49 protein-coding genes and 1 pseudogene (1 of these 50 running past the window's edge) are annotated in these 57,671 nt (G+C 66.8%); 24 read left to right on the top strand and 26 right to left on the bottom strand.

The window, feature by feature from the left end; translation table 11 throughout:
- Positions 1–122 carry the 3' portion of a hypothetical protein gene (locus tag Q0996_RS16440; protein WP_299622084.1) on the top strand. It extends 106 nt beyond the left edge of the window, so the window shows 122 of its 228 coding nt (coding positions 107–228); its start codon lies beyond the left edge, outside the window; the stop codon is at positions 120–122.
- 23 nt (positions 123–145) lie between these two features.
- Here Q0996_RS16440 and Q0996_RS16435 read toward each other — a convergent pair whose 3' ends face one another.
- A complete protein-coding gene (locus tag Q0996_RS16435; protein WP_299622081.1) occupies positions 146–772 on the bottom strand; it encodes a hypothetical protein in 627 nt (208 codons plus the stop codon).
- Positions 773–993: 221 nt separating this feature from the next.
- Between Q0996_RS16435 and Q0996_RS16430 the strand changes: the two genes are divergently transcribed.
- A complete protein-coding gene (locus tag Q0996_RS16430) occupies positions 994–1,752 on the top strand; it encodes a DUF1194 domain-containing protein (protein ID WP_299622078.1) in 759 nt (252 codons plus the stop codon).
- 11 nt (positions 1,753–1,763) lie between these two features.
- On the opposite strand, the gene Q0996_RS16425 is transcribed toward Q0996_RS16430, so the two are convergent.
- A complete protein-coding gene (locus Q0996_RS16425) occupies positions 1,764–2,660 on the bottom strand; it encodes a transcriptional regulator GcvA (RefSeq protein ID WP_299622075.1) in 897 nt (298 codons plus the stop codon).
- A 151-nt stretch (positions 2,661–2,811) separates the two neighbouring features.
- Here Q0996_RS16425 and Q0996_RS16420 point away from each other — a divergent pair, with 151 nt between their 5' ends.
- The gene (locus tag Q0996_RS16420) at positions 2,812–3,072 is read left to right on the top strand and encodes a hypothetical protein (protein ID WP_299622073.1); all 261 of its coding nucleotides are present in this window, start codon (positions 2,812–2,814) and stop codon (positions 3,070–3,072) included.
- A 64-nt stretch (positions 3,073–3,136) separates the two neighbouring features.
- Here Q0996_RS16420 and Q0996_RS16415 read toward each other — a convergent pair whose 3' ends face one another.
- From Q0996_RS16415 to Q0996_RS16395, 5 genes are all read right to left on the bottom strand, one after another.
- Positions 3,137–3,826, bottom strand: coding sequence for a hypothetical protein (locus Q0996_RS16415; RefSeq protein ID WP_299622070.1), 690 nt, complete (start codon positions 3,824–3,826; stop codon positions 3,137–3,139).
- Positions 3,823–4,566, bottom strand: coding sequence for a ferredoxin (locus Q0996_RS16410; RefSeq protein ID WP_299622067.1), 744 nt, complete (start codon positions 4,564–4,566; stop codon positions 3,823–3,825). The genes Q0996_RS16415 and Q0996_RS16410 overlap by 4 nt, the downstream gene beginning before the upstream one ends.
- Complete coding sequence (locus Q0996_RS16405; RefSeq protein WP_299622103.1) at positions 4,563–5,024, bottom strand: YcgN family cysteine cluster protein; 462 nt, start codon at positions 5,022–5,024, stop codon at positions 4,563–4,565. Before Q0996_RS16405 ends, Q0996_RS16410 begins: the two co-directional genes overlap by 4 nt.
- Positions 5,025–5,093: 69 nt before the next feature.
- Complete coding sequence (locus Q0996_RS16400; protein ID WP_299622064.1) at positions 5,094–6,665, bottom strand: trimethylamine methyltransferase family protein; 1,572 nt, start codon at positions 6,663–6,665, stop codon at positions 5,094–5,096.
- Positions 6,666–6,778: 113 nt separating this feature from the next.
- Complete coding sequence (locus tag Q0996_RS16395) at positions 6,779–8,476, bottom strand: methyl-accepting chemotaxis protein (RefSeq protein ID WP_299622061.1); 1,698 nt, start codon at positions 8,474–8,476, stop codon at positions 6,779–6,781.
- A gap of 353 nt (positions 8,477–8,829) precedes the next feature.
- Here Q0996_RS16395 and hutH point away from each other — a divergent pair.
- Positions 8,830–10,323, top strand: a pseudogene (hutH, locus tag Q0996_RS16390) (histidine ammonia-lyase); the annotation flags it as partial.
- Between the two features lie 219 nt (positions 10,324–10,542).
- Positions 10,543–11,007, top strand: coding sequence for a MarR family winged helix-turn-helix transcriptional regulator (locus Q0996_RS16385; RefSeq protein ID WP_299622056.1), 465 nt, complete (start codon positions 10,543–10,545; stop codon positions 11,005–11,007).
- An 18-nt stretch (positions 11,008–11,025) separates the two neighbouring features.
- Here Q0996_RS16385 and Q0996_RS16380 read toward each other — a convergent pair whose 3' ends face one another.
- The 3 genes from Q0996_RS16380 to Q0996_RS16370 form a co-directional block, all read right to left on the bottom strand.
- Positions 11,026–12,057 (bottom strand): 2-oxoacid:ferredoxin oxidoreductase subunit beta, encoded by a 1,032-nt coding sequence (locus tag Q0996_RS16380; RefSeq protein WP_299622053.1) that lies wholly within the window; start codon positions 12,055–12,057, stop codon positions 11,026–11,028.
- Between the two features lies 1 nt (position 12,058).
- Positions 12,059–13,927 carry a 2-oxoacid:acceptor oxidoreductase subunit alpha gene (locus tag Q0996_RS16375; RefSeq protein WP_299622051.1) on the bottom strand — a complete coding sequence of 623 codons (1,869 nt, stop codon included), beginning with the start codon at positions 13,925–13,927 and terminating at the stop codon, positions 12,059–12,061.
- A 160-nt stretch (positions 13,928–14,087) separates the two neighbouring features.
- Positions 14,088–15,425, bottom strand: a complete 1,338-nt coding sequence (locus Q0996_RS16370; protein WP_299622048.1) for an FAD-dependent oxidoreductase — start codon at positions 15,423–15,425, stop codon at positions 14,088–14,090.
- A gap of 476 nt (positions 15,426–15,901) precedes the next feature.
- On the opposite strand from Q0996_RS16370, the gene Q0996_RS16365 reads away from it, so the two are divergent.
- The 6 genes from Q0996_RS16365 (at position 15,902) to Q0996_RS16340 (ending at position 21,657) form a co-directional block, all read left to right on the top strand.
- On the top strand, positions 15,902–16,606 hold the full coding sequence (locus Q0996_RS16365; protein ID WP_299622047.1) for a B12-binding domain-containing protein: 705 nt from the start codon (positions 15,902–15,904) through the stop codon (positions 16,604–16,606).
- A gap of 46 nt (positions 16,607–16,652) precedes the next feature.
- Entirely contained in the window at positions 16,653–17,300 is a 648-nt protein-coding gene (locus Q0996_RS16360; protein ID WP_299622044.1) for a DUF1638 domain-containing protein, read from the top strand.
- On the top strand, positions 17,288–17,590 hold the full coding sequence (locus Q0996_RS16355; protein ID WP_299622041.1) for a virulence factor: 303 nt from the start codon (positions 17,288–17,290) through the stop codon (positions 17,588–17,590). The genes Q0996_RS16360 and Q0996_RS16355 overlap by 13 nt, the downstream gene beginning before the upstream one ends.
- 22 nt (positions 17,591–17,612) lie before the next feature.
- The gene (locus Q0996_RS16350; protein ID WP_299622037.1) at positions 17,613–18,560 is read left to right on the top strand and encodes a methylenetetrahydrofolate reductase; all 948 of its coding nucleotides are present in this window, start codon (positions 17,613–17,615) and stop codon (positions 18,558–18,560) included.
- A gap of 164 nt (positions 18,561–18,724) precedes the next feature.
- Entirely contained in the window at positions 18,725–19,627 is a 903-nt protein-coding gene (locus Q0996_RS16345) for a methyltetrahydrofolate cobalamin methyltransferase (protein WP_299622035.1), read from the top strand.
- A gap of 8 nt (positions 19,628–19,635) precedes the next feature.
- On the top strand, positions 19,636–21,657 hold the full coding sequence (locus Q0996_RS16340; protein WP_299622032.1) for an ASKHA domain-containing protein: 2,022 nt from the start codon (positions 19,636–19,638) through the stop codon (positions 21,655–21,657).
- Between the two features lie 403 nt (positions 21,658–22,060).
- Here Q0996_RS16340 and Q0996_RS16335 read toward each other — a convergent pair whose 3' ends face one another.
- The gene (locus Q0996_RS16335) at positions 22,061–23,062 is read right to left on the bottom strand and encodes a GlxA family transcriptional regulator (RefSeq protein ID WP_299622030.1); all 1,002 of its coding nucleotides are present in this window, start codon (positions 23,060–23,062) and stop codon (positions 22,061–22,063) included.
- 284 nt (positions 23,063–23,346) lie between these two features.
- Here Q0996_RS16335 and Q0996_RS16330 point away from each other — a divergent pair, with 284 nt between their 5' ends.
- The 4 genes from Q0996_RS16330 to Q0996_RS16315 are packed head-to-tail and all read left to right on the top strand — an operon-like array spanning position 23,347 to position 28,534.
- Positions 23,347–24,600, top strand: a complete 1,254-nt coding sequence (locus tag Q0996_RS16330; RefSeq protein WP_299622027.1) for a sarcosine oxidase subunit beta family protein — start codon at positions 23,347–23,349, stop codon at positions 24,598–24,600.
- Between the two features lie 10 nt (positions 24,601–24,610).
- Positions 24,611–24,904 (top strand): sarcosine oxidase subunit delta, encoded by a 294-nt coding sequence (locus tag Q0996_RS16325; protein WP_299622025.1) that lies wholly within the window; start codon positions 24,611–24,613, stop codon positions 24,902–24,904.
- Between the two features lie 14 nt (positions 24,905–24,918).
- Positions 24,919–27,930 carry a sarcosine oxidase subunit alpha family protein gene (locus Q0996_RS16320; protein WP_322096733.1) on the top strand — a complete coding sequence of 1,004 codons (3,012 nt, stop codon included), beginning with the start codon at positions 24,919–24,921 and terminating at the stop codon, positions 27,928–27,930.
- Positions 27,923–28,534, top strand: a complete 612-nt coding sequence (locus Q0996_RS16315) for a sarcosine oxidase subunit gamma (RefSeq protein WP_299622023.1) — start codon at positions 27,923–27,925, stop codon at positions 28,532–28,534. The genes Q0996_RS16320 and Q0996_RS16315 overlap by 8 nt, the downstream gene beginning before the upstream one ends.
- 63 nt (positions 28,535–28,597) lie before the next feature.
- On the opposite strand, the gene Q0996_RS16310 is transcribed toward Q0996_RS16315, so the two are convergent.
- A complete protein-coding gene (locus Q0996_RS16310; protein WP_299622020.1) occupies positions 28,598–30,124 on the bottom strand; it encodes a BCCT family transporter in 1,527 nt (508 codons plus the stop codon).
- Between the two features lie 108 nt (positions 30,125–30,232).
- Positions 30,233–31,228, bottom strand: a complete 996-nt coding sequence (locus tag Q0996_RS16305) for an extracellular solute-binding protein (protein ID WP_299622018.1) — start codon at positions 31,226–31,228, stop codon at positions 30,233–30,235.
- Positions 31,229–31,440: 212 nt separating this feature from the next.
- On the opposite strand from Q0996_RS16305, the gene Q0996_RS16300 reads away from it, so the two are divergent.
- Positions 31,441–31,878: a hypothetical protein gene (locus Q0996_RS16300; protein ID WP_299622015.1), complete on the top strand. Its 438-nt coding sequence runs from the start codon at positions 31,441–31,443 to the stop codon at positions 31,876–31,878.
- A gap of 20 nt (positions 31,879–31,898) precedes the next feature.
- Here Q0996_RS16300 and Q0996_RS16295 read toward each other — a convergent pair whose 3' ends face one another.
- The 4 genes from Q0996_RS16295 to Q0996_RS16280 all read right to left on the bottom strand — a co-directional run bounded on the left by Q0996_RS16295 (position 31,899) and on the right by Q0996_RS16280 (position 35,883).
- Positions 31,899–32,504, bottom strand: coding sequence for a hypothetical protein (locus Q0996_RS16295; RefSeq protein ID WP_299622012.1), 606 nt, complete (start codon positions 32,502–32,504; stop codon positions 31,899–31,901).
- Between the two features lie 248 nt (positions 32,505–32,752).
- Positions 32,753–33,892: an acetoin dehydrogenase dihydrolipoyllysine-residue acetyltransferase subunit gene (locus Q0996_RS16290; protein WP_299622010.1), complete on the bottom strand. Its 1,140-nt coding sequence runs from the start codon at positions 33,890–33,892 to the stop codon at positions 32,753–32,755.
- Complete coding sequence (locus Q0996_RS16285) at positions 33,889–34,902, bottom strand: alpha-ketoacid dehydrogenase subunit beta (RefSeq protein WP_299622007.1); 1,014 nt, start codon at positions 34,900–34,902, stop codon at positions 33,889–33,891. The genes Q0996_RS16290 and Q0996_RS16285 overlap by 4 nt, the downstream gene beginning before the upstream one ends.
- Positions 34,903–34,914: 12 nt before the next feature.
- Positions 34,915–35,883: a thiamine pyrophosphate-dependent dehydrogenase E1 component subunit alpha gene (locus tag Q0996_RS16280; protein WP_299622005.1), complete on the bottom strand. Its 969-nt coding sequence runs from the start codon at positions 35,881–35,883 to the stop codon at positions 34,915–34,917.
- 344 nt (positions 35,884–36,227) lie between these two features.
- Here Q0996_RS16280 and Q0996_RS16275 point away from each other — a divergent pair, with 344 nt between their 5' ends.
- Positions 36,228–36,614, top strand: a complete 387-nt coding sequence (locus Q0996_RS16275) for a hypothetical protein (protein ID WP_299622002.1) — start codon at positions 36,228–36,230, stop codon at positions 36,612–36,614.
- A gap of 4 nt (positions 36,615–36,618) precedes the next feature.
- The gene (locus tag Q0996_RS16270; RefSeq protein WP_299621999.1) at positions 36,619–36,951 is read left to right on the top strand and encodes a hypothetical protein; all 333 of its coding nucleotides are present in this window, start codon (positions 36,619–36,621) and stop codon (positions 36,949–36,951) included.
- Positions 36,952–37,046: 95 nt separating this feature from the next.
- Here the strand turns inward: Q0996_RS16270 and Q0996_RS16265 are convergent, their stop codons facing one another.
- The 3 genes from Q0996_RS16265 to Q0996_RS16255 form a co-directional block, all read right to left on the bottom strand.
- Positions 37,047–37,439 carry a hypothetical protein gene (locus tag Q0996_RS16265; RefSeq protein ID WP_299621996.1) on the bottom strand — a complete coding sequence of 131 codons (393 nt, stop codon included), beginning with the start codon at positions 37,437–37,439 and terminating at the stop codon, positions 37,047–37,049.
- 14 nt (positions 37,440–37,453) lie between these two features.
- A complete protein-coding gene (locus Q0996_RS16260; protein ID WP_299621993.1) occupies positions 37,454–41,428 on the bottom strand; it encodes a tetratricopeptide repeat protein in 3,975 nt (1,324 codons plus the stop codon).
- Between the two features lie 106 nt (positions 41,429–41,534).
- The gene (locus tag Q0996_RS16255; protein ID WP_299621990.1) at positions 41,535–43,112 is read right to left on the bottom strand and encodes a trimethylamine methyltransferase family protein; all 1,578 of its coding nucleotides are present in this window, start codon (positions 43,110–43,112) and stop codon (positions 41,535–41,537) included.
- A 307-nt stretch (positions 43,113–43,419) separates the two neighbouring features.
- Between Q0996_RS16255 and Q0996_RS16250 the strand changes: the two genes are divergently transcribed.
- Both Q0996_RS16250 and bmt read left to right on the top strand, forming a co-directional pair.
- A complete protein-coding gene (locus tag Q0996_RS16250) occupies positions 43,420–45,987 on the top strand; it encodes an FAD-dependent oxidoreductase (RefSeq protein ID WP_299621987.1) in 2,568 nt (855 codons plus the stop codon).
- 267 nt (positions 45,988–46,254) lie between these two features.
- Complete coding sequence (gene bmt / locus Q0996_RS16245; RefSeq protein ID WP_299621984.1) at positions 46,255–47,310, top strand: betaine--homocysteine S-methyltransferase; 1,056 nt, start codon at positions 46,255–46,257, stop codon at positions 47,308–47,310.
- Here bmt and Q0996_RS16240 read toward each other — a convergent pair.
- Positions 47,307–47,876, bottom strand: coding sequence for a hypothetical protein (locus Q0996_RS16240; RefSeq protein ID WP_299621981.1), 570 nt, complete (start codon positions 47,874–47,876; stop codon positions 47,307–47,309). The genes bmt and Q0996_RS16240 overlap by 4 nt on opposite strands.
- Positions 47,876–48,427: a hypothetical protein gene (locus Q0996_RS16235; RefSeq protein WP_299621978.1), complete on the bottom strand. Its 552-nt coding sequence runs from the start codon at positions 48,425–48,427 to the stop codon at positions 47,876–47,878. The genes Q0996_RS16240 and Q0996_RS16235 overlap by 1 nt, the downstream gene beginning before the upstream one ends.
- A 141-nt stretch (positions 48,428–48,568) precedes the next feature.
- Between Q0996_RS16235 and Q0996_RS16230 the strand changes: the two genes are divergently transcribed.
- On the top strand, positions 48,569–49,591 hold the full coding sequence (locus tag Q0996_RS16230; protein WP_299621975.1) for an isopenicillin N synthase family oxygenase: 1,023 nt from the start codon (positions 48,569–48,571) through the stop codon (positions 49,589–49,591).
- 172 nt (positions 49,592–49,763) lie between these two features.
- Here the strand turns inward: Q0996_RS16230 and Q0996_RS16225 are convergent, their stop codons facing one another.
- From Q0996_RS16225 to Q0996_RS16210, 4 genes are all read right to left on the bottom strand, one after another.
- The gene (locus Q0996_RS16225) at positions 49,764–50,495 is read right to left on the bottom strand and encodes an HAD family hydrolase (RefSeq protein ID WP_299621972.1); all 732 of its coding nucleotides are present in this window, start codon (positions 50,493–50,495) and stop codon (positions 49,764–49,766) included.
- Entirely contained in the window at positions 50,492–51,730 is a 1,239-nt protein-coding gene (gene choV, locus Q0996_RS16220; protein WP_299621969.1) for a choline ABC transporter ATP-binding protein, read from the bottom strand. The genes Q0996_RS16225 and choV overlap by 4 nt, the downstream gene beginning before the upstream one ends.
- Before the next feature lie 3 nt (positions 51,731–51,733).
- Positions 51,734–52,576, bottom strand: coding sequence for a choline ABC transporter permease subunit (gene choW, locus Q0996_RS16215; protein WP_367575671.1), 843 nt, complete (start codon positions 52,574–52,576; stop codon positions 51,734–51,736).
- A 104-nt stretch (positions 52,577–52,680) separates the two neighbouring features.
- Complete coding sequence (locus tag Q0996_RS16210) at positions 52,681–53,634, bottom strand: choline ABC transporter substrate-binding protein (RefSeq protein WP_299621963.1); 954 nt, start codon at positions 53,632–53,634, stop codon at positions 52,681–52,683.
- A gap of 216 nt (positions 53,635–53,850) precedes the next feature.
- Here Q0996_RS16210 and betI point away from each other — a divergent pair, with 216 nt between their 5' ends.
- From betI to betA, 3 genes are all read left to right on the top strand, one after another.
- A complete protein-coding gene (gene betI, locus Q0996_RS16205; RefSeq protein ID WP_299621960.1) occupies positions 53,851–54,432 on the top strand; it encodes a transcriptional regulator BetI in 582 nt (193 codons plus the stop codon).
- An 11-nt stretch (positions 54,433–54,443) separates the two neighbouring features.
- Positions 54,444–55,907 (top strand): betaine-aldehyde dehydrogenase, encoded by a 1,464-nt coding sequence (gene betB / locus Q0996_RS16200; RefSeq protein WP_299621957.1) that lies wholly within the window; start codon positions 54,444–54,446, stop codon positions 55,905–55,907.
- A 170-nt stretch (positions 55,908–56,077) separates the two neighbouring features.
- A partial coding sequence (betA, locus tag Q0996_RS16195; protein WP_299621954.1) for a choline dehydrogenase occupies positions 56,078–57,671 on the top strand: 1,594 nt, incomplete at its 3' end.

The following is a 57,671-nucleotide window of genomic DNA, read 5'->3' as shown; positions in this document are numbered from 1 at the left end:
CGGCAGCGCACGGCGAACCCCTGATCGACCCGAACACCGGCCGCATCGTCACCCTGGAGACCCTGCGCGCGGAGGCCGAGTGGCGCAAGGAAACGGCCGAGAAACTCCGTCGCCTCGATTGACCCCGGCCTCAGTCTAGATCTCGTCAGTTCAGTTCTACGGTCAGCCGCCGCTCGTTGCCGGCGCGCACCTCGACGTTCGCGCGACCCCGCCACGGCCCCTGCCGGGCCAGGATGACATAGCGCCCCTGGCGCAGCAGGAAGCGGCCGTCGGCGGCCTGGCGTGTAGTCACCGGTTTGCTGAAGGCAGTGTCGCTGGCCTTGAAGACCTGCCAGTCGACGGTTTCCCGCACCGAGGGCCCGCCGCGCCCACGCACCGCGGAAACGGCGACGGCACCTGCGTTCATGTCCAGGGTATAGCTGTAGCTTCGCCCGGCGGCGACCTCGATGGTGTGTTTGACCAGCGCGTCCCGGGTTTGCGCCTGGGCCAGGTAGAAACCTTCCGGCAACGCCAGCTCGGGCTGGGCGTTCTTGGTCTCGGCGACCAGTTGCCGCCGCCCTGTGGCATCGCGCGCAAAGGTCAGGATCTGCCAGTCGACCGCGGAGGTCAGGGGCGCCGCGCCACCATGGGGCACCACCTGCAGCCGCACCCAGCCAAGCCCGTCCTCCGTGCCTCCCTGTCCGGACTCCGCGGCGCCCTGCGCGGCAACCCCCGTCGTCGAAACAACAACCCCCACCGCCAGGACGGCGATCAGCGACATCACGAAACTCAACGAACCCTGCCTGCCCACGGGCGTCCCCCCGAATCCGACTCGATGACAGAAGCGGCGCTGCGCACTATGCCGCGCCCGGCCTTTAAATGCGATGAACCATTGGCGGGATTTCGGACGGCAGCCAAAGTCGCGGGCGTGTGCGCAGGCGTGACGATGACAATGCCGTACGCACGGGGCGAGGCGCGCTATCCGCCGATCGCGATGACCGCTAGATTACCGGCATGCCGACGCCCACAGTGCTCCTTTTCGCCCCGGTCCTGGCCTTGGCCCTGACACTCGTCATCCTTCTTCGCCCCGTGGCCGCGGCCGCGCAAACTGAGGCCGTGAACCTGGAACTGCTGTTGGCCGTCGACTGCTCGTCCAGTGTCAGCGACGAGGAGTTCTCTCTGCAGATGCAGGGAATCGCCCGCGCTTTCGAGGACCCGCCGGTCCTCGCCGCCATCGAACAGATCGGCGGCCGGGGCATCGCCGTCGGCCTTCTGCAGTGGTCCAGCAGCGGCGCCCAGACCATGGCCATCGACTGGACCCGCATCGACGGGGTCGGCGGCGCCCTGGCCTTCGCAAAGGCGGTCAGACGCACAGACCGCCTCATCCCGGGCGGCGCCACCTCGCTCAGCGGCGCCCTGACCCAGGCGGTGACGGCGATCGAGCGCAACGGCTTCCTTGGCGAACGTCAGGTGATCGATGTCTCCGGCGACGGCCGCGCCAACGAAGGCGAGTCGCCGGCCCACGCCAGGGCCTATGCCAACCGGATCGGCATTACGATCAACGGCCTGGCGATCCTCAACGAGGAGCCGGACCTGACGGACTATTACCAGGCCTGGGTGGTCGGCGGGCCGGGCAGCTTCCTGCTGACCGCCAACGACTTTCACGACTTCGCCGAGGCGATGCGCCGCAAGCTCTACTTCGAGATCGTCGGCGCCCCCGTCGCCGCCGCGCCCGGCGGCGAACGCCACGGCAGCCTTCGGCAAGACCGCTGACGGGGACGGACTTAGAGCTCCAGTCCTGTCGCCTGGGCGGCGTCGAAAAGGAAATCGCGAAAGGTCTTGACCTTCGCCCGCTCCAGGGCGTCGGGCAGATAGACCAGGTGGTAGGCGAGATCGCTCAGCACCGTCACGTCGAAGGGTTTCACGAGGCGCCCGGAAGCCAGGTCCTCGGCGACCAGGGAGCTGCGCCCGAGCGCCACCCCCTGCCCTTCCGCCGCGGCATGCAGGATCACCGTCGAATCGTCGATGATCGGCCCGCGGCGCGGGTCGATGTCGGTGACCCCGGCCACCGCCAGCCACTGGATCCAGCCGTCGTGGTCGTCTTCGTGCAACAGGGTGTGATGCCGCAGGTCGCCGGGTTGACGCAGCGGCTTGTCGCCCTGCAGCAGGGAGGGCGCGCAGACCGGCGTGTAGTCCACCCGCAGCAGGAACTCCGTGGTCACGCCGTCCCAGGGACCGGCCCCGAAACGCACCGCCATGTCCACATCGTCGCGGCGCAGATCGGCCATCTGGTAGGAGTGGTGCAGGCGCAGGTCGATCTCCGGGTGGTCCGCCCAGAAGCGCGGCAGATGGTGGATCAGCCACTTCGCCCCGAAGGACGGCGTGATGGAAACGGTCAGCGTCCGCGACTCGCCCTGGCCGCGCAGGCGGCCGGCGGTCTCGGCGATCTGGGCGAAGCACTCGTTCACCACGGGATAGAGCATCGCCCCCTGATCCGTCAGCACCAGCTTGCGGGTCAGGCGCTTGAAGAGGGACGCCCCAAGATGGGTCTCCAGCGCCTTCACCTGGTGGCTCACCGCCGCCTGGGTAACGTGGAGTTCCTCCGCGGCCTTGGTGAAGCTGAGATGACGGGCACCGGCTTCGAAGGCCCGCAAGGCATTCAAGGGGGGCAGGTCTTTCACGATCCCATACCTTAGTCTGATTAATTCGATAGATGAGAAAGTGTCGTTTGTCGCCGTGGGTAGCCAACTATACTTTATTGATCTAGATAATTTTTCAAGCACTCCTTGGATCTTTCAGCTCCCCGGAGTCCAGCAAAGAGTGAGGAAAATTATGTCTGAGATCCAACATTTCTGCATGCTGCGCGCCAGCGTCAGGATGCTGCCCCCCGGCATCAGCGAACCCTTCGCCCCACAGTTTCGCCCGGTGCGCCCCCGGCGGCCCGGGCGTCTTGCCAAGGGCTGGACCCGTCTGCGCCGCTTTGCCGGGCGCCGGCTGCTGGACCTGGGCGGGCATGCCTTGCGGCTCGGGCGGCGCTGGGCCGAACCGCCGCTCGATTCCACAAGCCTCTCCGTCTTGAAGCCGGTCCGCTAACGCGATGTGTGTTTTGGCGGCGCCAGCCCGCTTCGACGCAAGTCGAAATCGCGTCAAGCCTTCTTCAAGCCAGCCAGCGCGCCAGAAAGCCGCGCAGCCAGTCCTCCATCGGCGCATCGAAGCGCCGGGCGTCGGCCAGTTGGGAGCCCTTCGCCTGGGCGCCGGGCTCCTCCAGCATGTGGGCGGCGTCGCGCATCCAGCGCTCCATCATCGGGCGGTTCACCTCGGGATGGAATTGGATGGCGTAGGCGTTGGCACCATAGCGAAAGGCCTGGTGCGGGAAGACCGTTCCGGTGGCCAGTAGTTCCGCAGAGTCCGGCACCACAAAGCCTTCGTTGTGCCACTGATAGACCTGCATGGGCGCGCCGAGGAAACCGTCCGCCGCCGGCGTCGGTTCGATCCTGACATAGCCGATCTCGTGCAGACCCTCGTCGTGCCGGAAGACCGGCGCGCCCAGGGCCCGGGCCAGCATCTGCCCGCCCAGGCAGATGCCGAGAAAGGGGCGGCCGGCCTCCGCCCAGGCGCCGATCCAGTCGATCTCGGCGCGGATGTGCGCGCTGTTCTCCCCGTCGTTGGCGCTCTCGGCACCGCCGTAGACCACCGCGGCCCTGTAATCGCTGTCGAGCGGCGGCAAGGCATCGCCGCGCCCGGGCGAACACCACTCGATGCGGTATCCCAGGTCCTGAATCATCTGGGAGGCGCGGTCGTCGCGCTGGCCCACGGGGTGATCGATCAAAAGAACCGACTGCTTCATCGAGGCTCCGTCTTTGTCGCCGTCTTCGTCACCGTCTTCGTCCGGGCGGTTTGGGCCGTCAGAAAGGCCTCCATGTGAAAGGCCGCCTGCGGGGCATCGTAGTGGTGTTCGCGGCCCACCGGGCAGGCCCGCCGCGCCAGGCAGCCGCCCGACAGGCAATCCTCCCCGGCCGGGTCGAGCAGATGGTCTGCGCAGGCCGCCACGTCATAGCCGGACTCGGAAAAGGCGTCCACCGGACAGGCGCTCAGGCAAGGCCGTTCGGCGCAACTCTCGCAAGGCGAAGCGGCCGCCGCAAGCCTCGGCAGATCCAGGGCCGGGCCCAGCGCGATGGCACCGCGATAGGCGTGCCAGAGGCCGTAGACCGGATGGATCAGCATGCCGAGCGGGGAGGCAGCGAGCCCTTCCGCCCTTTGCGCCCAGCGCAAGAAGGGATGGTAGGGCGGCCCGCCGAAGGGAAAGAGCGCAAGCCCGCCGAAGCGCGCCGCGAGTTCGCCGATCACCCGGGCGCTCCAGCGGTTCATCGGGTCCGGCCGCCCGTCCCGGGCCTCTGTCGAACGGCTGAAGCTTGGCCAGAGGCTGCCCCCGAGGTTGCCGAGCAGGATCAGGGTGCGGCTCTCGCCGCCGTCGCGCTGGGCCGGTACGCCGTCACCCGGCTCGCAGAGAAAGGCGCCGCGCAGCCGCAGGCCGCTCGCCTCGGCCGCGTTCCGGACAGCATCGAGTGCGGGACCGCGCGCGTTCACGGTTCCGTACCGTCTTCGCCCGGCCATTCGACGATGTGGTCTTCCAGGTCTTCGTCCGGGACCTCGGTCTCGCAGATCACGCGGCCACGCACCGAGATGCCCGCCTCATGCACGCTGTTGGGATCGCCAGACACCAGGGGATGCCACCAGGCGAGGTCTCGCCCTTCCGCCAGCCGCCGGTAGGCACAGCTCGGCGGCATGAAGTTCAGCCCGGCGATATTCTCCGGCGAAAGCTGAACGCAGTCCGGCACCCGCGCCTTGCGATTGGCATAGTCGCGGCAACGGCAGGTCTTTTCGTTCAGCAGATGGCAGGCAACATCGGTGTGCTCGATGGCGCCGTCGTCCGGGTCTTCCAGCTTGATCAGGCAACAGCGCCCGCAGCCGTCGCAGAGGGCCTCCCACTCCGCCGTGGTCATCTCGGCCAGCGCCTTGCGCTGCCAGAAGGGGCGCCGATCCATGTCCATGGAGAAAACCTAGCGCCGCGCTGCGCTGCTTCCAAGCCGCGCGAGGGTACGGGTGGCTCGGCCTCAGGCTGCCGGGCGCATGGCCTGGGCGGGAAGCTGGATGTCGAAACGGCGGCGGATCTCCGCGTCGAGATCCGGGGAGATGGCCTCAGGCCAGTGTTCGGCCAGCACCTTGCGGGCCCGTTCCCGCGCCGCCTCGCGGATGTCGCGGCCGCCCTTCAGTTCCCAATCGTCGCGGTTATCCCGGTCCAGAAGGCTGGGATAGAGGTATTCGCTGTTCATCAGCGCCAGGGTCTGCGCATGGCCGAGGAAGTGGCCGGGGCCCTTGCAGACCTCGTCGATCACCGCGACGGAGAGCGAGTCCGCACTCACCTCGATGCCTTTCAGCATGCGCATGATCCCGCCGTTCACGTCGTTGTCGATGACGAACTGCTCATAGGCGACGGTCAGCAAGCTCTCCAGGAAGCCGGCGGAGTGGTGGATGTAGTTGGAGCCGGCGAGCGCCGCCGCCAGGCCGGTGATCGCCTTCTCCGCGCCGGCCTGGGCATCGGGCACCTTGGCATCGGAGATGCCCGAGGAGTTGTAGATCGGGATACGCACGTGCTGGGCGATCTGGGCACAGGCGGCGTGCAGCAGGGCGAACTCCGCCGAGCCGCCGACGAAGGCGCCGCTGCGCAGATCCGCCTGCGCCGGCACGCAGCCCATCATCAGCGGATGGCCCGGGTTCAACAGGTTCACGTAGACGATGCCGGAAAGCTGCTCGGCGGTGATCTGCACCAGGGTGCCGGCCAGCGCCGCCGGCGAGGTCGCCCCCGCCTGGGGCGCTGAGGAAATCGCCACCGGCAGCTTGTGGGCGACGATCTGGTCGAGGATCTCCACCGTCTCCGTCGCGTAGCGCAGCGGGCTCACGGTCCAGCAGTTGCTGTAGGAGATGATGGGGCGGCGGTCCAGGGACTCAGGCCCGCCGGCCAGGATCTCCGCCATCGCCCTCTGCTCGGCCACCTTCTCCGGCAGATAGGCATTGGCCATGACGTGCTTTTCAGTGGCGGCCAGGCAGGCATAGAACTGATTGATGTCGATCTGTTCGTTGGGCAGGTCCCGCGGCACCACCGGGCGCATGTAGAAGTGAATGTGCTCCAGCGTGTCGCAGAGCCGCCCGATGTCGTAGTTGTCGGCCAGGCGCGTTTCGCGGACCCGGCCGTCCAGATCCAGGATCTTCACCGCCTGGCCGCCGGTCCCCATATAGACCCGCCGTCCGCCCAGATGCAGGTCGTGATCCGCATTGCGGCCGGCCAGCAGCACCTCGCTGACCGTGGTCTCCAGGCCCTGCTCGATGAGCTTCTGGCCGATGTAAACGCGGTTGGCATCCTCGTCGATACGGCAGCCGGCGGCCCGAAAGACCTCCCGGCAGGGACTTGGCGCGACCTCGATGCCGGTGCGCTCCAGCACCTCGATGGCCGCATCGACAATGCGTGGGATGTCGGCTTCGCGCAGCGGCCGGTAGGTCCCGCCGGCCAGCCCGGCCGGGGCGACCGGATCGACGGTGCGTTCGGCGGAGCGCTGTCTGCGGCTGGCCGCCCCCTGGCGCCCGCCGGCCCTGGTCCGCCGTCCGCCCGCTCTTCTTTCAGCCGCCATGCCCGCCGTGCCCGCCTTGTGTCGTCACCGCGCCAAGCTTGGCGCTTTGCCCGGGCCGCGCTGTCCCCGATCCGACAGTTAGTGTCGCGGCGGCAGACCGAAGCCTCGCAGGGTTAGGCGGCGCGCACCTCGGCGATGAACTGCTCGACCTCGCGCCGCAGGGTCTCGGACTGTGCCGCGAGGTCTCCGGCGGCGCTGAGCACCGCGCCGGCCGATGCCCCGGACTCCCCGGCCGTCTGGGTGACCGAGGCGACGTTGCCGGCGACCTGCTGCGTGCCGGCGGAGGCCTGTTGCGCATTGCGGGCGATTTCCTGGGTCGCCGCCCCCTGTTCCTCCACCGCCGCGGAGATGGAGCCGGCGATCTCGTTGATGTGTTCGACGGTCTCGGCGATTGCCTTGATCGCCGAAGCCGCATCCGTGGTCGCAGACTGGATCTCACCGATCTGCTGAGAGATCTCCTCGGTCGCTTTGGCCGTTTGCGTCGCCAGGGACTTCACCTCGTTGGCGACCACGGCAAAGCCCTTGCCGGCCTCGCCGGCGCGGGCAGCCTCGATGGTGGCATTGAGGGCCAGCAGGTTGGTCTGCTCGGCGATATCGGAGATCAGGCTGACCACCTCACCGATCTTCTGGGCCGCGTCGACCAGCCCCTCCACCTTGCTGTTGGTGCCCCGCGCGTCTTCCACGGCCTGGTTTGCCGTGTCGGAGGAGCGGGTGACCTGGCGGGAGATTTCCTCGATCGAGGACGACAGCTCCTCGGCCGCCGAAGCGACGGTCTGCACGTTGGTCGAGGCTTCTTCCGAGGCCTCCGCGGCGGCGTGGGCCTGTTCCTCGGTCTTGTCCGCGGCGCCGGACATGGACTTCGCTGTCGTCTGCATGGCCCCGGCGGTGGCGGAGACGGACTCGACGACGGATTTGACGCTGGACTCGAAGCTGTCGGCGAGCCGGTGCATGGCCGCCCGCTTTTCTTCCTCCGCCCGCGCGGCAGCTTCGCGCTTTTCCTGTTCCAGGCGCCGTTGCTCCTGGGCATTAGCGCGGAAGACCTGGACCGTATCCGCCATGGCGCCGATCTCGTCGTGACGGCCGACCCCGTGGATCTCGACCTCCAGATCGCCGGCGGCCAGTTTGCGCATACAGTCGATCATGCCGGTGATCGGCCGGGTGATGCTGCGCGCAATCAACACCGACGTCAGGGCGATGACGACCAGAATGGCGGCGATGGTGCCGGCAGTGACCACCGCCTTGCGCCAGAAGATGGCGTCCAGGTCGTCGATGTAGACGCCGGTGCCGATGATCCAGCCCCAGGGCTCGAAGCCCTTGACGTAGGACTCCTTGGCCACCGGCTCTTCCCTATCCGGTTTCGGCCAGAGGTAACCGACGAAACCGGCCTGCCGGTCGCGCACCACCTCGACGAACTCCATGAACAAGAGGTTTCCGGCCTTGTCCTTGAAGCCAGAGAGATCCTTGCCGTTCAGCTCCGGCTTGATCGGATGCATGACCATGGCCGGCTGCATGTCGTTGACCCAGAAATAGTCGGAGCCGTTGTAGCGGATGTCGCCGATGGCGGTCAGCGCCAACCGCTGTGCCTCCTCCTCGGTGATCTCGCCGGCCTCGGCACGCTGGTGGTTCGCCGCGGCGATGGCCACGGCGCTTTCGACCAGCTGCCGCAGTTCGTTGCGCTTCTGATCCACCAGAGAGCCGCGCAGGTCGACCAGCATGACGCCGGCGACGATGGCCAACCCGAGCGCCGAAAGCGCAATCAACATCGATATGCGGTGGACGATCCGGAAAGACCGAAGAACCTTGAGCGGCATGGAGCCCTCTCCTCATCAAGCGTGCCTACCCGGGGCGGACCCTAACCACGTGGACCTTAAGCAAACGTTTAAGCTAACTCATTGTTTTTTCGAAGTTTCTACTATACCGCTCGCTTCAGTTGAATAAGAAACAGGGCCGACTCCATGTTTGCCTGTGTCGCTCGAAATCGAGCGGATCAGAGCGTCCCGCCGACCCTCTTCTGAACCCCGAAAGGGTAAAGCACGGGATGGCTTTCTGCCCCTGCCCGCGCCGTCGCCCGAACAGCAAGGCGATCAAGGAGTGGCTTTATGGTCCGCCAAAAGGATGCTATGACTGACCAAGTTGTATATACAACTTCGGGGGACCAGAGATCATGGCTGTGCCGGGGGACCGCTTTGCGCTGAGAGCCGGCGCCCTGACGCTGCAGGACCTGCGCGGCTTCTGGGCGGAGGCCCGTCCTCTCGCCCTCGATCCGGCCAGCTATGAGGCCATCCGGCGGTCGGCGGACAGCGTCGCGGCGGTCGTGGCCGAAGGCCGCACCGTCTACGGCATCACCACTGGCTTCGGCAGCCTGGCGCGGCAGACCATCGGCCGCGACCAGGTGAGCGAACTGCAAAGCCGGCTGGTCAGGTCGCACAGCACCGGCGTCGGGGCGCCGCTGGACGACCGCGTCGTGCGCCTCATCCTGCTGATGAAGGTCAACGCCCTGGCGCGCGGCCATTCCGGCATCCGTGCCGAGGTCCTCGACCGCCTGATCCTCCATCTCAACGAAGAGCTCTACCCGGTGATCCCGGCGAAGGGATCGGTGGGCGCCTCCGGCGATCTCGCGCCCCTGGCCCATCTCTCATCGGTCCTGCTGGGCGAGGGCGAAATCCGCCACCAGGGAGAGATCCGCCCGGCGGGGGCGGTGATGGCGGAGCGCGGGTTGCCGCCCATCGAACTGGCGGCCAAGGAAGGGCTGGCCCTCCTGAACGGCACCCAGGTCTCCACCGCCCTGGCCTTGCATGGACTGTTCATGGCCGCGGACCTCTTCAGCGCGGCGCTGACTGCGGGCGCCCTGTCGGTCGACGCCGCCCTAGGCAGCGACACGCCCTTCGATCCGCGCATCCACGCGCTGCGCGGCCATGCCGGCCAGATCCAGGTGGCGGCCTGGCTGCGTGAGCTCCTGGCCGACAGCGAGATCCGCCACTCCCACCTCGACTGCGACCGGGTGCAGGACCCCTATTCCCTGCGCTGCCAGCCCCAGGTCATGGGCGCGGTCATGGACCTGCTGCGCAACGCCGCGGCGACCCTGGCGGTGGAGGCCAATGCCGTCTCCGACAATCCGCTGGTCTTTCCCGACAGCGGCGAGGTGCTCTCCGGCGGCAACTTCCATGCCGAGCCGGTGGCCTTCGCCGCCGACACGACCGCCATGGCGCTGTCGGAAATCGGGGCGCTCTCGGAGCGCCGCATCGCCCTGCTGGTCGATGCCACCATGAGCGCCCTACCCGCCTTTCTGGTGGCCGAGCCGGGGCTCAACTCCGGCTTCATGATCGCCCATGTGACCGCCGCCGCCCTGGCCTCGGAGAACAAGATGCTGAGCCACCCGGCCAGCGTCGACAGCCTGCCGACCTCGGCCAATCAGGAGGACCACGTCTCCATGGCCACCCACGGCGCCCGCCGGCTTTCCGAGATCGCCGACAACGTGGCCCACATCCTGGCCGTGGAACTGATGGCGGGCGCCCAGGGCATCGACCTGCGCAAGCCGCTGAAGACCTCTCCGAAGCTGGCTCAGGCCATGGGCGCGATCCGCGAGCGGGCGGATTTCCTGGGCGACGACCGCCTGCTGGCCCCGGACATCGCCGCCCTGGCAGAGCTGGCCAACAGCGGCTGGTTCTCCAAGCACCTGCTGATGGGCGACTGCCTGACTGACCTCTAAGGCGCCCTCGAGGTCCGTCAGGTCAGCGCCGGCCATCGCCGCTGGACGCACGCCGAAAAGCGCCTATATACTGTTCGTGGCAGAGGATTTGTTGGCACTCAAACGGACCGCGCAAGACGGCCGGCGGGTGGCTTTCCCAAGGTTTCGAACTCCCCAGGGGTGACCAACTTGTCCAGCCTTTCCGAACAGTCCCGAAGTGAGATGCCGCCGGCGGCGGCGGCCAGCTTCATTCTCGACGACCAGGTTCAGCACCTGCTGCGCCGGGCCCACCAGCGCGCCTCGGCGATCTTCCTGTCCGTCCTAGCCGATGCGCAACTGACACCGACCCAGTTCTTCGCTCTGGCGCGGCTTTATGAGACCGGCAAGCTCTCGCAGAACCGCCTCGGCCGCCTGGCGGCCATGGACCCGGCGACCATTCAGGGCGTCATCCGGCGCCTGCAGGAGCGTGGCTTCATCGAGCGCCTGCCCGATCCCAACGACCGCCGGCGCATGGTCCTCAGCCTTTCGCCGCTGGGGCAGGAGACCGTGGCGGCATTGCTCGCCGACGCCCAGAGCATCGGCGAGGAGATTCTCTCGCCGCTCGATGCCGAACAGCGGCGGACCTTCCTCAGCCTGCTGAAAAAACTGGTCTGACGGAACTGGCCGAACCGATCACCCAACCGTCCAGGTGTGGCCCTTGTGCAGCAGGTCAGCCAGGCTCGCGGGGCGCGCGCGGTGCACCGCCTTCACCTCTTCCACCACGCTGGCTTCATAGCTGCTCGGCGCCGGATCGCAGAACAGCACGCCGAGGGCGACCGGTAGGTGGGGTGGCTGCATGGCGGCCAGCAAGCCTGCCATGGCACGGTCGGTTTCGTCGTGCACCAGGATGTCCGCCTCGCCGATACCGTCCTCGCCCAGGGTGACCGCTTCCAGGGCCAGCCGGCCCGGCTTCAGCCTGAGGCCCCGGTTGCCCTCCTTGCCGAAGAGCATCGGCTTGCCGTGCTCCAGATGGATCTGTGCGTCGGCCGCCACGGCACGGTCGGTGAAGTCGCCGAAAGCGTTGTCGTTGTAGACCAGGCAGTTCTGGAAAATCTCCACCAGGGAGGCGCCGCGGTGCGCACGCGCGCGCTTCAGGACCTCCGGCAGATGCTTCTGCAGGGTGTCGACGGAACGGGCGAAGAAGCGCGCACCCGCGCCCAGCGCGAAGGAACCGGCGGAGACCGGCGTGTCCAGCGAGCCCCCGGGGGTGGAGGGAGAGCGGGTGCCGACCCGGGAGGTGGGCGAGTACTGCCCCTTGGTCAGGCCGTAGATCTCGTTGTTGAACAGGAGAAGCTGCAGATCGACGTTGCGCCGCAGGACGTGAAGCAGATGATTGCCGCCGATGGAGAGCGAGTCGCCGTCGCCGGAAACCACCCAGACATCGAGTTCGGGATTGGTCAGCTTCACGCCGGTGGCGATGGCCGGGGCGCGGCCGTGGATGGTGTGAAAGCCGTAGGTGGAGAGGTAATAGGGAAAGCGCGCCGCACAGCCGATCCCCGAGATGAAGACGGTCTTGGCGGTATCGGCCTCCAAATCCGCCAGAGTCTTCTGCACCGCCTTCAGGATGGCGTAGTCGCCGCAGCCCGGACACCAGCGCACTTCCTGATCCGAGGCGTAGTCCTTGGCTGTCTTGGCCGTCTTGGCCGGCGCCGTTGCGATGTTCATCTCAGGCCTCCAGGCGGGCGCGCACCGCCGCCTCTATCTCGACGATCTTGAAGGGCTTGCCGGTCACCTTGCTGAGGCTTTCGGCCGGCACCAGGAACTCGCTGCGCAGCAGGGTGACCAATTGGCCGTCGTTCATCTCCGGCACCAGGATCTGCTCAAAGCCGCCCAGCAAGCCACCCAGGTTGCGCGGTAATGGCCAGATGTGGCGCAGGTGCAGATGGGCCACCGAGAGCCCTTCGTTGCGCAGGTTGTCGACGGCCCGGCTGATGGGGCCGTAGGTCGAGCCCCAGCCTACCACGACCAGTTCTTCATCCGGCCCGCCCTGCTCGAGCCTCTGCTCCGGCACGTCCTCGGCGACCCGCAACACCTTGTCGCGGCGCAGGTCGGTCATGCGCTGGTGGTTCAGCGCATCGTAGGAGATGTTGCCGCTGTCGCTGGCCTTTTCGATGCCGCCGATGCGGTGCTCCAGATCCGGCGTGCCCGGCACCGCCCAGGTGCGGGCCAGGGTCTCCGGATCCCGCTTGAAGGGATGGAAGCCCTCCGGCTCCCGTTCGAAGGCCACCGGAAAGCGCGGCAGCGTTTCGGCATCCGGAATGGCCCAGGGCTCGGCCGCGTTGGCGATGTAGCCGTCGCTGAGCAGGATCACCGGGGTCATGTAGTGGGTGGCGATGCGCACCGCCTCGATGGCCACCTCGAAGCAGTCGGCCGGCGAGCGGGCGGCGAGCACCACCAGCGGGCTGTCGCCGTTGCGCCCGAAGACGGACTGGTACAGATCGGACTGCTCGGTCTTGGTCGGCATGCCGGTCGAGGGCCCGGCGCGCTGGGAATTCACCACCACGAGCGGCAGCTCCGCCGAGATCGCCAGGCCCAGGGCCTCGGTCTTCAAGGCGACGCCCGGGCCGGAACTGGAGGTGACGCCGATGCCGCCGGCATAGGAAGCGCCGATGGCTGCGCAGACGGCGGCAATCTCGTCTTCGGCCTGAAAGGTCACCACGCCCATGTCCTTCAGCCCGGCCAGAGAATGCAGCAGGGAGGAGGCCGGGGTGATGGGATAGGAGCAGAAGACCAGCTTCAGCGCCGCCGCCTCGGCCCCCGCCACGAGGCCCCAGGACAGCGCCTCGGCGCCGGTGATGTTGCGGTAGAGGCCCGGGGCGATCTTCGCCTCGGGCACCTCGAAGGCGGCCAGGTCCTCGCCCATCTCCGCGGTCTCGCCGAAGGCATGGCCGGCATTGAGGGCGGCGATGTTGGCCTCGGCCAACTCGGGGCGCTTGGCGAACTTCGTCTGCAGCCAGTCCTGGGTCGCCTTGCGCTTGCGCCCGAACATCCAATAGACGAGGCCCAGCGCCCACATGTTCTTGCAGCGCAGGGCCTCCTTCTTGCTGAGGCCGGAGTCCTTCACCGCATCGAGGGTCATCTGCGACATGTCGACCTCGACGACCCGGTAGGTCTCCAGGCTACCGTCCTTGCGGGGGTCGGCGGCGTAGCCGGCCTTGGTGAGGTTGCGCTCGCTGAAGGCCCCGGAATCGAGGATCAACAGGCCGCCCGGCATCAAATCCGGCAGGTCGACCTTGAGGGCCGCCGGGTTCATGGCGACCAGCACGTCGAGGGCATCGCCGGAGGTCTTGATCAGGCGCGCGCCGAAATTGATCTGAAAGGCAGAGACGCCGAAGGTGGTGCCGACGGGCGCGCGAATCTCCGCCGGAAAGTCGGGAAAGGTCGCCAGGTCGTTGCCGGCCAGCGCCGTCGATAGGGTGAACTGACTGCCTGTCAGCTGCATCCCGTCGCCGGAATCACCGGCAAAGCGCACGACCGCCGATTCGAGGACCCGACGCCCCGAGGGTTCGGCCTTTAGCGCCGTCGAACCTTCCATTCCCATGACCTCTCACTGAATAAAGACGCGATGCCGCGCCGGCCCGCTGCCACGGCGAGACTATGGCCCCGGAACCCCGGTTTGGCCATCGCCATCTCTCCTAAAAGATCATAGGCAGCGGTAGAATGCTTTAAAATCACAATTTCTGTATGTGTATCGGTCAGTCGGCCTCGTCCCGCTGGGCGGCGCGGGGCTCGTTCAGGACGGCCAGCATTTCCGCCACCCGGATCAGTTTTTTGCGCGGCATCCCGGGCTCGGCCGCCGCCTCCTCCGCCGCCTCGATGGCTTTCCAATCTTCGTAGCTGATCCAGGCGACACCACGTTCGTCCAGCAAATCCTCCAGGGCCAGCCGCCCGGACCCGGAGGTCCGCGAGGGGCCTGCCTCCGTCAGGTCGGCTTCGATGTGGGCGGCGATCTCGTCGGCATCGGGCTTGTTGGTGCCGATCACGCCGGTGGGGCCACGGCGCGCCCAGCCGACGACGTAAAGCCCCTTGGCCACCCGGCCGCGGCGGTTGGTGACGACGCCGCGGTTGGCATCGAAGGGCAGCCCGTTCAGGGGCCGCGAGCGGGTCCCGATGGCCGCCACGATGGCGCCGCAGGGCAGGTCGAAGGTCTCCCCGGTGCCGACGACGTTGCCGGCTTCCAGGCGCGTCCGCTCCAATCGCAGCCCCTCCACGCGGCTCTCCCCCAGAACCTCCACCGGACGGCTGAAGAACTTGAAGTGCAGGCGTTTGCGCTTTCCGGCGCCGGACAGGGCGGCAAAGCTGCGCAGGGTGTCCAGGTTCTTCGCCTGAAGGCGGCGGTCGCGTTCGCTGGCCTCCGCCGCCGGCTCCTCGGGCAATTGGCCGGGATCGACGACCGGCAGGCAGTCGGCAAGCTGCGCCATCTCGCGCAGTTCGACATTGGTGAACTTCGCCTCCAGGGGACCGCGGCGCCCGATCAGGTAGACGTCCTTGATCGGCGCTGCGTGCACCGCCTCGCCGGCGTAGTCCGGCAGATCGGTGGTCGCCATTTCACCGGGCGTCTTGACCAGCACGCGGGCGATGTCCAGGGCGACGTTGCCGTTGCCGATGATGGCGACACTCTCGGTCTCCAGGTCGGGGGCCAGGTCGCGGTGGGCCGGATGGCCGTTGTACCAGCCGACGAAGGCCGCCGATCCGTAGACCCCCGGCTTGTCGCCGCCGGGGATCTTGAGCTCCCGGTCCAGGGGGGCGCCGATGGCGATGATGACGGCGTCATAGATGCGGCGCAGTTCGCTCAGTGCCACATCCCGTCCCACTTCGACGTTGCCGTAGTAGTGGACCGCCTCGTCTTTCGCGGTGCGCTCATAGGCGCGGACGACCCGCTTGGTCGACTGATGGTCCGGCGCGACGCCGAACCGTATCAGCCCAAAAGGGGTCGGCAGACCCTCGATCAGATCGATACGGAAATCCAGGCTGGACCGCAACAAAGCCTCAGCGGCATAGAAGCCGCTCGGCCCAGCGCCAATGATCGCCACGCTGAATGGCATGATCTCCCCGAATCCGGCCTTTCCAACCGTCCCCTTGGGCCAGATCCTTCCATTGCCGTTGCGCGATGGCAAGGGGGCCCAAGGTCTCTTTTCCTGGTTCGACGGCCGCCATCATTGCGCCCCTCCCCGGGCATGAGAATGACCCCGATCAATTGATCACAGACTATTGAAGCCGCGTGCCTTGCCCGCCTGTGACTAAATTCCCCGCCCGATCCGATGGCGCCGACAGGGCCCCCGTGGCAGGGCCGGAATGGGCTGTTCTGCGGGCTCCCGACCGCCCCCCGAAACCCGGCGCAAGGCATTGACTTCACTTCCCTTTCTGGGATGTCGCGTTTCAGACACGAACTGTCGCCGAAGGTGAAGCCGAGGGTACCTCGCCAACGTCACAAATGATGCGGCGGGGCACGTGGCCCCAGGGCGCGCCTGCCAAGGGGGTTGTGTGCGCTTGGCGCAAGGGTGGAACCATGGCCGACGAAGACGATCTCGATCTCAACAGCCTTGACGACGAAGAACTCGTCAAGCAGATGCACGACGACCTCTATGACGGTCTCAAGGAAGAGATCGAAGAGGGCGTCCACATCCTCCTGGGCCGCGGCTGGGCACCTTACAAGGTCCTGACCGAGGCGCTGGTCGAGGGCATGCGCATCGTCGGCATCGACTTCCGCGACGGCATCCTCTTCGTGCCGGAGGTGCTGCTGGCGGCCAACGCCATGAAGGGCGGCATGACGATCCTGCGCCCGCTGCTGGCCGAGACCGGCGCCCCCAAGCTCGGCACCATGGTGATCGGCACCGTCAAGGGCGACATCCACGACATCGGCAAGAACCTCGTCTCCATGATGATGGAGGGCGCCGGCTTCGACGTGATCGACCTGGGCATCAACAACCCGGTCGAGAACTACCTGGAGGCCCTGGAAGAGCACAAGCCGGACATCCTCGGCATGTCCGCCCTGCTGACCACCACCATGCCGTACATGAAGGTGGTCATCGACACCATGAAGGAAAAAGGCATCCGCGACGACTATGTGGTGCTGGTCGGCGGCGCGCCGCTGAACGAGGCCTTCGCCGAGGCCGTCGGCGCCGATGCCTACTGCCGCGATGCCGCGGTGGCGGTGGAAACCGCCAAGGACTTCATGAAGCGCCGCCACAACCAGTCCAAGGGCGCCGCCTGAGCGCCCGGTCGCGCGTAACCGCCGACCCCCTAGGAGTGCCGACTGCATGCCTGCCATCGAGCCAGTCGTGGAGTGTCCGGAGCGCACCCTGCTGATTGCCTGCGGGGCGCTGGCCCGCGAAGTGGTGGAACTGATCCGGGTCAACGCCTGGCGCCACCTGACCGTGAGCTGCCTGCCGGCCTCCTGGCACAACACGCCGGAGAAGATCCCCGGCGCGATCCGCGAGCGCATCCGCACCGCGCGGGAACGTTACGACCGCATTTTCGTGCTCTACGGCGACTGCGGCACCGGCGGAGAGCTGGACCGGGTGCTGGAAGAGGAAGGGGTGGAGCGGATCGAGGGGCCGCACTGCTACTCCTTCTTCGCCGGCAACCAGGTCTTCGACGCCCTGGCCGAGGCCGAACCCGGAACCTTCTACTTGACCGACTACCTGGCGCGGCACTTCGACCGGCTGATCATCCAGGGGCTCGGCATGGACCGCCATCCGGAGCTGGAGGCGCTCTACTTCGGCAACTACACGAAGCTGATCTATCTGGCGCAGACCGAGGACCCCGACCTGCAGGCCCGCGCCGAGGCCGCCGCAGCACGTCTCAACCTCACCTACGAATACCGCTTCACCGGCTATGGCGACATGGCCCGCTTCCTGGAGCAGAAGGTGGACTTGCCGCAGGAGCCGGCCTCATGGCTCAGCTGACCGTCGTCTACTGGCGCGACATTCCCGCCCAGGTCATCGTCAAGGCCGGGCGCAAGAATGCGAAGGTCCAACTGACTGAACGCTTCGAGAAGGCCATCGACCGGGCGGCCATGCGCGCCAAGCTGCACGGCAGCGACGCCTATCTGGCGGAGTGGCGCCGCGGGGCCCCGAGCGACTGCGGCGACGACCTGCAGGCCGAAGCCGACGCGGCGGCCAGCCGGCTGGAAAACGAATACGACGATGCCCGCCTGGCGGAGTTGGTGGCCGCAGGCGGGCAGAGTTCGGCATAGTAGCGTAAGAAGGAAGCCTGGGATGTTTGCTGTGAGCAATGCCAACACGGTCGACAGGGCCGCAGAAGAGACCCGCCAGCAGATCGTCGATCTGATGCAGGACTTTACCGTCGAGACGACGCCGGGCTCGGCCACCAAGATCGCCGACTACCGCGACCATCTGCGCCCCGGCGCCCGGGTGGCCGTCACCTTCCTGCCCGGCTCCGACTTCGCCGACACCGTCGCCACGGCAAAACGCCTGCGCGAGGAGGGCTTCGAGCCGATGCCCCACTTCGCCGCCCGCTCCATTCCCAGCCGCGCGGCCCTGGAGGACTACCTCAAGACCCTGAAGGACGCGATGGACCTGCGCCACGTCGTGACCCTGGCCGGCGCCGTCGACTCGCCGCTGGGGCCCTTCGAGAGCTCCATGGACATCCTGGAGACCGGACTCTTCGACCGCTACGGCATCGAGACAATCGGCGTCGCCGGGCATCCGGAAGGCAGCCCGGACATCTCGCCGGAAGGGCTCAGCCAGGCGCTGGCCTGGAAGAACGCCTTTGCCGAGCGCAGCGACGCCAGCCTCTACATCGCAACCCAGTTCTGCTTCGAGGCGGCGCCGATCATCGCCTGGGACAAGGCGATCCAGGAAGCCGGCAACCGGTTGCCGATTCACATCGGCATCCCCGGCCTTGCCACCATCAAGACCCTGATCAATCACGCCAAAGCCTGCGGCGTCGGCCCCTCGATGCGCTTCCTCACCCGCCAGGCCCGCAACGTGGCCCGACTGATGACCGTGAACGCGCCGGACAAGCTGCTGCTGGACCTCGCCCGCTACAAGGCGCTGGACCCCGACTGCGGCATCACCAGGGTGCATGTCTATCCGCTGGGCGGCCTGCGCCGCTCTGCGGCCTGGAGCTACGCGGTGGCCGACGGCGCGCTGGAACTGAAGCCTCGCGACAAGGGTTTCAGCGTCACGCGCCACATCGAGTAGGCGAAAAGCCGGTCTCCGGCCGATCTTTGCGCGATTCGGCCACTCCGGGTCGCCTTTGCGTCAGCCGGTGCCGGCAAAAGGGCCGCATATCGCCCCATCGCAGACATTCGGCGTATTTGCCGCGCCGGGCATCCCTTGCCCGGCTGGACAGGAGTTGAAGAGAGATGGCCAAAACGGTCGTGAGTTCGGCAACCAAGGAAGTGGTGATCGGCTTCGACCGCCCCTTCTGCATCATCGGTGAGCGCATCAATCCCACCGGGCGCAAGAAGCTGGCGGCGGAGATGGCGGCCGGCGACTTCAGCACCGTGGAGCAGGACTGCATGGCCCAGGTGGCCGCCGGCGCCCACATGCTGGACGTCAACGCGGGCATTCCGCTGGCCGACGAGCCGGCCATCCTGGCCCAGACCATTCAACTGGTGCAGTCGCTCACCGACGTTCCTCTCTCCATCGACTCCTCCATCGTCGAGGCGCTGGAAGCCGGCCTCTCCGTCTATCAGGGCAAGGCCCTGGTGAACTCGGTGACCGGCGAGGAGGAGCGGTTGGAGAGCGTCCTGCCGCTGATCAAGAAGCACGGCGCCGCCGTGGTCGCCATCTCCAACGACGAGACCGGGATCTCCGAGGACCCGGACGTGCGCTTCGCCGTCGCCAAGAAGATCGTCGAGCGCGCCGCCGACTACGGCATCCCGGCCGCCGACGTGGTGGTGGACCCGCTGGTCATGCCCATTGGCGCCCTGGGCGGTGCCGGGCGCCAGGTCTTTTCCATCGTCCGGCGCCTGCGCGACGAGCTGGGCGTCAACACCACCTGCGGCGCCTCCAACATCAGCTTCGGCCTGCCCAACCGCCACGCCCTGAATGCCGTCTTCCTGGCCATGGCCGCCGGTGCCGGCATGACCTCGGCCATCCTCAACCCGCTGCACGAGGAAGAGATGGCCGGTCTGCGCGCCGCCGACGTGCTGCTCAACCACGACAAGGATTGTCAGACCTGGATCCGCCGCTACCGCGATCCGAACGCCGGTGGCGGCGAGGCCGCGGGCCGGCGCGGGGAGCGGCGCCGGCGCCGGGGATAGGAGATCCCTTGATCGATAAAGCCCTCGTTGTCTTTACGCCTTCCGGAAAGCGTGGCCGCTTTCCCGTAGGTACGCCGCTGTTGAAAGCGGCGCAAAGCTTGGGGGTGGATATTGACTCGGTCTGCGGCGGGCGCGGCCTCTGCGGCCGCTGCCAGGTCACGGTCGGGCTGGGCGAGTTCGCCAAGCACGGGATCACCAGCCGCGCCGACCACGTCTCCGACCGCCGGGTCACGGAGGAGCGCTATGCCACCAAGAAGGGCATGGCCGAGGGGCGCCGCCTCTCCTGCCAGACCCTGCTGCTGCGCGACGTGGTCATCGACGTCCCGGCCGACAGCCAGGTCCACAAGCAGGTCGTGCGCAAGCGCGCCGAGGTGCGCGACATCGAGCTGGACCCGGCCATCCGCCTGCACTACGTGGTGGTCCAGGAACCGGACATGCACAACCCCAGCGGCGACCTGGAGCGCCTGCTGGCGGCGCTGGAGGACCAGTGGGGCCTCAGCGGCCTGGAAGCCGACCTGCGCATCCTGCAGAACCTGCAGAAGACCCTGCGCGCCGGCAACTGGCAGGTCACCGTCGCGGTCCATCGCGGCCAGGTGATCACCGCCATCTGGCCGGGCTTCCACGACCGGCCCTTCGGTCTGGCCGTCGACGTCGGCTCCACCACCATCGCAGCGCATCTCTGCAATCTCTCCACCGGCGAGGTGGTCGCCTCCTCCGGCATCATGAACCCGCAGATCCGCTTCGGCGAAGACCTGATGAGCCGGGTTTCCTACGTGATGATGAACCCGGGCGGCGAGCACGAGATGACCGACGCCGTCCGCCATGCCATCAACGACCTGACCGAGTCCGTCTGCTCCGAAGGCAAGATCGACCGCGAGGAGATCTTGAACGCGACCTTCGTCGGCAACCCGGTGATGCATCACCTGCTGCTGGGCATCGATCCGACGGAGCTAGGCGGCGCGCCCTTCGCGCTCTCGGCCAACTCCGGCATCACCCTCTGGGCCAACCAGCTCGACCTGCGCTTCCATCCCGACGCCCGGGCCTATGTCCTGCCCTGCATCGCCGGCCATGTGGGCGCCGACACCGCCGGGGTCATTCTCTCCGAGGCCCCGCACCAGACCGACAGGATGACCCTGGTGGTCGACGTCGGCACCAATGCGGAGATCGTGCTGGGCAACCGCGACCGTCTGCTGGCCTGTTCTTCGCCCACCGGCCCCGCCTTCGAAGGCGCCCAGATCTCCTGCGGCCAGCGGGCGGCGCCCGGCGCCATCGAGCGGGTGCGCATCGACGCCGAGACCTTGGAGCCGCGCTTCAAGGTGATCGGCTGCGACCTCTGGTCCGACGAGGAGGGCTTTGCGGAAGAGACGGCCCGGAGCGGCGTCACCGGGATCTGCGGTTCCGGCATCATCGAGGTGCTGGCGGAGATGTTCCTGGCCGGGCTCCTCACCAGCGACGGCACCATCGACGGGACCATGGCGGAGCGGACACCACGGATCCAGCCGGACGGGCGCACCTACTCCTACCTCGTCCACGACGGCACGCCGGAGATCCGCATCGTCCAGAACGACGTGCGCGCCATCCAGCTCGGCAAGGCGGCGCTCTACGCCGGTATCCGGTTGCTGATGGACCGCCTGGAGATCGAAGGGGTGGACCAGGTCAGACTGGCCGGTGCCTTCGGCAGCCACATCGATCCCAAGTACGCCATGATCCTGGGCATGATCCCGGACTGCCCGCTGGAGCACGTCTATGGCGCCGGCAACGCCGCCGGCACCGGCGCGCGGATTGCCCTTCTGAACCAGAAGGCACGCGACGACATCGAAGAAGTGATCCGCCAGGTGGAGAAGATCGAGACGGCGGTAGAGCCCAACTTCCAGGCTCACTTCGTCGAGGCCATGGGCATCCCCCACTCCTCGGCGGCCTTTCCCAATCTCGCCAAGGCCGTCGCCCTGCCGCAAAAGACCGGCCCCAAGGCCGCCAACGATGCCGTCGCCGGCAACGGCCGTGGCCGGCGCCGCCGCCGCCCGGCCTAAGTAGCAAGAAGCTCCATTCGCGTATGCGGTGTTCACCCTTCGAGACGCTTGCTTGCGCAAGCTCCTCAGGGTGAGGCAAGGAGCTGGAGTGATCGACTTTTCGCTGAGTATTTCATTTGAAATAAGCTATTTTATTTCAATGAGTTGCCAACGCCTCCCCTAAACCACATCGTCACCCTCGGGCTTGTCCCGAGGGTCCATGGACAGACCGAGACCCGGCCCCCGATGGATTGCCGGAACAAGTCCGGCAATGACGATCGGAGAGGTTGCAGGGCGGCAGTCCTTTGGCGGATATGGTTTCGTTTCGGTTCAGGCTCTGAGGAGTCCTGTTGGAACACGGGGACGTCCCGAAGCGCGCGGTCAATCGCCGGAGCCGCACTCCGCACGGTCGCGGAGCCGACCTCTACTGGGCGGCGCGTGTCGGCGCCTCTTCGGGCTGCAGCGGCAGGCCGCGCTCCTTGCGCGGCGTGCGGCCGAAGAAGTCGCGGTAGCACTTGGAGAAGTGGGAGGCCGAGACGAAGCCGCAGGCCAGGGCCACGTCGATCACCGACATGTTGGTCTGCAGCAGCAGCAGCCGGGCCTTGTTGAGCCGCAGTTCCAGGTAATAGCGTGCCGGCGAGCGGTTGAGGTACTTGCGGAACAGGCGCTCGAGCTGGCGGGTGGAGAGCGCCGCCTCACGGGCCAGTTCGCTGCGGGTCAGCGGCTCTTCCAGGTTCTGCTCCATCAATGAGATCACCGAGAGCAGCTTGGGGTGGCGCACCCCCAGGCGGGCCGGCAGGGAGATGCGCTGGCGGTCGTGGTGGTCGCGGATGCGCTCGTGCATGAACTGGTCCGCCACGCTGGCCGCCAGTTCGTGGCCGTGCTGGCGGGCGATGACGTTCAGCATCATGTCGATGGCCGCCGTGCCGCCGGAACAGGTGAAGCGGTTGCGGTCGATCTCGAAGAGCTCGGTGGTCACCTCGATGTCCGGGAACTCCTCGCAGAAGCCGGCCAGGTTCTCCCAGTGGATGGTGCTGCGAAAGCCCTCCAGCAGGCCGGCCCGGGCGAGGATGTAGCTGCCGGTGCAGATCGCCCCGACATCGGCGCCGCGGCGGTCCATCTTGCGCAGCCAGGCCAAGAGGCTCTTGTCCTGATGCAGGTGCACGTCCAGGCCGCCGCAGATGATGATGGTCCCGCAGCTCTCGGCCAGGTTCAGGTCGCCGGCGACGTCGAGGGCGATCCCGTTGGAGGCCGTCACCGGGGCGCCGTCGGCGGAAACCAGGAGGCGCCGGTAAAGCTCCTGCCCGCTCAGCCGGTTGGCCAGACGGAAGGACTCCACCATGCCGCTGAATGGCAGGAACGAGAAGCGCGGCACAAGAACCAGCGCGATCTTCTGAGGCAGCTCTCGTGGGACGTTACCGAACATGAAAAGACTCGGGATCCTCTATCGTGAAGGTCGAAGGGAATCCTACGACTTTGGCATAGATGCCCGTGTCGCGAACAGAGAATTTTCCGCCGGGGACCAGCAAGCCCCTGGCCCCCTGATCGAGTGCCCTGGCGCCCTGCAAGTCTGCGGAAACGAGGCTTTTCGACCGGCCCGGCGTTGCCAAGCCTGGGGTTCGATGCGAGCATGGTTAACAGGGATGTGAGGCGGCGCTCCGCAGGTGCCGCACCACGGGGTGAGGGTCAAACGGGGGACGCCGGCCGGGCATGAAACCGCGCTATTCAGTTTTCAGCCTGCTGCGCAACGCCCTCTCCTACCACGAGAATTGGCCGCAGGCCTGGCAAAGCAGCGAGCCCAAGCCGCGCTACGACGTGGTCATCGTCGGCGGCGGCGGCCATGGCCTCGCGACGGCCTACTACCTGGCCAAGAACCACGGCATCACCAACGTCGCGGTGGTGGAGCGCGGCTGGCTGGGCGGCGGCAACACCGGGCGCAACACCACCATCGTGCGCTCCAACTACCTCTGGGACCAGTCGGCGGCGCTCTACGAGCATGCCCTGAAGCTTTGGGAGGGTCTCTCCCAGGACCTCAACTACAACGTCATGTTCTCCCAGCGCGGCGTGCTCAACCTGGCGCACAACCAGCACGACCTGCGCGAAGTCTCCCGCCGCATCAACGCCAACCGTCTGAACGGCATCGACTCGGAATTCCTCACCCCGGCGCAGATCAAGGAGATGGTGCCCGTCATCGACCTGCGCGCCGGCGGCCGCTATCCGGTGCTGGGCGCCAGCCTGCAGCGCCGCGGCGGCACCGCCCGCCACGACGCCGTGGCCTGGGGCTATGCCCGCGCCGCCGGCGCCCGGGGCGTTGACATCATCCAGGAATGCCCGGTCAACGGCTTTCGCATCGAAAACGGCCGGGTCACCGGCGTGGAGACCGGCAAGGGCTTCATCGAAGCCGGCAAGGTGGGCATCGTCACCGCCGGCCATTCCAGCGTGATGGCCAACATGGCGGGCTTCCGCCTGCCGGTGCAGTCCCTGCCGCTGCAGGCCCTGGTGTCGGAGCCGGTGAAGCCGGTGATCGACACGGTGGTGATGTCCGGCGCGGTCCACGCCTACATCAGCCAGTCCGACAAGGGCGAGTTGGTGATCGGCGCCGGTGTCGACAGCTACATCGGCTACGGCCAGCGCGGCAGTCTGCCGGTGACCGAGGAGACCCTGGCCGCCATCTGCGAGCTGTTCCCGCTGTTCCGGCGCATGCGCATGCTGCGCCAGTGGGGCGGCATCGTCGACGTCTGCCCCGATGCCAGCCCGATCCTCTCCAAGACCCCGGTGGAAGGACTCTATCTGAACTGCGGCTGGGGCACCGGCGGCTTCAAGGCGACGCCCGGCTCGGGCTGGGTCTTCGCCCACACCATCGCCAACGACGCGCCCCACGAGCTGAACGCCGCCTTCAGCCTGGACCGCTTCCGCAGCGGCTTCCTCATCGACGAGCACGGCGCCGCCGCCGTGGCGCACTAGGGAGGCGAGCATGCTGCTGATCACCTGTCCTTACTGCGGCCCGCGCTGCGAGAGCGAGTTCTCCAACGGCGGCGAGGCGCACATCGAGCGGCCCAAGGACCCGGCAAGCCTCACCGATGCCGAGTGGGCGGAGTTCGTCTTCCTGCGCGACAACCCCAAGGGCCTGGTGCTGGAGCGCTGGAACCACGCCCAGGGCTGCCGCCGCTGGTTCAATGTCGCCCGCGATTCCGTGACCTACGAAATCCTGGCCGTCTATCCCATGGGCTCGCCGCCGCCGGCGCTCGAGCCCAGGCGCTACGTCTGAGGAGGAGCAGGCCCTTGTCCGGACGCATGCGTCTTCCCCACGGCGGCCAGGTCGATCACAACAAACCGCTGAACTTCACCTTCAACGGCAAGAGCTACCGCGGCCTGACCGGCGACAGCCTGGCGGCGGCGCTGCTGGCCAACGGCGTCCATCTGGTGGGCCGCAGCTTCAAGTACCACCGCCCGCGCGGCATCGTCACCGCCGGCCCGGAGGAGCCCAACGCCCTGGTCCAGGTCGGCGAGGACCCGCGCAGCGACCCCAACATCAAGGCCACCCAGTTGGAGCTGGTGGAGGGGCTGAGCGCGGCCTCGCAGAACGCCTGGCCCTCGGTGGAGTTCGACGTCGGCGCCATCAATTCGACGGCGGCGCGCCTCATCCCCGCCGGCTTCTACTACAAGACCTTCATGTGGCCGGCCAGTGCCTGGAAGACCTACGAGCACTTCATCCGCCGCGCCGCCGGCCTCGGCACCTCGCCGAGCCAGCGCGATCCCGACCGCTACGACAAGACCTACGCCCACTGCGATGTGCTGGTGGTGGGGGCGGGCCCGGCGGGTCTCGCTGCGGCGCTGGCTGCCGGGCGCGCCGGCGCGCGGGTCGTGCTGGTGGAGCAGGATCACCTGCTGGGCGGCGCCCTGCTCAGCGCCAGCGAGGAGCTGATCGACGGCAACCCGGCCCTGGACTGGGTGCGGGCCGCCGAGACCGAACTGCGGCAGATGCCCGGGGTGCGCATCCTCACCCGCACCATAGCTTACGGCGCCTTCGACCACGGCTTCTTCGGCCTGATGGAGAACGTGACCGATCACCTGGAAGAGGCGCCGGAGCACCTGCCGCGTCACCGGCTGTGGAAGCTGCGGACGAAGCAGACGGTGTTCTGCAGCGGGTCCATCGAACGGCCGCTGGTCTTCGCCGACAACGACCGGCCGGGGGTCATGACCGCCTCCGCCGTGCAGAGTTACGTCAACCGCTATGCCGTGAAGCCCGGAAAGCGTGCCGTGGTCTTCACCAACAATGACAGCGGTTACGGCGCGGCCCTGGACATGGTGGCGGCGGGGATCGAGGTGGCGGCGGTGGTCGACGCCCGTCCCATGGCCACCGGCCCCCTGAGCGAGCGGGCCGAGGCCGCGGGCCTGCGCATCCTGCCCGACCGCGTCATCGTCGGCACCGAGGGCAGGAAGCGGGTCAGCAAGGTGCGGGTCGCCGACCTCAATGCCGAAGGCGACGGGGTCGTCGGCGCGGTGGAGGAGATCGCCTGCGACCTGGTCGCCAACTCCGGCGGCTGGAACCCGACGGTCCACCTTTTCTGCCAGTCCAAAGGCAAGCTGCGCTGGGACGAAACCCACGCCTGCTTCGTGCCGGACCAGGCGATGCAGGCGAGCCAGCGCTCCGCCGGGGCCGCCAATGGCAGCTTCGGCCTCGCCTCCTGCCTCGGCGAAGGCGCCGAGGCGGGGGCCGCCGCAGCGGCCGATACCGGCTTCGACGCCGGCGCGCCGGTGGCGGCCGAGGCGGAAGACCGCGATTTCCTGCCGGGCCGCTGGCTCTGGCTGGTGCCCTCGGACAAGCCGCTCGGCAAGAAGGCCAAGCACTTCGTCGACCAGCAGAACGATGTCACCGCGGCGGACCTGAAGCTGGCCCTGCGCGAGGGCTACATCTCCATCGAGCATGTGAAGCGCTACACCACCACCGGCATGGCCACCGACCAGGGCAAGCTCGGCAACGTTAATGCCATCGGCATCGTCGCCGATGCCTTCGGCCGCCCCCTGCCGGAGGTCGGTGTCACCACCTTCCGCCCGCCCTTCACGCCGGTGAGCTTCGGCATCTTCGCCGGGCGCGACGTCGACGACCTGCTGGACCCCATCCGCCGCACGCCCATGCACGCCTGGCACGAGCGCAACGGCGCGCTCTTCGAGGACGTCGGCCAGTGGCGGCGGCCCTGGTACTACCCGCAGTATGGCGAGGACATGCATGGCGCGGTGAACCGCGAGGTGAAAGCCGTCCGGGAGTCTCTCGGCGTCCTCGACGCCTCCACCCTCGGCAAGATCGACATCCAGGGCCCCGATGCCGCCGAGTTCCTCAATCGCGTCTACACCAACGCTTGGCTGAAGCTTGACGTCGGGCGCTGCCGCTACGGCCTCATGCTGGGCGAGGACGGCATGGTGATGGACGACGGCGTCACCACGCGCCTCGGCGAGCAGCACTTTCTGATGACCACCACCACCGGCAATGCCGCGCCGGTGCTGGCCCATCTGGAGGACTACCTGCAGACCGAGTGGCCGGACCTGAAGGTCTACCTCACCTCGGTCACCGAGCAGTTCGCCACCATCACCCTCTCCGGCCCCAATGCCCGCAGGCTGATGGCCGAGATCAGCGATGCCGAGCTGTCGCCCAACGCCCTTCCCCACATGGGCTTCACAGCGGCCCGGGTGGCCGGCGTGCCAGCGCGCATCTTCCGCATCTCCTTCACCGGCGAGCTTTCCTACGAGATCAACGTGCCGGCCTCCTTCGGCATGGCGGTCTGGCAGACCGTGATGACGGCGGGCGAACGCTATGGCATCACCCCCTATGGCACCGAGTCCATGCACGTGCTGCGCGCCGAGAAGGGCTACATCATCGTCGGCCAGGAGACCGACGGCTCGGTCAATCCCCTCGATCTCGACATGGGCTGGATCGTCTCCAAGACCAAGGATTTCATCGGCAAGCGCTCGCTCACGCGTGAGGACATGCTGAAGCCCGACCGCAAGCAGCTCGTCGGTATTCTGACCAAGGACCCGGAGGAGGTGCTGCCGGAGGGCGCGCAGCTCGTCGAGCAGGTGCTGAAGGAACCGCCCATGCCGATGCTGGGCCACGTCACCTCCAGCTACCACAGCCCGAACTGCGGGCGATCCATCGCCATGGCGCTGGTGAAGGGCGGCCTCGCCAAGAAGGGCGAGACCCTCTTCGCCCCGCTGGAGGGCGGCAAGGTGGTGCCCTGCGTCGTCGCCGACAGCCCCGTGTTCTTCGATCCGGATGGGGAGCGGATGCGTGGTTGAGAATTACCTGAGACAGAGCGCCCTGGCCCACCTGGGCCTGGAGGGCCGGGCCGCCACGGACGAGGCCGAAGCGCCGGTGCGGCTGCACGAACGGGTGCTGCCGGCCGCGGTGAACCTGCGCGGCGACAGCGACGATCCGGGCTTTCTGGAAGCCGTGAAGCTGGCCGCCGGTCTCGACCTGCCGCTGGCCCCCAACACCACCAGGGGCGATGAAAGGCGGGCCGCACTCTGGCTGGGCCCGGACGAGTGGCTGCTGCTGCACCACGACGCGGAGCCGGACGCCGAAAGCCGCTTGGCCGCCAAGCTGCGCGAGGCCCTGGCGGGCCGTCACTCTGCGGTGACGGAGGTGGGCGAAAGCCTGGCCTGCATCCGAGTGGCTGGGCCGCGGGCCGCCGATGTCATCGCCAAGGGCTGCCCGCTGGACCTCCACCCGAGCGTCTTCGGCGGAGCCGGCCGCTGCGCCCAAAGCCACCTCGCCAAGACCGCCGTGACGCTGCATCAGGTGAGTCACGAGCCGGCCTTCGACGTCTACACCCGCCGCTCCTTCTCAGACTACCTCTGGCGCTGGCTCAGCGACGCGGCGCGGGAATACGCCGAGGCCTGAATGCCGGCCCCCCCTCTTCGGGCCGGAGTGGTCCGGCCCGAAGAGAAGAACGGTTCCCCGGTATCAGCGATTGAGGTAGCGCAAGGCGAGCTTGTCCTCGAACTCCTCGACCGGGAAGTCCTCGTGCAGGGTCTGCACCATGCCGTAGGTCATCGCCAGCAGGGCGACGGCAATGGGCAGGCCCGCGACGATCGACGCGGTCTGCAGCGCGTTCAGACCACCGGCCAGCATCAGCACACCGGCGACCACACCTGACGTCAGGCCCCAGAAGATCCGGAACTTGATTGGCGGGTGCTCGTCGCCCATGGACAGCATGGTGCACATCACCAGGGTGCCGGAGTCCGACGAGGTTACGAACCAGGAGATCAGCAGCACCGTGGTGAGGATGGTGATCGGCGTGACCAGCCAGTCGTAGCCGAAGCCGGCGATGGTCTGGAACACTCCGCTGGCGTAGTTGTTGTTCACCGCGTCCACCACGCCGGCGGCGTTGAAGAGGTCGACGCCCACGGCGGCACCGCCGAAGACGCCCATCCACAGCACCACCACCGAGGTCGGCACCAGCAGCACGCAGAAGCAGAACTGCCGGATGGTGCGGCCCTTGGAGATGCGGGCGATGAACAGGCCGACGAAGGGGCACCAGGCGATCCACCAGCCCCAATAGAAGATCGTCCACCAGCTCTGCCACTGGCGTTCCGGCTCGCCGTCGATCCAGAAGCCCATGGGGATCACGTTCCAGATGTACTCGCCGGCCCCGGTGATCACCATACCCAGGATGAAGGCGGTCGGTCCGAGGACGATGAACAGCAGCAGCAGGCCGAGGCTGGCCCAGACGTTGATCTCACTGAGGATGCGCACGCCCCGGCTGACACCGGAGGCCGCCGATGTCGTCCCCAGGATGGTGATGAAGCCGACCAGGATGAGCTGGTTGGTCGTGGTGTTGGACAGCCAGCCCAGGTTTTCCAGACCCGCCGCGATGGGGGCGACGCCCAGGCCCAGGGAGGTCGCGAGACCGAAGATCGTGCCGAAGACGCCGATCAGATCGACCAGGTGCCCCCAGGGGCCGTAGACCTTCTCCTTCAGGATCGGATAGAGCGCCGCCCTGAGTGAGAGCGGCAGATCCTTGCGGTAGGCGAAGTAGGCGAGGCTCAGGCCCACCAGGACATAAAGCCCCCAGCCGTGCAGCCCCCAGTGAAAGATGGTGACGCGAATGGCCGAGGCCGCCGCCTCTACGGAGCCCGGCTCGATGCCTTCGCGGGTGAGGAAGGGGCTGTCCTGGATGTGGTACATCGGCTCGGCCACGCCCCAGTAGATCAGGCCGGAGCCCAGGCCGGCGCTGAACAGCATGCAGATCCACGAGAAGGTCGAGAAATCCGGCTCGTCGTCCTCCTTGCCCAGCTTCACGCTGCCGAAACGGCTGACCATGAGCCAGAACACGAAGAAGAGGGCGACGCTGACCACCAGCACATAGAACCAGTCCAGCGCACCGATGATGAAATCCTTGGCCCGGGTAAAGACTTGTCCCGAAAACTCGACATCCTGAATTGTGAAAAGCACAAATCCGATAATCATGACCATCGATGCAATGCCCATGAAGGCATTCATCCCGGTGAATAGCCCAGATTTGGCAACCAGATCTTCCGGCGACACTTTGGATGCGTCACTCATTGGTCCTTGCTCCTTATGTCTTATCTTTCTTGTTCAGCGCACCGTGCCGGAAGCACCCTGCCGGCCGGCTTCCTTGAGCCAGGCGTCAAAGGCCTCTTCCAGAGCTGCATGGTTCTCTGCCCACCACTCGGCATCCGAGCGGATCACGATCTTGTCGTCGAAGGCCGGATTGTTCGGAAGGCGCGCCAGCACCTCGTCCGACAGCAGCGCCAGGGACGAGCGCCGTGTCGGGCCGTTCGGCAGATAGCCGACCATCCGGGCGAGGGACTCCGAACTGCTGGCGTAGCGGATGAAGTCGATCGCCGCCTGCTTGTTGCGGCTGCCCTTCGGGATCCCGAAGAGATCGAGTTCGATCACCCGGCCGTTCCAGACCATGGCGAAGTCGGCGCCGGGCTCTTCCGAAGCGAGGGCCCCGGTGGTCGCCCAGACCATGGACATGGTGACTTCGCCATCGTTCAGGAAGCGCACGGGTTCGCGCCCGTTGCTCCAGAGCTGCAGACCCGGCTTGATGGCATTCATCACCGAGAGGGCGCGTTCGATGCCCTCCTCGGTCTCCAGGGTCTTGTAGACATCTTCCTGCGCCACCCCGTCGGCGATCAGCGCCCACTCCATGATAACCGTCGGATCGTCGCGGATGGCGCGGCGGCCGGGGAAGGCATCGGTATTGAAGAAGTCGTTGATCGTGCTCGGTGCCTGGCCGTCGAAGCTGCCCTTGTCGTAGGCAAAGGCCGTCGCCCAGACGATGACGCCGACACCGCATTCGTTCAGCGCCCCCTCGACGAAATCGTCGCGGAAACCGCTGCCGTCCTTGCCGTCGGGCAGTTCGATGTCGTCCAGCTTTTCGAGCAGGCCTTCGTTGCAGGCACGCAGCGAGTCCGCCTGGGTCAGGTCGACCACGTCCCAGACGACATTGGCGGATTCCACCTGGTCGCGGATCTCGTTGATGCCGCCGGCATAGTGCTCCACATGCACCCGAGCACCGGTCTCGTCTTCGTAAGGGCGGACGAAGCCCAGCATCTGGCTGCGCATATAGGGTCCGGTCCAGGATGTGAAGGTGATCGCGCTTGTCGGACCTGAGCCCGCGCTCTCCTGAGCCTGCGCGCCGCTGGCAAGGGCCGCCGATCCCAGAAGAACAACAGCGGCACAGCGGCCGCCAAGGCGCAAAATATCGCCTAGAGTCATAGCTTTACCTCCCTTGGTGCCTTAGGCTTCTTGTACAAACAACGCCATACAGAGCTGACGTGGTGGAGACCGACACGGAGTCTCCGGGCACAATTTTGCAGGATTTTAGCGTCAAATTGCCAGCGCGCATTCCGCAGATCGCGACTCCTGCGGGTCTATTTGCGCAGGCGCGGGGAGCCGCGGCCGCTCTGCTACCAAGGCGCCTTACACAACGCTATCCAGGGTCGCTGCGAGATGCCGCGCTGCAGCAGCGGGACTTCGGCTGGACCATGGCCAAGGAACATGTCGTCGCCGATAACCCCGCCTCCCTGGGGATGACCGAGGCCTGCAGCCTCGACAATGACGGCGGCTATGCGTCGCTGGCGGTCATCAACTTGTATCAGGTGATCGACAAAGACCAACAAGGTCCTGCGCTCGACATCAACACCCGCTCCTACTTCGCCGACCATCTCTGGCGCTGGCTGAGCGACTTCGCTCCAGAAATCATCGATGGCTAGCGTGTGGATGATTTCTCCAACTATTCGTCCAGGTGTTCGAGTTGTTTCAGCGCCTTCTCTTTAAGTCCGTGACTGTTCGCTTCATAGAAAACCCACATCGGAACCGCCCAAAGGGCGAGCGCAAAACACAATATTGCGAGCACAGGGTTGCAGACCAGGTTCACCACGCCAATCAGACCAAGGTTCAGAATTGAGCTCCTCGCAATCCTGTCACGGCTGCTGCGCATTTCTAGCTGCTTTGCTACTTCAGGAAGCTTCTCCGGCAGTTGGATTTCAAGTTTGTCACGTTCGGCGTTTTTGTCGTCTTCGGCTCGGCGGTCTTCAAGTTCTGGAAACCCTTTCCAAACGAATTTCCAAAAGTCAGCAACTCGGCTCGCCCGGTCTGAACCGACGAACCTTCGAGCACGGGCCTTGTAGGTACCACCCTTTCGCGGCAACCAAGTAACCACTGCAAAGGCTGCTGAGTCTATAAACATCCCAATTACGTAGATGGCCGGCACCAACGCAGCAGCCTGCAAGGCGTTTAGTTCAATGGCGGCCCCCTGCAGCCCGCCTAGAGGCAAAACCCAAAATAAAGCCAAAGCACCAACAACGAGATACTCGATAAAGAGTCCGGGTAACGCCATAGGTCCTTGCCTCGCACTCGCCAATCAATAGATCCATTACAAGAATGCTAGCTGACGTTGCATGAATGGTCATCGCTGAAATGCAACTGATCCAATCTGCTTCGCAGCAAAACAAGATTTGATGCAGTTTGCGCATTGAAGTGGGCGGATCACGACAATCCACCATGGATCGAAGTTACCCGTTGCGTTGGCAGGCTCATCAAGTGCTGAAAAACACTGGAAGAAAATAGCTACCTGAGCGGCTTCAGTTAGCTACCGAACTCCGCGATCAGGCGGTTGACCTCGCCGGCGGCTTCCATCTGGGGCATGTGGCCGATTTTCTCCAGGATCTGCAGGCGCACGTTGGCGGGCAATCCTTCGGCATGGGCGGGCGGGACGATGGAGTCCTCATCGCCCCAGATCACCTGCACCGGCATGGCGAGGCTCTCCAGCCGGTCCTTCATCACCAGGGCCTGGTGGCCGTCGGGGAAGAGGGTATCGGCGAGGGTCCTGAGCGCCGCATTCACACCGTCGAGGCGCTTGTACTTCTGCACCTCGTTCACCATGTCGCGGCTGACCAGTTCGGGATCGGCGAAGAGTTGCTGCAGCAGGCTCTTGATCTCCTTGCGCCGCTCGGCCTCGGCAAAGCCTCTCACATAGTCGACGTTCAGTTCGCGGCCCAGCCCCGCCGGCGCCAGCAGGGTGAGGCGCTGCACGAGGTCCGGGTTGTCGAGGGCCAGCTTCAGGGCCACCGCACCGCCCATGGAATGGCCGACGAGATGTGCCGGGCCGGTGCCCACCGCCGCCATGTAGTCGGCCAGCAGCGCCGCCAGGGCGGCCACGTCGAGGCCGCCGACGGCCTTCTCGGCGCGGCCGTGGCCCGGCAGATCCATTGCGTAGACCCGCTGGGTCTCGGCGAGCACCGGCTGGTTGAACAGCCAGCCGTTGAGGTCGCCGCCGAAGCCGTGGACCAGCACGATAGCCCCACCGTCCTCCGGGCCCATGCGCAGGTGACTGAGCGCGCGCCCGGCAACCGTGATCGCCTCGGCCTCCGGGGCGTCGGCCGTGTCGGCGGCCTCGACCACGAAGTTGGCCTGAAAGTCGGCGATGAAAGCCTCGATCTCGGCATCCGGCGTATCGGCCCCGGCGGCGACGCCCAGCAGCGCTCCGACGGGCACCGTCTCGCCCTCCGCCACCACCCGGCGCCGCAGGGTGCCGGCGATCGGGCTTTCGAAGACGTTGGTGATCTTGGTGGTCTCGATCTCCAGGATCTCCTCGCCGCTTTCGATGGCGGCGCCCTCCTCCGCCATCCAGGCGCTCACCTTGCCTTCCTCCATGGCAAGGCCCCACTTGGGCATGGTGATGGCCTGAATGGCGCCGCCAGAAACAGGGGCAGCGGCGTCGCTCATGCCTGGGCTCCCATCACCGAGCGCACCGCCTCTTCGATCTGCTCGGGACCCGGGATGTAGAGATCCTCCAGCTCGGCAGCGAAGGGTACCGGCGTGTGCGGCGGCGTCACCATGCGGATCGGCGCCTTCAGCGCGGAGAAGGCCCGCTCGGACACCAGCGCGGAGATGTCGGTCGCGATGTTGCAGCGCGGGCTCGCCTCGTCGACGATCACCAGACGTCCCGTGTCCTCGACGCATTCGAGGATGGTGTCCTCGTCCAGCGGCGAGGTGGTGCGCGGGTCGACCACGGTGCAGCCGATGCCCTCGCCCTCCAGCTTGTCGGCCACCTGGTTGGCGAACTGCACCATGCGGCCGATGGCGACGATGGTCACGTCGTCGCCCTCGCGGGTCAGGTTCGCTTCGCCGAAGGGGATGGTGTAGGCCTCGTCGGGCACCTCCTCCTCGTCGTCGTACATCACCTTGTGCTCGAAGAAGATCACCGGGTCGTCGTCGCGGATCGCCTGGATCAGCAGACCCTTGGCCTCGTAGGGCGAGGAGGGAATCGCCACCTTCAGCCCCGGCATGTGGGTGAAGACGGGATAGAGGCACTGGCTGTGCTGGCTGGCGGCGCGGAAGCCGGCGCCGTACATGGTGCGCACCACCATGGGCGTCACCGCCTTGCCGCCGAACATGTAACGGAATTTGCCCGCCTGATTGAAGATCTGGTCGAGGCAGACGCCCATGAAGTCGACGAACATCAGCTCGGCCACCGGCCTCAGGCCCGTGGCCGCCGCCCCGGCTGCGGCACCGACGAAGGCGCTCTCGCTGATCGGGGTGTCGAGCACCCGGTCGCGGCCGAACTCCGGCATCAGCCCCTTGGTGACGCCCAGGGGGCCGCCCCAGGCATCGTCCTCGCCGGCCGCGCCCATGCCGCCGGCAACATCCTCGCCCATCAGGATCACCGTCGGGTCGCGGCGCATTTCCATGGCAAGGGCTTCGTTGATCGCCTGGCGAAAGGATTTCTTGGCCATTTCCGCCTCCCCTCAGTAAGTCACGTAGACATCGGTGGTGAGATCGTCGCGGGTCGGCGGCGGCGCGGCCACGGACTCGCCGACGGCCTCGTCGATCAGGCCGGCGACGGAACGGTCGATCTCGTCCATCTCCGCGGCGTCCAGCAGCCCGGTCTCGCCCACCCGCTGGCGGAAGATCGCCAGGCTGTCGCGCTGCTGGCGCAGGCCGTCCACCTCGCCGTCGGGGCGGTAGGTCATGGCATCGCCCTCGAAATGGCCGAAGTAGCGGTTCAGCCGGACATGCAGCAGGCTGGGCCCGCCGCCGTCGCGCGCCTTGGCGATGACGTCGCGGGCGGCTTCATAGACCGCGAAGAAGTCATGCCCGTCGACCTCGAAGCCCTCCATGCCAAAGGCCTCCGCGCGCTTGATCTGGCTGCCGCCCACCGACCAGGACGAGGCGGTGGACTCGGCGTAACCGTTGTCCTCCACCACGAAAACCGCCGGCAGGTTCCAGACCTTCGCCAGATTGTAGGACTCCAAGGTGGTGCCCTGGTTGGAGCCGCCGTCGCCGACGAAGGCCACGGCAACGCCGCCGGTGCCCAGGGTCTTGGCGCTCAGCGCCGCCCCGCAGATCAGCGGCGGGCCGCCGCCGACGATGCCGTTGGCGCCCATCATGCCCTTGGAGAGATCGGCGATGTGCATGGAGCCGCCCTTGCCGCCGCAGAGCCCGCCGCGGCGGCCATAGATCTCCTGCATCATGCCTTTCACGTCGCAGCCCTTGGCAATGCAGTGGCCGTGACCGCGGTGGGTGGAGGCGATGTTGTCCTTGTCGTTGAGGTTCATGCAGACGCCGACGGCCGAAGCCTCTTCACCGGCGTAGAGGTGGACGAAGCCCGGAATACTGCCGCCGGCGAACTCCTCATGCACCCGCTCCTCGAAATCGCGGATCGTGCGCATCTGGGTATAGGCCCGGACGAGATCTTCTTTGCTCAACTGAAGCATTGGCGTCTTTCCTCCCATGTCGGCCGTTGGTCGGCCATATCGTGCAACCTGCCGGCCCGCGGGGGACCGGGTGACGCGATGTGGAACCGACTCAAAAAGCAACAACACGGGCGGGCGGACCGTTGTTCCGGGACCGGCCGACAGTCAGGTCGACTCACACCGAGACAGCTTGTTGGTCTCTTTGCCCGGCAGTGTGACCGAGGTCTCATCGCCAATCAATGGACATTTGTAAGAAAGAAATTTCATTCGTTCGCCTGAAGGAAACAGAGAACGGTACACGCGGACCGGCTTCCGCGCTCACCGGCTCACGGTCTATGCTGGCGCCAAACACAGGAGGATCGGCCATGCGCCGCATTGCTTGCGCCCTGGTTGCGGGCCTGACCGTCTTCGCTTCGCTTCCTTTTCCGGCCCTGGCCGACGAAAAGTTGACCGCCGCGGAGATCCGCACGTTGCTGGACGGCCGTACCGCTCTCGGCAATTGGCGCGGAACCGACACGCGGCAGTACTTCGCGACCTCGGGGTTGACGGTCTATCTTGAGAAGGGCGGCATCCCCGACGAGGGCAAGTGGCGGGTCGACGAGGCGAAGAACCAGTACTGCTCCTGGTGGCAGCGCGGCGGCTGGAGCTGCTACGACGTGGAGACCGACGGCGCGACCCACTACTGGGTCTCGCCCGGCAGCGACTACCGCTCCCCCTTCACCATGACCGACGGCAGGCAGATGGGCTTCTGAGGCCGTGTTCGTCTACTACCTCGACGCCTGTCTCACGCCCTATTGGAAGCTGCTTGTGCTCGGCCTCTGGTTGGTCACGCTGCTCTTCATCGCTCTGCAGGGCCGCGGACTGCTGCGGGCCTCGGCGGTCCGCCGCTCCCTGGACGCCTCCGGGATCAGTGGCGAGGCCTATGAGCGCCTGAAGCCGGACCCCGGCAAATACTGGCGCCGGCTCGGTATCTGGGGGCTGCTGTCGATTGCCGTTTTGCTGGGATACGTGCAGTTCTTCAGCACCTTCAAATGTACCCCCGACTCGCTTCTCTACTGGGTCCCGCAGTATGGCAATCAGGCCCAATGACCCTCGAGCGCGATCACCTCGCCGTCTTCGAGAAAACGGAGGGGCCGGAGCCGAGGCGACGAAAGTCGAAAATGCGCTAGCCCCGAGAGCCAGGCTCAGTCCCGATTGATCTTGACGACGTTGTCGGCTCCGGCGACTTGGGCGGCCTGGTTTCCGTCACCGGATTGGGTGATCGTCTGGCTCGCCTCGATCTTGTGGCCGGCGGCCTCCAGGAGTCTTGTCAACTCCTCGGCCAAGCCCTGGTCCGCCTCCAAGCGGGTCAGCAGGGCTCCTTCGACCATCTTCTGCGCGCCCGCGGATTGGGGATTTGCCGCCAGGCTGTCCAGGGCCCCTCGTTCCGCGGGGTCCGAGAGCTTGGTCCGCAGCCAGGACAGGACCTTGCCGCCGACCGCCTTCGCCGCTTCGTCGGCAAAGGCCGTCGCCTTCGACCCAAGATAACCCTGCACCGATGCCAGAGCCGTCGATGCCAACACGCCGATGTCTACCATAGCTTCACGCCTCCTCAGTTGGAGATTGAGTCCAGGTCGATCACACCCAGTGCCTCCAGCTTCTCGATCACCGGGCTCATCGTATCCCAATCGATCTGTCTGCCGGCAGCCTTCAGGCTTGCTTCGTAGTCGCCAAACAGGCGGGCAGCCCGTGGCCCGTGGTGCGCAGGGTCGTCCTCCAAACAGAGAGCGATGGCGGACAGGCCCTCGGCAAACGAGTCGCCCGCTTCCGAGAGGCGTCCCAGGCTTCGCAGGAGGGCGCCATGAAACCCGCAGTTGGTCGCCAGGTCCGATGCGAAGACAAGCGGTCTTTCGTTGGTGAGCGCACGGCGCAGCGGCAGCGCTTCCTTGCTGGCTTCGAGTGCCTCCTCCAGCCGGGAAAGATCAGCATAGCAGACCGAAAGGCCCATGAGGGCCCTGGCACGGTCGACCCGAAATCTCACCGAAGGATTCACCGCCAACTCACGATAGAGCGTCACACTCTCCTCGTAGGCGCCGACCGCCTCTTCGGTCCGCTTGAAGTCGGACAGCAAGCCGGCGACACGTTTGAGCGCCTCGGCAAGATCGGGACCATAGGTGTCCGGCTGCTCTTCGGCGAGTTTCCGGAACACGGTGACCATCTCCTCGCTGACCTTCAGCGCGTCCGCCCTGCGATCGAGCCTGACCAGTCGAATTGCCAGATAGCGGAGGCTTCTGGCGAGGTCCGGCCTGTGCTGCTCCGGTTGATCGGCGGAGAGTTTACGATACAGGTCCACCGCCTCCCGGCTGGCCGCCGAAGCATCCTCGTCCCGCCGTCGGTCGGCCAAACCAATCGAAAGATCGATGAGGCTTCGCGCCAGATCCGGCAGGAACCTCGCAGGCTGCTCCTCGGCAAGGTCCCGGTAGATCGCCACAGCCTCCTCGCGGGCCGACAGCGATTCTTCCCACAGCTCAGCATCTCGGCGGCGAAAGGATAGGAGCATCAGGCTGTTGGCCAGGCTGGATCGGACAGAGCCCTCTTGGGAAGCAACCAGTTTTCGGTAGAGGGCCACGCCCTCCTCGCACGCCGCGAGGCCTTCCTTCACCCGGCGCAGGCGCCCATAGCGGCCGGAGACGGCAATCAGGCTGCTGGCAAGATCGCGGGCAGAGGCATCAGGCTGCTCCTTGGCTAGCTCGCGGTGAAGCGCCACACTCTCTTCGCTGGCCGCCAAGGCATCCTCATGAAGACCGAGCCGAGTCTGGCGATTGGCAAGGTCGCTCAGGACCCTTGCGAGATCGCGCGTGTAAGCCTGCGGATCTATCGCTGCCTGGTCTCGCAACAGCGCCATCGCTTCTTCGCTGGCTGCCAGGGCATCCTCATCGCGGCCAAGATCGCCCAGACGCCTGGAAAGCGCGCTGAGGCTTCGCGCCAGATCCCGTATCGCCCTGCTGGAGCCGCCGGCGGCCAGCGCACGGCGGAGGTCAACGGCTTCCCGGCTGGCGTCCAGCGCCTCATCAAAACGCCGGAGGTCGGTGAAATGGCGCGAGAGGGACTCAAGGCTCCTGCCAAGCGCGACCCTGGACCTTTCCGGCTCGGCCTCGTCCAACTCGCGAAGCAGCGCAATCGCCTCCTGGCATGCGCCGAGCGCTTCCTGGTGGCGATTCAGATCGGCCAGTCGGGTGGAGAAGTTGTCAAGGATCCTGGCGAGTTCCGACTTGAAGCGATCCGGCTGGTTGGCGAAGAGCTCGCGATAGAGAAGCACCGCTTCCTCACCGGCCAGCATTGCCTCTTCGAAGCTCCTGAGGTTTGCATGGCGCAGCGACAGCGAGCCGAGGCTGAGGGCGAGACGAGGCAAGAACGCATCGCGCCGTGCAGCGGCGAGTTCTCTGCTTATCGTCACGGCCTCCTGGCATGTCGCAAGCGCCTCTGCCCGGTGCCCAAGGTCGGCGAGACAGTGGGAAAGGATGTGGAGGCTGCTGGCCAGATCCTGTGCAACGACCTCTGGCTGCCTCATATGGCTCAATCGATCGAGCTCTACGGCCTCTTCGCTCGCCTCCAGTGCCTCCGAATAGCGGTCCAGATCCGCAAGCCGGTTCGCCAGGCCGTTGAGTGATCGCGCAAGGTCGCGCTCGAATGCTCTGGGTTGCCGCTTTGCCAATGGCCGCAGCAACGCCACCGATTCCTGAATGGCGGCCAAAGCCTCGCTCTGACGGTCAAGGGCCTTGTAACAGTGGGAGAGGGAACTGAGACTCCTTGCGACCTCGGAAGAGAGCGCTTCCGGCTGTTCAGCAGCGAGTTGCCGGCTGAACGCCAGGGCTTCCTGGCAGGCAGCGAGTGCCTCTTCGCGGCGCTCGAGTTCCGACAGAGTGAACGAGAGGTTTCTGAGGCTGGCGACAAGCGCCGGCGTGAAAGCCTCGGGGTCCGCTTCGGCGAGCCTGCGTCGCAGTGCGACGGCCTCTCGCACGGCCGCAAGGGCGTCTTCGCGGCGCCCGAGGTCGGAAAGGTCGAAGGCGATGTTGTTGAAGGCCTTCGCACGATCGACCATGACCCTCTCCGACTGGGCCTTCTTGCCCTTGGCCGGCAGCGAGTCGAGAACGGCCTCGTTGATCCGCAAGGCCACCTGGCGCAGAACCAGACTCTGCTTCGGGATGGCATTGGAGAGATCCATCAGGCTGGACGGATCGCTCCCGGCATGGTCGACCAAGCCGTCCAGCCAGGCGAGCGCCCGGTCATGCCCCCGGATGGCGAAGTCCTGGCAGGTTCTGATGACCGTGGCGGCGACGGCGGAGGAATCGGACTCTGCGGCGCGCAACACGGGAGCCAGGCCATCGCGTCCGTCATATCCGTCCCACACCTGCAGCAGCACCGCCTCGCCGATGACATCGGGAACGATGGGATCGAGACCACCCCCCTCACGTCGCAGGACTTCGCTCAGCGCCGCGTAGACGGCAGGCACGGCGCCACCGGCTTCACCATAGCGCAGGGCCTTCTTTTCCCGCTCGATGGCATCCAGGGCTGCCTCCCGGTCGAGGCCCTGGCACAGCGTCACAACGGCGGCCACGTGTTCGGCCAAAGGTTCATCGAGCTGCTTGGCACGGGCGATGCGCGATACCCGCTGCCGCTCCCGGGCCGCGAGTTCGAAGGCGAGTTCGTCAGGCGCGAGGGACAGGGCCCTCGCCAGCCCGTCGCGGGAGGCGGCGAGGCCCGCCATCATCAGGAACAGCGGCTCGCCACCCCAGGAGAGTTCGGCCAGATTGCGGTCGAAGGCAGCATCGTCGCCGGGTTCCGGCGGCCGCTCGTCGCAGCCGGCGCGGTCCAGCATGGCCGCGATGATCGCGCGCCGCCGTTCGGCACCGTCGATGGGCGGCAGCATCATGGGCTCGGGCAGGTCCAGCAGACGCTGCACGGCGCGGGCATCGCCACCGCCGCGGCCGAAAACCGTTTCCCACCAGCCGCCGCGCGGGTCCGCCTGACGCTCCAGCAACAAGAGGCGCAAGGGACGTTTGCGACCGCTCTCCTCTTCGCCCAGCGCCGGATTGTCGGCCAGTTCGACCAGCCACTCGTGGAGCGCTTCGGCCTGACTGGCGACGTAGTCGACGACAATCAGGACCGGCGTGTTCCAGCTCCAGCTCCGCACGTTCTGCTGGTTGCGAAAGCGGGCCATCTCGGTGGAGGTCAGGAAGCCGGCGCGCCAGCCTTCGCCGCGCATCGCTTCGCAGAGTTCCAGGGCTAGGCGCGTTTTGCCGCGGCCGGCGGTCCCGACAAGCACGCGCAGGGAGATCGCTTCGCCGTTTCCGAGCCACTGCCGAAGATCGTCCATGGTCTCGTCGCGCCAGAGAATGTCGATACTCTGCGCATAGGGGCTGACGAGATCGGCCTCGGACTCTCTGCCGTCCACGAGGTCGATGCGACGGCGTTGGGTATAGAGGGTCAGTTCCAGGTGCGGCAGGTTCACGAGAACCGTGTTGCCGTCCCCTTCGATCTGGACGACGACGTTGCCCCGCCCGTCAACGGAAGCCTGCTGTGCCATGGCGCGGTAATCCCGGCGCTTGCCGACGGCTCAGCCTAGCAGACTTCACTCCGGGCGAACATTCGCCAAAAGGGGCTGCCCCAGGGGGCCAAAGGGGTGGCCGCCATCACGCGAAGGCGTCGGGCATGGAGTCCTTGCGTTCCTTGATGAAGGCCCGCAGCGCCTCGTCGATGGCGGGATCGAGGGCCGGTGCCTGATAGTCCGCCAACGTCTTCTTGTAGAGCGCGTTGGCCCGCGTGAAGGCATCGCGCGCGCCTTCGGCCTCCCACTGCTCGAAGGAGTTGTTGTCGGCGATGGAGGAGCGGTAGAAGGCGGTCTCGAAGTTGGCCTGGGTGTGGGCGCAGCCCAGGAAGTGGCTGCCGGGCCCGACCTCGCGCAGGGCGTCCATGGCCTGGCCATTCTCGCTGAGATCATAGCCGCCGGCGAAGGTCTGCATCATGCCAAGCTGGTCGGCATCGATGACGAACTTCTCGTAGGACGACACCAGGCCGCCCTCCAGCCAGCCGGCGGCATGCAGCACGAAGTTCACGCCGCCCAGCAGGGTCGGGATCAGGGTCTGGGTGCTCTCGTGGGCCGCCTGGGCGTCCGGCAGCTTGGAGCCGCAGAGCGAGCCGCCGGAGCGGAAAGGCACGCCCAGCCGCCGGGCCAGGGCCGCCATGCCATAGAGCACCAGCGCCGGCTCCGGCGTGCCGAAGGTGGGCGCACCGGACTGCATGGAGATCGAGGACGCGAAGCTGCCCAGCACCATGGGGGCGCCGGGCCGCACAAGCTGGGAAAAGGCGAGGCCCGCCAGCGCTTCGGCCAGGGTCTGGGTCATCACCCCCACCGGGGTCACCGGCGCCATGGCGCCGGAGAGGATGAAGGGGGTGACGATGCAGGCCTGGTTGTGGCGGGCATAGACCTTCAGCGCGCCCAGCATGGTGGCGTCGAAGGTCATGGGCGAGTTGGCGTTGATCAGGTTGATCATCACCGTGTTGGACTCGACGAAGTCCTCGCCGAAGACCAGCTTCGCCATGGCCACCGAGTCCTCCGCCCGCTCCGGCGCCGTCACCGAGCCCATGAAAGGCAGGTCGGAATAGCGCAGGTGGGCGTAGACCATGTCGAAGTGGCGCTTGTTCACGGGGATGTCCACCGGCTCGCAGACCGTCCCGCCGGAGTGGTGCAGCGCCGGCGCCATGTAGGCCAGCTTCACGAAGTTGCGGAAATCCTCGATGGTGGCGTAGCGCCGTCCGCCCTCGATATCGCGCACGAAGGGCGGGCCGTAGACCGGCGCGAAGACGGTGTTGTTGCCGCCGATCTCAACCGAGCGCTCCGGGTTGCGGGCATGCTGGGTGAAGCTGGAGGGGATGGTCTCGCAGAGCTTGCGGCAGAGCCCGCGGGGGAAGCGCACGCGCTCGCCATCGACATCGGCGCCGGCCTCCCTCCACATCGCCAGCGCTTCGGGGTCGTCGCGAAATTCGATGCCGATCTCCTGAAGCACCGTTTCGGCGTTCTCCTCGATCAGCGTCAGGTTCTCTTCGGAGAGGATCTCGTAGGGCGGGATCTGCCGCTGGATGTAGCGGTTCTTCGGTGTCGTTCCGCCGCCGCGTTTCGCACGCCGCGCCTCCGCACCGCCGCCCGCACGGCGGCCACGCCGGCCGCCGCCGGAAGACAGGGCGTCTTCGATCTCTGAAATCCTTGCCATCTCCGGCCCCTCGAACAGGAAGAACCGGATTATCGGCACCGCGGCATTCGGCGCTCTGTCGCAGCGGCGACCGGGATGGGCGGAAATGCGCCAGCGCGCGCCCCGGCAACCCGCTCAGAAGCCCTGGATTTCCGCGGCTCCCAGCCCTTGCGGCGGGTGGCAGACAAAGGTGTCGGTGATACGACAATTGCGGTCGCGCAGACTGGGAGCAGCCGGGCGCCTTCGGGAAAGAATGGGCCCCTTGCCGGCGGCCCCGACGCAGAGGTCAATCGTGGCCGCCCTGGGTACTTACACGGAGACGGTAGCAATGGCGCAGTTTCACAAAAGCGCTGATGTCGTGATCATCGGACAGGGCGGCATCGTCGGGGCATCGGTGGCCCATCACCTGATCGAGCGGGGCTGGGACAACATCATCGGGATCGACAAGTCGGGCATCCCGACGGACATCGGCTCGACCGGTCATGCCTCGGACTTCTGCTTCAACACGATGCACGACCAGATCACCATCTTCACGACCCGCTACAGCATCGACTTCTTCGAAAAGCGCGGCCGCTACGCGCGCATCGGCGGCATCGAGGTGGCCCGCAAGGGCGACGACGAGCGCATGCGCGAACTGGAACGCCGGGTCAGCTCCGGCCGCGCCTTCGGCAACCGGGTCGAGATGATCACGGCGCAGCGGGTCAAGGAGCTGATGCCGCTGATCGAAGAAGACGTCATCCAGGGCGGCCTCTGGGACCCGGATGCCGGTCTGGTGATCCCGCGCTCCCAGGTCGTCGCCGGGGAGCTGATCCGCGACGCCGAGGAAAGCGGCAAGCTGCAGACCCTGGCCAACACGCCCTGCACCGGCCTCGACATCGAGAACGGCCGCATCAAGGGCGTCCACACCACCCGCGGATACATCGAGACGAACCATGTCGTGGTCTGCGCCGGCCTCTGGGGCCGGCTGATCGCGGCAATGGCGGGCGAGGACCTGCCGGTCATGCCGGTCGACCATCCGCTGACCTTCTTCGGGCCCCACACGACCTTCGAGGGCACCGGCAAGGAGATCGGCTATCCGCTGCTGCGCGACCAGGGCAACTCCGCCTATCTGCGCGACACCGGCGATCCGAAGACCACCGAGGGCGGCCAGATCGAATGGGGCTATTACGAGGAGAAGGCGCCCCGCCTGGTCCATCCGCGCGACCTGCTGGAGAAGGAGGAGGCCCGCCTCTCCCCCTCCCAGCGCGACCTGGAGATGGAGCAGGTCATGGAGCCCCTGGAGCGCGCCATGGAGCTGACGCCGATCCTCGGGGAACTCGGCTACAACGAGAAGCATTCCTTCAACGGGCTGCTGCAGGTGACCGCCGACGGCGGGCCCTCCATCGGCGAGTCGCCGGATGTGCGCGGCCTCTGGTACGGCGTTTCCGTCTGGGTCAAGGACGGCCCGGGCACGGGCAAGCTGATCGCCGACTGGATGACCGACGGCCGCACCGAATTCGACCACCATGGCATCGACTACGCCCGTTACTATCCGATCCAGAAGACCGAACCCTTCATCTACGACCGCTGCTTCGAGACGGCGTTCAAGATCTACAATCCGCCGGTCCACAACCGCGAGCCCTATTCCAAGGGCCGGAACCTGCGCTGCAGCCCCTTCTATCTGCGGGAGAAGGAACTGGGCGGCTACTTCATGGAGATCGCCGGCTGGGAACGGGCGCACGGCTACGCGTCCAACGAAGAGACTCTGCTGGCCAAATACGCCAACCGCGTGCCCGAGCGCCCGAACGAGTGGGACTCCAGACACTTCTGGCGAGTCTCCAACGCCGAGCACCTGGAACTCTCCGAGAACGTCGGCATGGTCAACCTCTCCCACTTCGCGCTCTTCGATGTCTCGGGCCGAGACGCCGAACGGCTGATGGAGTACGTCTCCTCCTCCAAGGTCGCCGGCGATACGCCGGTGGGCAAGGGCGTCTACACCAACTTCCTCGATGCCCTTGGCGGCGTTCAGGCGGACCTCACCGTGCTGCGTCTGGCCGAGGACCGCTTCCGCGTCATCGACGGCGCCGATGCCGGCCACCGCGACATGACCTATCTGCGCCGCATGACCCAGGACAAGGAATGGTCGGTCTTCGTCGAGGACAGGACCGATCATTTCGGCTGCATCGGCGTCTGGGGGCCGAATGCCCGCGAGAGCCTGAAGAAACTCGCCGACGATCCGGCCGGGCTCGACCCGGAAACCTTCCCCTTCGCCGCCAGCAAGGATTTCACCCTGCGCGGCGTGCCGGTGAAGGGTTTCCGCATCTCCTATGTCGGCGAGCAGGGCTGGGAGCTTCACTTCCCGCTCGCCTACGGCCTGGCGCTCTGGGACATGTTCCGCGAGATCGGCATCACCCCCATTGGGATCGAGACCTACGCCAACAGCCGCCGGCTGGAGAAGAGCCTGCGCCTGCAGAACGCCGACCTGCTGACCGAGTACAACCTGGTGGAGGCCGGGCTCGCCCGCCCGAAGGTCAAGGCCGCCGACTTCCACGGCAAAACAGCCTACCTCGAACAGCGCGAGCGCGCCCAGCAGCCGGCGATGCTCTGCACGCTGACGGTCACCGACAGCACCGACAAGGACGGCGTGACGCGCTTCCCGCTGGGCAACTGCCCCATCGTCGACCCCAGGACCGACGCGGTGCTGGTCGATTCGCTGGGCCGGCGCTCCTACACCACCAGCCTGGCCTACGGCCCGTCGCTCGGAAAAAACATCGCCCTCGGCTACCTGCCGCAGGACTACTGCGAGGAGGGCCGACGGCTCGAGATCGAATACTTCAACCAGAAGTTCCCGGTCGAGGTCGCCGCCGTCGGCTACAAGCCGCTCTACGACCCGACCAACGAACGGATGAGGTCGTAACCAAAGCCCCCTCACCCTCCCACCCAAGCTCTTTCTCGGGGGCGGGCCCCTCCCTCTCCCGCGGCGGGGAGAGGGTTTGTGAGGCAGCCCAATTGGGTTCCCTCTCCCCAGCGCGGGAGAGGGTTGAGAAGCCTTGGTGAGATCGAAGATCGAGCCTAGGCGGAGCTGGGTGAGGGGGAGGTTCCGGACGCGATTTCGCCGTCTTGCCCTCAACCACCGAAGGGCCTATCGTCCGCCTCCCCTCAGTCAAAGGACCCCGATGCGTTTATGGCCGACCGCCTGACAGACCTCCTGGAAACCCGCCCCTGGCTGCTGGCCGACGGGGCCACGGGCACCAACTTCTTCGCCATGGGCCTGCAGCACGGCGACGCGCCGGAATTGTGGAACCTGGAGCGCCCGGAGGACGTGGTGAAGCACTACCGCAGCTTCATCGACGCCGGCTCCGACATCATCCTGACCAACACCTTCGGCGGCACCGCCAACCGGCTGAAACTGCACAAGGCCGAGGACAGGGTCTTCGAGATCAACAAGGCGGCCGCCGAGCTGGCCCGCCGCGCCATCGCCGAGAGCGGGCGCGATGGCGTCATCGTCGCCGGCTCCATGGGCCCCACCGGCGACCTCTTCGAACCGCTGGGGCCGCTGACCGTCGACCAGGGCGCGGCGGCCTTCGCCGAGCAGGCCAAGGGTCTCGCCGCCGGCGGCGCCGATCTGCTGTGGATCGAGACCATCTCCGCCGTCGACGAAGTGAAGGCGGCGGTGGCCGGAGCCAAGGCCGCCGGCCTGCCCTATGCCCTCACCCTCTCCTTCGACACCAACGGGCGCACCATGATGGGGGTGACCCCGGCCCAGTTCGCCAAGCTGGCACACGAGTTGGACCCGACGCCCCTGGCCTTCGGCGGCAACTGCGGCACCGGCGCCTCGGAGCTGATGGCCGCCCTTCTGAACCTGCAGGCGGCCAAGGCGCCAGAGGACGTGATCGTCGCCAAGAGCAACTGCGGCATCCCCGAGTACGTGGAAGGCGAGATCCACTACACCGGCACGCCGGAGCTGATGGCCGACTACGCCCGCCTGGCGCTGGACGCCGGGGTGCGCATCATCGGCGGCTGTTGCGGGACCACGCCGGACCACATCCGCGCCATGCGCGCTGCCCTGGAGAGCCACGAACGGGGATCGCCGCCGGAAATGGCGACGGTCATTGCCAAGCTGGGCGAGATCTCCAAGGGCGCCGAACAGCAGCAGGCCGGTCCCCTGGGCGCGATCCCGGAAGCCCCGGCCCGCAGCGAAGGACGGCGCAGAGGCCGGCGCGGCCGCGCCGCCGGCTAATCCGGCCGGGCCCAGAGATCCGCGTGCGCCGGATCGCCCCTTAGCATGAGCGCCTTCGACTGGCTGATCACACTGTCGAGTTGATCCAGCACGACCGAAAGGAGCCGGTCGGAGACGCCGTGGTCGTAGACCAGATAGGTCGAGAGCATCACCGCAGTGGCACCCGGGCGGTTCTCAATGTCGACCCTCTTGGCATCGATGCCGAAGGTCACGCGGTCGATGACGCCGATCGCGGCCTGCGTATTCCGGTGCGACGTCGCGGGAATGAGCGCGGTCAGGTCAACCCCTCGGCAACGCTGCGCGGCGGTGTCGCAGGCGTGGAGCGTCGCCTGTAGGGTCACGGCCTGGCTGTGCCGTCCGCTAAAGGACGGGGCGTTGGGGTCCACCGTGCGCAGGCGCACATCCAGAACGCCGGCCTCAGCCAGCGCCTGCTGAACTTCCTGATAGGAGACAGAAGTGACCGCCTTGGCGTCGGTGCGGGCGGCAGGCTGTGCCTGTAGAGCCGTGTCCTGCACAAACACAGCGGCCAACAGCGCCGTCAGACAGACGAAACCCTTGATCTTCATCACGGCCTTGCCTGTTTCCAGAACTCGGCGATTCCCGGATCACTGCTCTCTAGATGCTGCGTCATGCTTTGCGCCAGAACCTCGACATGCGCCAGCTGCGCCGCCACGTTGGCGGCGGTGCGCCCGGGCAGCATCCAGATGTCCCGGCCGACCAGCAGGAGCATGCCGCTTGCAGCCCTTACAAGATCGACATGAGCAATCGGGACTGAGCGTTCGTAGGACTTCACCGCCGCCAGCGCCAAGGGACGCTGACCCAAGGGCCAAGCTGCCCGGACCTTGGCGCCCTCACAGCGGCCTTCCTTGCAGCCGACGAAGGTCAGCACAGCCGTGACACGGCCACTCACCAGCAAAGCCCACTGCAGCGATCTGGTCTTCTGCAGGACGACGAGCCCCACTTCGTCGAGCAGCACTTCCATCTCTTCCGGCGAGATGGAGTACATCAGTTCCCCGGAAACCTCGTCCGGCCCGGCGGGCTGGGCCGCGACGGGAGGGTGCGGCAGGAGGAGCGCCGCCCCAAGGGCGGCGGCCAGCACCGGGATTCGCCAGGACACGCGCAAAATCTCGCAAACCTCCGGGTGATTGGTCTAACCTGCCCCTAAGCTAACAGGGAAGGGCCGAGCCGTCTGCGGGTTTTGGGCCGCAGGATTGCAGAGCTCTCGTAGAACCCCGGACTCCGCCAGCACGCAGGACCCATGCGCGAAACCCTCTCCACAGCGACCCGCCTGCCCGTCATCGACATGGCGCCGCTGTTCGGCGGCGACCGGGCAGCGCGCGAAGGGGTCGCGCTGGAGGTCCGATCCGCCTGCCGCGCCAGCGGCTTCTTCTACGTCACCGGCCACGGCGTGAGCCAGGCGGTGCTGGCAGAGTTAGAGGCCGCCAGCCGCCGTTTCTTCGCCTTGCCGGAGGAGAGCAAGCAGGCCAACGCCATGGCCCGGGGCGGACGCGCTTGGCGCGGCTACTTCCCGCTGGGCGGCGAACTCACCTCCGGCCGGCCGGACCTGAAGGCCGGGCTCTACTTCGGCAGCGAGCTGCCGGCGGAGCATCCCCGCGTCGCCGCCGGCTGGCCGCTGCACGGCGCCAACCTCTGGCCGGAGGCGGCGCCGGAACTGCGCGGAGCCGTGGAGGCCTACATGGCCGCCGCCACGCGGGCCGGCCACGCGCTGATGCGCGGCATGGCCCTCAGCCTCGGCCTCGCCGAGGACTACTTCGAGAGGCACTACACCGCCGACCCCACTATCCTGTTCCGCATCTTCCATTACCCCGCCAGCGCGCCGGCCGATCTGACGACGCCGGAGTCCTGGGGCGTGGGCGAGCACAGCGATTATGGCCTCCTCACCCTGCTGGCCCAGGACCGCCACGGCGGTTTGCAGGTGAAAACGCCGGAGTGTTGGATTGCCGCGCCGCCCCTGCCCGGCACCCTGGTCTGCAACATCGGCGACATGCTGGACCGCCTGACCGGCGGCTGGTACCGCTCGACCCCACACCGGGTGCTGAACGAGAGCGGCACCGACCGCCTCTCCTTCCCGCTCTTTTTCGATCCCGACTTCGCCGCCGCGATGAAACCGCTGCCGCCGGAAGCCACCATCGGCGACACCGGCCCCGGCGACCCCCGCTGGGACGGCGCCGACCTCCAGGCCTTCACCGGCACCTACGGCGACTACCTCCTGGGCAAGGTCTCCAAGGTCTTTCCGGAGTTGGGCGGGGAGGTTTTGTAGGCGGATTTGACACAAGTCCCCCTCACCCTCCCGCTCACGCGGGCCCCTCCCTCTCCCACAAGGGGCGAGGGCAAACGAAGACGTTGAACAGAATCCCTCTCCCCTGGCGGGAGAGGGCTGCGCAGGCTTGGCGAGCGCAGCGAGCCTAGCCGGAGCTGGGTGAGGGGGAGGGCTAAGCCCGCAGCCTGCCGGCCACCTCTTCCAGCAGCGCCTCCAGCTCCGCGATGCTGTCGAGCACGTGGTGGGCGTGGGGGGCGAGGTCGTCGTGGGCGGCGCTGCCGGTGAGCACGCCGACCAGCAGGCCGGCGCCGGCGCGGCGGCCCATCTCCATGTCGTGGCGGCTGTCCCCGACAACAGCCACGGCCGTTGGCGCGATCCCGGTGGCCCGGCAGAAGCCCTCCACCATGCCGGGGCCCGGCTTGGCGCCGTGGCCGGAATCGAAACCGGCGACGTACTCGAAGCGATCGAGCACGCCGAAAGGCGCGAGGCTGGCGCGCGCGCCCTCCTCGCTGTCGTTGGTGGCGATGCCGAGCGCCAGATCGCGGGCGATCAGGGCCGTCAGGGTCTCGGCCAGGCCCGGCACCGCCACGGCGCTCGCGCCGGCGCCCGCCTCGAAGAGCGCAGAGACCTGGTCGGTGAGCGCCCGCGCGTCGGCCCCGACGATCTCCGCCCAGCAGGCGCCCAGGTCGTCATTGCTGCCGCTCACCAGGATGGAGTCGGCGCGGCAGGTGTCGGTCGCGGGATCGTAGCCCGAGGCCACCAGCAGGCGTTCCGCCAGCACCGCGTCGTCCCCTGCCACCACCAGCGCCGCCTGCCGGTTTAGCGGCATCCAGGTGGCGTGATAGTCCAGCAGCGTGCCGTCCTTGTCGAAGAGAACGCCTTGAATATCCGGAGTGATCGTCACGATGCCGCCTTGGCCTCCTCCGCTTCCACCGGTTTGTCGGCGACCCGGCTCTGGCGCAGGATGCCGGCATAGATTTCTTGGTCGCCGCAGACCCCGACCAGGCGCCCGTCCTCCACCAGGGCGACGGGATGGCCGGTGGCCTGGCGCAGCTCGATGGCGACCCGCATGGACATGTCGGTGGGGGCGGTGATCATCGCCGTCGGCGGCAGGTCGTTTACCTTCATACCTTCGTCATAGGCCATGAGGCGGCCGAGGTAACCGTCCAGGGTGACCGAGGCGGGCGCGCCCCGGTCGTCCAGCTTGATGCGGAAGCGCCCCTCGCGGTCCAGCAACACGCTCTCATCCTCGCGTTTCAGATCTTCGACCGGTGTCATGAGGGAGCCGCCGCGTAAGACGTTCAAGGGGTTCATGTGGGCGACGAACTCGGCCACGTAGTCGTTGGCCGGCTCCAGCACGATGGCCTCCGGCTCGCCGTACTGCACGATGCGCCCGGCCTCCATGATGGCGATGTGGCTGCCCAGCTTCAGCGCCTCGTCCAGGTCGTGGCTGACGAAGATGATGGTCTTCTTGAGGCTGCGCTGTAGTTCCAGTAGCTCATCCTGCAGGTGGTCGCGGATCAGCGGGTCGAGGGCCGAGAAGGGTTCGTCCATCAGCAGGATGTCGGCGTCGGTGGCGAAGGCGCGGGCGAGACCGACGCGCTGCTGCATGCCGCCGGAAAGCTCGTGGGCGAACTTGTCCTTCCACTGGGACAGGCCGACCAGGGCCAGCTTCTCCTCGACGATGGCCTGGCGTTCGTCCTTGTCCATGCCGCGCAGTTCCAGGCCGAGGCCCACGTTCTCCGCGACGGTGCGCCAGGGCAGCAGGGCGAACTGCTGGAAGACCATGGCCACCCGGTTCATGCGCAGGCGGCGCAGGGTGGCGGGGTCGCAGGAGGCGACGTCCACCAGACCTGCCTCATCGCGCACCATGACCGACCCGCGGGTCACGTCGTTGAGGCCGTTGACGGCGCGCAGCAGGGTCGACTTGCCGGAGCCAGAAAGCCCCATGAGGACGCAGATCTCGCCTTCCTCGATGGCGAGAGATGCACCGGCCACGCCCACCACGTTGTCGGTCCGCTCGAGGATCTCGTCGCGGCTGGCGCCGCTGTCCAACAGGGTGAGCGCCTTTTCCGGCTCCTTGCCGAAGATGATGTCGACGTTGCGGAAGTCGACGACGGTGTTTGCCTCCGCGCTCATGGCTCAGCGCTCCTTCGCCTTGACGTCGCGCTGCTTGCAGATGCGGTCCAGGAGGATCGCCACGATGACGATGGCCAGGCCCGCCTCGAAGCCGCGGGCGATGTTCACCGTGTTGAGGGCGCGCACCACCGGCTTGCCGAGGCCGTCGGCCCCCACCAGGGCGGCGATCACTACCATCGAAAGCGACAGCATGATGCACTGGGTGAGCCCCGCCATGATGGTCGGCATGGCATGGGGCAGTTCCACCTTCCAGAGAAGCTGGCGCTTGGTGGCGCCGAAGGCCTCGCCGGCCTCCACCAGGGTCTTGGGCACCGAGGAGACGCCGAGATAGGTCAGCCGGATCGGCGCGGGAATGGCGAAGATCACCGTGGAGATGAGGCCCGGCACCACGCCGAGACCGAAGAGGATCAGGGTGGGGATCAGATAGACGAAGGTCGGGATGGTCTGCATGAGGTCGAGCACCGGGCGGATCGCGGTGTAGAGCCAGGGGCGGTGCGCCGAGGCGATGCCGATGGGCACGCCGATGATCATGCAGGTGGCGGTGGCGAAGATCACCAGCGCCAGGGTCTCGATGGTCTCCTCCCAGTATCCCAGGTTGACGATCAGCAGCAGCGAGAGGACCAGTCCCACAACCAGATGGATCGAGCGGTGCAGCCAGTAGGCGCCCGCGGCCAGCAGGGCGATCAGCACCAAGGCGGGGATCGCCTGCATGACGTCGATCAGGCCCTCGATGAGAAAGCCCAGCACGTCGGAGATGAAGTTGAAGAACCAGGCCGCGTGTTCGTTCAGGAAATCGACGAAGCTGCTGATCCATTTCCCCAGCGGAATCTTATATTCCTCAAGCAGATCCATGCCGAGGCCTCCCCTTTGTTCTCGCGCCCCCGAAACAGCGAAACGGTCAGGCCCGGGGGCCTGACCGCTTCCAGTTTACACGCTTTCTTGCAAGTGTCTTACAGGCCGAGGTGGGCCTTCACCGCCGCCAATCCGTCGCCGCCGTCCAGGGTCTTCACGCCGGCCAGCCAGCCGTCGAGGATATCCGGATTGGCCTTCAGCCAGGTGGTCGCCGCGTCGTTCGGCTCCTCGCCCTCGTCCAGGATCGCGCCCATGATGGCGCCCTCCATGGGCAGGGTGAACTTCAGGTTGGTCAGCAGCTTGCCGACATTGGGGCAGTCGCCGGTGTAGCCCTTGCGCACGTTGGTGTAGACCGTGGCCCCGCCGTAGTTCGGGCCGAAGACGTCGTCACCGCCGGAGAGGTAGACCAGGTCGAAGTTGTTGTTCATGGGATGCGGCGCCCAGCCCAGGAAAACGATGTGCTGCTTGCGCTTCACCGCGCGGGCCACCTCCGCCAGCATGCCCTGCTCGGAGGACTCGACCAGCTCGAAGCCCTTCAGCCCGAAGGCATTGCTTTCGATCATGTCGAGGATCAGGCGGTTGCCGTCGTTGCCCGGCTCAATGCCGTAGATCTCCCCGTCCAGCTCGTCCTTCAGCTTGGCGATGTCGGCGAAGTCCTTGAGGCCGGCTTCCGCCGTGTAGCTGGGCACCGCCAGGGTGTACTTGGCGCCTTCCAGGTTCACACCCAGCACCTCCACCGAGCCCTCGTCGCGGTACTTGGCCAGATCGCCCTCCATGGTGGGCATCCAGTTGCCGAGGAACACATCGATGTCGCCGTTCTTCAGGCTGGCGTAGGTCACCGGCACGGAGAGCACCTCCGCCTCCGGCTCGTAGCCCAGGCCCTCCAGGACCACCGAGGTCGCCGCCGTGGTGGCGGTGATGTCGGTCCAGCCGACGTCGGCGAAACTCACTTCCTTGCAGGCCGCGGGATCCGCCGCCCAGGCGCCGCCGCTGGCCGCCGACAGCATCACAGCCGCCGCCGCGGCCACACTGAATTGCACTCTCCTCTGCATGGGCTTTGCCTCCTCCAGTCTCTTCTTGTTGCCTCGTCGGCTTGCGCGTCAGTCGCTTCCCTGTCCGGCCCCTTGCGGACCGGCCATACATGACGGAAACGAAGCACTAAGCGATCTGCGGGGGCAAGCCTATGTTTTTTTGATTGAACGTTCAATCAAAATAAAATACTTCTGTCCCTGAAAACCTATTCTGCGGTGCGGAAGGCCGGTGCGGACATGCCCAAGGTTGGAATGGAGGATCTGCGGCGGCGCCAACTCATCGCGGCGACCATCACCTCGATTCACGAGCAGGGCTTCGCCAACGCCACCATCTCCCGCATCAGCCGCAACGCCGGGCTCTCCGGCGGCATCGTCGCCCACTACTTCGACGACAAGGCGGGCCTCCTGGCCGCCACCATGCGCTCCCTCGCCCAGGACCTGCGGACGGAAACCGTGCGGCGGCTGAAGGCCGCCAGGACGCCGGAGGAGCGCATCGACGCCGTCATCCTGGCGAACTTCTCCGACGAGCAGAGCGACCCGGAGACCGTCTCCGCCTGGCTCGCCTTCTGGGCGGAGGCCCGCACCGTACCCGGCCTTTGGCGCATCCAGAAGATCAACGAGCGGCGCCTGCTCAGCAACCTGCGCCATGCCTTCAAGCAGCTTTTGCCGGCGCCTGAGGCAGGCCTTGCCGCCGCCGGCCTCGCCGCCATGATCGAAGGCCTGTGGCTGCGCTGCGCGCTGACCGACGGCCTGCTCACCATCGACGACGCGCGGACCATCGCCCGCGACTACGTCGCCCGCTTTCTCGACAGGGAGTGACCGAACCCGCCATGCGTAATCTGCCCGAACAGAAGCTCTATATTCACGGCGGCTACCGCGACGCGGTGAGCGGCCAGTCCTTCGAGACCCTGAACCCAGCCACCGGCGAGGTCATCTGCACGGTCCAGCAGGCCGGGCCGGAAGACGTGGAGGCCGCCGTCGCTTCGGCGCAGGAGGGTTTCGCGCGCTGGTCGGCCATGGCGGGCAGCGAGCGTGGGCGCATCCTCGGCGAGGCGGCCCGCCTCCTGCGCGCCCGCAACGATGAACTGGCGGAACTGGAGGTCATCGACAACGGCAAGCCGATCCAGGAGGCCGAGGTCGTCGACATCGTCTCCGGCGCCGAGTGCCTGGAGTTCTTCTCCGGGGTCGCCGGCAGCCTGCACGGCGAGCACCACGACTTCGGTGGCGACTTCGCCTACACAAGGCGGGAGCCGCTGGGGATCTGCGCCGGGATCGGTGCCTGGAACTATCCCATGCAGATCGCCTGCTGGAAGTCGGCGCCGGCGCTGGCCTGCGGCAACGCCATGATCTTCAAGCCGGCGGAACTGACGCCCCTCACCGCCCTGAAGCTGGCGGAGATCTATACCGAGGCGGGGCTGCCCGACGGCGTCTTCAACGTGGTGCAGGGCTTCGGCGAGACCGGCCGTGCGCTCGTCCGCCATCCCGCCATCGCCAAGGTCTCCCTCACCGGTGAGGTGGGCACCGGCAAGAAAGTGATGGCCGATGCCGCCGAGACCCTGAAAGCCGTGACCCTGGAGCTGGGCGGCAAGTCGCCGCTCATCGTCTTCGAGGACGCGGACATCGACAACGCCGTCAATGGCGCCCTGCTCGCCAACTTCTATACGCAAGGCGAGGTCTGCTCCAACGGCACCCGGGTCTTCGTTCACGAAAGCGTCCACGACGCGCTCTTGGAGCGGCTGGTGGCGAAGACGGCGGGCTTGAAGATCGGCGACCCGCTGGACCCGGCAACCCAGGTCGGCGCCCTTATTTCCAAGGACCACACCGAGAAGGTGCTGGACTACATCGAGAAGGGCCGCGCCGAGGGCGCGAAGCTCGCCGTCGGCGGCGGGCGCCCCGCCGACCCGGCCCTGGCCGGCGGCAACTTCGTCGAGCCGACCATCTTCGCCGGCTGCGCCGACGACATGACCATTGTGCGCGAGGAGATCTTCGGCCCGGTCATGACCATTCTGCCCTTCGGTAGCGAAGACGAGGTGATCGCGCGGGCCAACGACACCGAGTTCGGCCTCTCCGCCGGGGTCTTCACCCGCGACCTGACTCGCGCTCATCGGGTGATCGCAAAGCTGCAGGCCGGCTCCTGCTGGATCAACACCTACAACATCACGCCCATCGCCGTGCCTTTCGGCGGCATGAAGCAGTCCGGCATCGGCCGTGAGAACGGCCTCGCCGCCATCGAGCACTACAGTCAGTTGAAGAGCGTCTATGTCGCCATGAACGGCGTCGACTCGCCATACTAGGGGCGCCACCATGCTTCGAGACGCTCGCTGTCGCTCGCTCCACATGCTTCGAGACGCCCCTTCGGGGCTCCTCAGCATGAGATGCGGGGTTGGCCTCACCCTGAGGAGGACCGAAGGTCCGTCTCGAAGGGCGAGGCCGGCCTCGATACCCCTCCAATAGAGTTCCGCTCATGTCCACTTCCGAGACTTTCGATTACATCATCGTCGGCGCCGGCTCGGCCGGCTGCGTGCTGGCCAGCCGCCTCACCGAAGACCCGGAGGTCTCGGTGCTGGTGCTGGAGTGCGGCGGGCAGGACAACTCCATCTTCATCCACATGCCCGCCGCCCTGGCCAAGCCTCTGGCCAACGACAAATACAACTGGTTCTACCACTCCGAGCCCGAGCCCCATGTGAACAACCGCCGGCTCTACTGCCCGCGCGGACGGGTGCTGGGCGGCTCCTCCTCCATCAACGGCATGGCCTATGTGCGCGGCCACGCCCGGGACTACGACCGCTGGGCGCAGAGCGGGCTGAAGGGCTGGTCCTACGCCGAGGTGCTGCCCTATTTTCGGAAGGCCGAGACCTACGAGCGCGGCGCCGATGCCTACCGCGGCGGCGAGGGCCCGCTGCATGTCTCGGCAGGCGCCTGCAAGAACCCCTTGTTCCAGGCCTGGATCGAGGCGGGACAGCAGGCCGGCTATCCCGTCACCAAGGACATGAACGGCTTCCAGCAGGAAGGCTTCGCCCACATGGACATGACCGTCCATGACGGCCGGCGCTGGAGCGCGGCGGTCGCCTACCTGAAGCCGGCGATGAAGCGGCCCAACCTCACGGTCTGGACCCGGGCGCTGACCACCCGCGTGCTCTTCGAGGGCAGGCGCGCCACGGGCGTGGAAGTTGCCCAGGGCCGCGCCGTGGTCGAGGTCCGCGCCGAGCGGGAGGTGATCCTCTGCGGCGGCGCGGTCAACTCGCCCCAGACCCTGCTGCTTTCCGGCGTCGGCCCGGCCAACGAACTGGCGGCGCAGGGCATCGCCGTCGTCCACGACCTGCCGGGGGTGGGCAAGAACCTGCAGGACCATCTGGAGGTCTACGTGCAGCACGCCTGCACCCAGCCCATCACCCTTTACTCGGCGCTGAAGCCCTGGAACCAGGCGAAGATCGGTTTCGACTGGCTGTTCTTCAAGAAGGGCCTCGGCGCCACCAGCCACTTTGAGGCCGGCGGCTTCATCCGCAGCCGCGCTGGCATCGAACACCCGGACCTGCAGTACCACTTCCTGCCCATCGCCATGAACTACGACGGCAGCCACCCGGCGGGCGACCACGGCTTCCAGGCCCACGTCGGGCCCATGCGCTCCCAGAGCCGCGGCGAGATCACCTTGAAATCCGCCGACCCCAAGGACCCGCCGCGCATCTTCTTCAACTACCTCTCGCAAGAGGCCGACCGTCAGGAGTTCCGGGCGGGTATCCGTTTAACGCGGGAGGTCTTCGCCCAGAAGGCCTTCGATCCCTTTCGCGGGCCGGAGCTGGCGCCGGGGCCGGACGCGCAAAGCGACGACGAACTCGACGCCTTCGTGCGCGAGCATGTGGAAAGCGCCTACCACCCGTCGTGCACCTGCAAGATGGGCAGCGACCCCATGGCGGTGGTGGACGGCGCGGCCAAGGTCCACGGGCTGGAGGCACTGCGCGTCGTCGACGCCTCCATCATGCCGGACATCGTCAGCGGCAACCTGAACGCCCCCACCATCATGCTGGCGGAAAAGCTCGCCGACACCATCCGCAACCGCC

The sequence above is a fragment of the Pelagibius sp. genome (assembly GCF_028289705.1).
In the GTDB taxonomy this organism is placed as follows: domain Bacteria; phylum Pseudomonadota; class Alphaproteobacteria; order Kiloniellales; family Kiloniellaceae; genus Pelagibius.
The sequence above is the reverse complement of the archived record's forward strand: the minus strand, read 5'-3'. Positions and strand labels throughout refer to the sequence as shown.

Coding starts and splice junctions, on each gene's coding strand:
- Q0996_RS16430 (WP_299622078.1), top strand. CDS start 994: ATGCCGACGCCCACAGTGCTCCTTTTCGCCCCGGTCCTGGCCTTGGCC.
- Q0996_RS16420 (WP_299622073.1), top strand. CDS start 2,812: ATGTCTGAGATCCAACATTTCTGCATGCTGCGCGCCAGCGTCAGGATG.
- Q0996_RS16415 (WP_299622070.1), bottom strand. CDS start 3,826: ATGAAGCAGTCGGTTCTTTTGATCGATCACCCCGTGGGCCAGCGCGAC.
- Q0996_RS16405 (WP_299622103.1), bottom strand. CDS start 5,024: ATGGATCGGCGCCCCTTCTGGCAGCGCAAGGCGCTGGCCGAGATGACC.
- Q0996_RS16400 (WP_299622064.1), bottom strand. CDS start 6,665: ATGGCGGCTGAAAGAAGAGCGGGCGGACGGCGGACCAGGGCCGGCGGG.
- Q0996_RS16395 (WP_299622061.1), bottom strand. CDS start 8,476: ATGCCGCTCAAGGTTCTTCGGTCTTTCCGGATCGTCCACCGCATATCG.
- Q0996_RS16380 (WP_299622053.1), bottom strand. CDS start 12,057: ATGAACATCGCAACGGCGCCGGCCAAGACGGCCAAGACAGCCAAGGAC.
- Q0996_RS16375 (WP_299622051.1), bottom strand. CDS start 13,927: ATGGAAGGTTCGACGGCGCTAAAGGCCGAACCCTCGGGGCGTCGGGTC.
- Q0996_RS16365 (WP_299622047.1), top strand. CDS start 15,902: ATGGCCGACGAAGACGATCTCGATCTCAACAGCCTTGACGACGAAGAA.
- Q0996_RS16360 (WP_299622044.1), top strand. CDS start 16,653: ATGCCTGCCATCGAGCCAGTCGTGGAGTGTCCGGAGCGCACCCTGCTG.
- Q0996_RS16355 (WP_299622041.1), top strand. CDS start 17,288: ATGGCTCAGCTGACCGTCGTCTACTGGCGCGACATTCCCGCCCAGGTC.
- Q0996_RS16350 (WP_299622037.1), top strand. CDS start 17,613: ATGTTTGCTGTGAGCAATGCCAACACGGTCGACAGGGCCGCAGAAGAG.
- Q0996_RS16345 (WP_299622035.1), top strand. CDS start 18,725: ATGGCCAAAACGGTCGTGAGTTCGGCAACCAAGGAAGTGGTGATCGGC.
- Q0996_RS16335 (WP_299622030.1), bottom strand. CDS start 23,062: ATGTTCGGTAACGTCCCACGAGAGCTGCCTCAGAAGATCGCGCTGGTT.
- Q0996_RS16330 (WP_299622027.1), top strand. CDS start 23,347: ATGAAACCGCGCTATTCAGTTTTCAGCCTGCTGCGCAACGCCCTCTCC.
- Q0996_RS16325 (WP_299622025.1), top strand. CDS start 24,611: ATGCTGCTGATCACCTGTCCTTACTGCGGCCCGCGCTGCGAGAGCGAG.
- Q0996_RS16310 (WP_299622020.1), bottom strand. CDS start 30,124: ATGGGCATTGCATCGATGGTCATGATTATCGGATTTGTGCTTTTCACA.
- Q0996_RS16305 (WP_299622018.1), bottom strand. CDS start 31,228: ATGCGCAGCCAGATGCTGGGCTTCGTCCGCCCTTACGAAGACGAGACC.
- Q0996_RS16295 (WP_299622012.1), bottom strand. CDS start 32,504: ATGGCGTTACCCGGACTCTTTATCGAGTATCTCGTTGTTGGTGCTTTG.
- Q0996_RS16290 (WP_299622010.1), bottom strand. CDS start 33,892: ATGAGCGACGCCGCTGCCCCTGTTTCTGGCGGCGCCATTCAGGCCATC.
- Q0996_RS16285 (WP_299622007.1), bottom strand. CDS start 34,902: ATGGCCAAGAAATCCTTTCGCCAGGCGATCAACGAAGCCCTTGCCATG.
- Q0996_RS16280 (WP_299622005.1), bottom strand. CDS start 35,883: ATGCTTCAGTTGAGCAAAGAAGATCTCGTCCGGGCCTATACCCAGATG.
- Q0996_RS16275 (WP_299622002.1), top strand. CDS start 36,228: ATGCGCCGCATTGCTTGCGCCCTGGTTGCGGGCCTGACCGTCTTCGCT.
- Q0996_RS16265 (WP_299621996.1), bottom strand. CDS start 37,439: ATGGTAGACATCGGCGTGTTGGCATCGACGGCTCTGGCATCGGTGCAG.
- Q0996_RS16260 (WP_299621993.1), bottom strand. CDS start 41,428: ATGGCACAGCAGGCTTCCGTTGACGGGCGGGGCAACGTCGTCGTCCAG.
- Q0996_RS16255 (WP_299621990.1), bottom strand. CDS start 43,112: ATGGCAAGGATTTCAGAGATCGAAGACGCCCTGTCTTCCGGCGGCGGC.
- Q0996_RS16250 (WP_299621987.1), top strand. CDS start 43,420: ATGGCGCAGTTTCACAAAAGCGCTGATGTCGTGATCATCGGACAGGGC.
- bmt (WP_299621984.1), top strand. CDS start 46,255: ATGGCCGACCGCCTGACAGACCTCCTGGAAACCCGCCCCTGGCTGCTG.
- Q0996_RS16240 (WP_299621981.1), bottom strand. CDS start 47,876: ATGAAGATCAAGGGTTTCGTCTGTCTGACGGCGCTGTTGGCCGCTGTG.
- Q0996_RS16230 (WP_299621975.1), top strand. CDS start 48,569: ATGCGCGAAACCCTCTCCACAGCGACCCGCCTGCCCGTCATCGACATG.
- choV (WP_299621969.1), bottom strand. CDS start 51,730: ATGAGCGCGGAGGCAAACACCGTCGTCGACTTCCGCAACGTCGACATC.
- Q0996_RS16210 (WP_299621963.1), bottom strand. CDS start 53,634: ATGCAGAGGAGAGTGCAATTCAGTGTGGCCGCGGCGGCGGCTGTGATG.
- betI (WP_299621960.1), top strand. CDS start 53,851: ATGCCCAAGGTTGGAATGGAGGATCTGCGGCGGCGCCAACTCATCGCG.
- betB (WP_299621957.1), top strand. CDS start 54,444: ATGCGTAATCTGCCCGAACAGAAGCTCTATATTCACGGCGGCTACCGC.